Below are 53,774 nucleotides of genomic sequence, written 5' to 3' on the forward strand. Positions count from 1 at the left end.
CGCACGCGATCCTTCCGCGGCAGCGCGCGCGTCGTCTCCGGCGTCTCCTCCTCGGCCCATTTCGTCAGCACCGGGATGATGTCGCGGGCGATGATCCCCGGCGGCTCCTCGCGCCAGTCTTCCCAGGGGAAGAAGCGATACCATGGCGCGAAGCTCGCCGCGTTTGCGGCGAGCTCGCCGTCCACAGGGCGCGTCAGTGCGAGATAGCCGATCGACACCATATGCGCGCCGGTGTCGCCGGCCTCGGCATGGCGGCCGCGATCGCCGAAGGTGTAGAGCTGCTCGACATAGCCGAGCCGCAGGCCCGCCTGCTGCTCGACCCAGGCGCGCAGGCCGATCTCGAAGGTGCGATGGCTCACTGCGTCGAACGGGCCGAACGGCAGGCCGGCAAGCCCGTCGGCACCAGGCGCGGTCAGGATCAGCGGCTCGTGGTTCTCGATCGCAACGATTGCGGCGGTGAGGCCAATCTCGATCGGCGTCAGCTGCGTGTCGCTCATGCGATGATGATCACGGATGGCGGAAGAGAGAAATGCCACCTGGTTGCGGCGGTCTCTCCGCGGGCTCGGTCTGACCTCTCCCGCTTGCGGGAGAGGTCGGCGCGTAGCAGCGCCGGGAGAGGGCTTTTTCCTCTGGGGGATTGCCCCGTCGTGGCGACACCCTCTCCCCAACCCTCTCCCGCAAGCGGGCAGGGCAATCGCATATGGTGCGCACGGTGCGGCGGCATCGGCACTAGGCTCTCTCCCCCGCTTGCGGGGAGGGTTGGGGAGAGGGGGTCCCCGCGCTGGGATTATTGAGATTAACTGAGGACGTCCCTGCGTGGCGAGAGCCCTCACCCGCCGCGCTCTGCGAACGCGTCGGCCTCTCCCGCAAGCGGGAGAGGCGGAGCAAGCCAGCGGACAATCCCCGTGAAATCCATATGCGATTGCCCTGCGTAAGCGGGAGAGGGAGCGCACCTATCTCGTGGCGCCCGGTCATTCGAGCTCGATCACGAAGGGGCGGCCTTCCACCATCATTGCGCCCGGGCCCATCTCGTCGAGCGCGCGCAGCATGCGGCCGTTGCGCCCGAGTGCGCGATCGGCGAGGCCGACGATGCGCCGGTTGGGCGAGGCGATCGGCGAGGCCGCGCGGATCTTCCGCGCGATCTCGATCTCGTCGCGATTCGGATTGAGCGCGCATACCGCTGCAAACGCGCTGGCGGTGGAGCGGCTGATGCCGGCATAGCAATGCACCACCAGCGGTGCACCGCGGTCCCAGCCGCGCACAAAGTTCAGCACCTGCTCGATATGCGCCTCCGATGGTGCGACGAAACCGTCCATCTCCTCGGTGATGTCATCCATCGACACCTTGAGATGGTTGGCTGGCAGCACCGACACCGGACGTGCCACCTGCTCGACATTGGCCATCACCGTCAGCACATGGCTGGCGCCGGTGATGCGGACAGTTTCGGGAAGCGCGGCGAGGGAACAGACGTGGATCATGGGAGACCTTTTTGCCGGCGATTATAGCGAGCGCTCGTGGGGTGGGCAAAGGCGCATCGCGCCGTGCCTACCATTTCGCAACTGCGCGCACGTTGCTCAGGTTGGTGGGCACGGCGCGAGCGCGCCTTTGCCCAGCCTATGAGAGCTACGCAAACACGGCGCCAAACCGCTCCAGAAACTGCTTCTCGGCCCGTGCCGCCGTCCAGGGCGTCATGTAGTCGCGCCGGACGCTGTCGGATAGCCCGGGATCCTTGCCGAACAGGCGTCTGGCCTCGCTTTCGCTGAAGCCGGCAAGCTCGGTCGCTTCCAGATAGGCTGCGCCGCGATCGGCGGCCTTGATGGCTTGCGTGATCTCGTCGGGCAGCACCGGCGGCAGGCCGAAGCGGATATGGATGGCGCCGAGGAGGCGCTTCTCGACCGCCTTGTAATGGCCGTCGAGTACGGCCTTGAACGGCGAGATCATGTCGCCGATCACATATTCAGGCGCATCGTGCAGCAGGGCTGCCAGCCGCATGCGCTGGTCGGCCCGCGGCATCTCGTGCCGCAGCACGGTTTCCACCAGCAGCGTATGCTGCGCGACCGAGAAGATATGCGCGCCGATGGTCTGCCCATTCCAGCGCGCGACGCGGGCAAGGCCGTGCGCGATGTCGGCGATCTCGATGTCGAGCGGCGAGGGATCGAGCAGATCGAGCCGCCGGCCCGACAGCATGCGCTGCCAGGCGCGGGACTGCGCATCGCGCGCGGTCTTCTTCGCCGTCATTTGGCCTTGAGGCGCGGCTTGCGCTGCGTCTTGCCGCAGGCGGCGTGACAGTGGCAGTCGACGAGATGATCGTTGACCATGCCGGTCGCCTGCATGAAGGCATAGACGATGGTCGGGCCGACGAATTTGAAGCCGCGCGAGGACAGCTCCTTGGAGATCTGCACCGACAGCGGCGTAGAGGCGGGCACGCTCGCCGTGGTCTTGAACTTGTTGACCAGCGGCCTTCCGTCCATGAAGTCCCACAGCAGCTTCGAGAAGCCCGGGCCTTTCTCCATGATGTCGAGATAGGATTTCGCGCTCAGGATCGCGCCATCGATCTTGGCCTTGTTGCGCACGATGCCGGCATCGTTCATCAGCGCATGGACCTTCTTCGCGTTGTAGCGCGCGATCTTTTCCGGCTGGAAATCGTCGAAGGCTTTGCGGAAATTGTCGCGCTTGCGCAGGATCGTGATCCAGGACAGGCCGGCCTGGAAGCCGTCGAGCATCAGCTTCTCGTACAGTGCGCGGTCGTCATATTCCGGCACGCCCCATTCGGTGTCGTGATAGGCGACGTAAAGCGGATCTTCGCCAGGCCAGGGACACCGTTTCAGGCCATCGGGATGCAGGCGGGCGGCACGGCTCATGCGATGGGCTGCTTGGCTGGAATTCGAACGACGTCTGGTTCAGCGAGCGTGAGCGGCAGCCCACCGGCAGTGAGCGGCTGGCCCGCGTCGAGCGCTTCGGCAACGCGGTCGATGCGCACGAGGGCAATGCCCTTGCCGCCGGCGGTCGAGCCGATGGTGCCGACCGGCTTGTCGCCGGCAAGAATGGTCGTGCCCGGCTCGGGCGACGCACCGTCGAGCAGCACCTTCACGCTGCGCGTGCGTGCAGTGCCGCGATGCTGCATGCGCGAGACGACTTCCTGGCCGACGTAGCAGCCCTTGTCGAAATCGACGCCGGCGAGACGATCCATGTTGGTCTCGTGCGGGAACGCATCGCCGTACATGAAATCGAGCCCGCCGCGCGGGACGCCGAGCGCAATGCGGTGCGCCTCGTATTCGGCCGCATCGACCAGCTTGGCACCGATCAGGTCGGACAGCTTCTGCTTGAGATTTTCCGGGATCAGGATGCGGGTGCCGAGCCCGTCGTTCCGCGGATCGATGAAGGCGAGGTCCGGCTGGGCGGCGGGCTGGCCGTCCCAGGCCGCAAGCACGCCGAGATCGTCGGAAAGGTTGTCCACCGTGACCTTGGCCCGCAGCTTGTAGAATTTCAGCTTGGTGGCGAGGCTATCTGCCAGCGCTTTCGGGCAGTCGATCAGGAACCCGCCGCCGTGACCCGCGGGGGCCTCCGTGATCAGGAAATCCACGATGATCTTGCCCTGTGGCGTCAGCAGCGCGCCGAATCGCCCCAGGCCCGGTTTCAGCCTGTCGACGTCGGTCGTGACCAGGCCGTTGAGGAAGTTGCGCGCATCCTCGCCCGCGACCTTGAGCACGCCCCGGTCGAGAAGAAACGCCGATTTCATGCGAAAATCTCTTGCGACATGTTGCTCCGGAACGTAAGCCCGCAACGCATAAACGACAAGACCTCGAGCCCTGCGCTTGGGGACGAGAGAGGCCTTCAGCCATGAGCCAGCGTTTCGATGTGATCCTCAAAGGCGGCACCGTGGTCAACCAGGACGGCGAGGCTGTTCGCGACATCGGCATCACGGGCGGCCGCATCGCCGAGCTGGGACCCCTGTCGCAAGGCAGCGCCGCGGAGGTGATCGACTGCAAGGGCCTGCACATCCTGCCCGGCGTGATGGACACGCAGGTGCATTTCCGCGAGCCCGGGCTGGAGCACAAGGAAGACCTCGAGACCGGCTCGCGCAGCGCCGTGATGGGCGGCGTCACCGCCGTGTTCGAAATGCCGAACACGGCGCCGCTGACGGTGACGGAAACCGAATTCACCGACAAGGTGAAGCGGGCCCATCACCGCATGCATTGCGATTTCGCCTTCTTCATCGGCGGCACCCGCGAGAACGTGCAGGACCTGCCGGTGCTGGAGCGCGCGCCCGGCTGCGCCGGCGTCAAGGTCTTCATCGGCTCCTCGACCGGTGCGCTGCTGGTGGAGGACGACGAAAGCCTGCGCCGCATCTTCCAGGTCATCCGCCGTCGTGCGGCCTTCCACGCCGAGGACGAGTATCGGCTCAACGAGCGCAAACCGCAGCGTATCGAGGGCGATGCGCGCTCGCATCCGGTCTGGCGCGACGAGACCGCGGCGCTGATGGCGACGCAGCGGCTGGTCAAGCTCGCGCACGAGACGGGCAAGCGCATTCACGTGCTGCACATCTCGACCAAGGAAGAGATCGAGTTCCTGCGCGACCACAAGGATGTCGCCTCCTGCGAAGCGACGCCGCATCACCTCACGCTGGTCGCGCCCGAATGCTACGAGCGGCTCGGCACGCTCGCGCAGATGAACCCTCCGGTGCGCGGGGCCGATCATCGCGCCGGCATCTGGCGCGGCATCGAGCAGGGCATCATCGATGTGCTCGGCTCCGATCACGCCCCGCATACGCTCGAGGAGAAGTCGAAGACCTATCCGGCCTCGCCCTCCGGCATGACCGGCGTGCAGACGCTGGTGCCGATCATGCTCGACCACGTCAACGCCGGCCGGCTGTCGCTGGCGCGCTTCGTCGACCTCACCAGCGCCGGTCCCGCGCGCCTTTACAACATCGCGTGCAAGGGGCGAATCGCCGCCGGCTACGATGCCGATTTCACCATCGTCGATTTGAAGCGCAGCGAGACCATCACCAACAAATGGGTCGCGTCCAAGGCCGGCTGGACGCCTTATGACGGTGTCCGCGTCACCGGCTGGCCCGTCGGCACCTTCATCCGCGGCCGCCGCGTGATGTGGCAGGGCGAGCTCGTGACGGCCTCGCAGGGCGAGCCGGTGCGGTTTCTGGAGACGCTGAAGGCGTAGGGGCTGTGCGGGGAGCGAATTGCTTCCCCACCCGTCATTGCGAGCGCAGCGAAACAATCCAGAATCTCCCCGCGACGGCAGTCTGGAATCTTCGCCGCGCTCGCAATGACGAGGGCAGAGGTTTACACTTGCCCTCGAACGGGAGTGCATTCCGATGTCCCAGCCATCCCCCCTCATCACCACCCAACAACTCGCCGCCATACTCGCCGATCCCAACCTCCGCCTCTACGATTGCACGACCTACAATGAGCCTGTCCCACCCGGCAGCGACGTGCCTTATCGCGCGGTGCCAGGCGACAAGTCCTTTGCAGCCGGCCACATCCCCGGCGCCGATTTCCTCGACCTGCAAGGCGAATTCTCCGACACCTCGTCGCAACAGTTCTTCATGATGCCTGGTGTGGCCCAGTTGGAGGCCGCCTTCGGCCGCCACGGCGCCGACGCATCCAAGACCATCGTGCTCTACAGCATCGGCACGATGATGTGGTCGACGCGGTTCTGGTGGATGCTGCGCTCGCTTGGGGTCGATGCGCTTGTACTCGACGGCGGTTTTGACAAGTGGAAGGAGGAGGGGCGGCCGATCGAGACAGGCGCACCGAAGGGATATCCGGCGACGACCTTCAAGGCGACGCCGCGCACGGGCTGCTTCGTCGACAAGGCCACGGTGATGTCGCGCATAGGCGATCCGTCGACAGTGATCGTCAATGCCCTCGGACCGCAGTTTCATTTCGGCCTCGAACCCAGCCGCTATGGCCGGCCCGGCCGCGTTCCCGGCAGCGTCAACGTATCAGCGGCAACCCTCGTCAATCCCGACAGGACCCTGACGACGCTCGCGGACGCAGAAGCGAAATTCGCCGCCCAAGGCGTCACGCGAGACAAGGATGTCATCCTGTATTGCGGCGGCGGCATCTCGGCGACAATCGATCTGCTCATGCTGGCGCAGCTCGGCTACGACAAGCTGACGCTCTACGATGCTTCCATGGGCGAGTGGGCGAGGGATCCGTCGCTGCCGATTGAGACGGACTGAACGCAATCCCGATGTTTCCGGGACTATCTCCCGGCCGGTGTGAGATTAATGCTTGTCGGGAGGAAACGGCTTCCGTGCGATAAAGGCGGCAGACTTCGCGATGCTTTTCGCAGAGTCATTCATCCGTCGACTGGCCCCGCCCGCGTGGCGGGGTCATTTTCGACAGGCTTACTGCCTGGAGATGCCGACCGAGAATTCGCCGTTGCGAATGCGGCCGGGAAAGCCCTCGACGAACTTCGCCACCGCGTCCTCGCCATAGGTGCCGACCAGCTCGGCCAGTGCCGCAAACAGGCTCGCCTGCGCCAGGCAATCGCCGTCGACGCCGTCATGGCGCGCCTCGGCCCAGGCCTCGTTGAGATAGCTGAGGGCAGCCTGTTTCTGCTCGTGATCGGGCAGCGGCGCGCGGGCGTAGGAAATCGGCTGGCTCATGAAACTCGATCAGGGCTGGGGCGCGATCCACGGCGATGCGCTGTGCGAGAGGTGTAGCACGGTCGTTAATGACCGCTAGGCCACATCTTTAAGAACGGTTAACGGCTGTGCACAAAGTCGATGACAGGGTTCCCGTCGCGCCGCGCCCGCATCTGCCGCCGTCATTCCGGGGCGCGACGAAATCGCGAGCTATGATGCGCAATTGCGCATCATAGCTCGCGCTAAGCGCGCCCCGGAATGACAGGTGGAGAGAACCTAGTTCGCGTAGCGCGCCGTCAGATCGCGCGAGATCTTCGAGCCTTCCTCGATGTAGCGGCGGATCGCCACCGTCGCGGCCGGCGTGCAGCTCCGATAGGTCTGCTGAAAGCCGTTATAGCCGCGGTTGAATCCGGCGATCATGCGGGTGCGGCGCTCCCCTGAGGGGGTTTCGGCATCGATCAGCGCCTGCATCTCGTTGCGCCATTTGTTGCCCTCGTTGGATCCGCAGATGCCGCGCAGATAGTGCAGGCCGCCGAGGATCTCGGCCAGCCGCTGCAATTCGCCGTCAAACGGCGCCGCCGCGTCCTGGGCCCGGGCGGACCCGGCGGCGCAGGCGAGAATCAGGGCAAAAATGGCCAAAAATCGCGTGGACATCGGCGGGCTGTATGCCCCGTCGGGCCCAGGGAAGCAAGGCGGAGCCGCCTATGCCTGGATCAGCCGGGCGGCGGACTGGATGACCTCCTCCAGCCCGCCGGTCAGCTTGAGGTCGCCGAGGCTCGCCAGGGCGTCCGGCGCGATCCAGCGGTAATCGTCGAGCTCATCGTTCAAGGCCGGTTCCCCGGCCGCCCAGCGGGCGGCAAAGGACATGATCAGGTAATGGCCGGCGCCGGCCGCGGCCGGCAGCACCTCGCGCCAGCCGGCGAGGCCAACGATCTCGATACGAAGGCCGGTCTCTTCGTCAACCTCGCGGCTCAGGGCCTGATGCAGCGATTCGCCGAATTCGACCCGGCCGCCGGGAAGCGAATAGAACCCCTTGGCAGGCGAACGGGCGCGTCGGACCAGCAGCACCTTGCCGTCGCGGAAGATGGCTGCGCTGACGGCGAGCTGGGGGTGGGTGGGCTGGACGACCGCGGCCAATCTCGCCACCTATCCGGCCGAGTTCGCCATGATGGTGTCGACGTCGGCTTCCGCGCCGCCATTGATGATGCCGCCGCAAGCCGCGATCAGCGGCTTGACCCAGAGAGTGGCCTGCTCGGCGAGGCGGACGCGGGTGGTGTCCTTCTCGACTTCGCGCATGGCCGAGCCGACCGCGGTCAGGATCGATGTCATGGTGTCCGTGATGTGGTCGAACTGGGCGCGCACGTTGGGATCTGCCTTCTCATAGGCCTCGATGGCCAAATCCCGCGCCTTGAAATTCGACGCCGTGAAATGCTCGGCATAGGACAGCGGCGTCCAGGTCAGGAAGTCGTCGGCGCATTCCGGCATGTCCGGGACCATTTCGAGCAGCATCACGGCTTCATTGAAATGGTTGAGATAGTCGGTGGCAAGCCCGGTCCGCGGGTTGATATTGGCCACGCGCAGGCGCTCGGCCCAGGCCTCGGCCTCGGGGCCCGTCTGTACATGCGTCCGCGCGGGTTGGGAGGCCGTTGAGCTCATCTGCCGCAGTGTTAGCATTCTGGGTTAAAAGGACCTGAACGGACTTATATAGGCGCGCAGGCATGTGTGGACGCTTCGTCATAACTTCGGCCCCCGCGGCTTTGCGGCAACTGTTCGGCTATGTCGAGCAGCCGAATTTCCCGCCCCGGTACAATGTCGCCCCGACGCAACCGATTCCGGTCGTGTTGGTCGAGAACGGCGCGCGGCATTTCCGGCTGATGCGCTGGGGGCTGCTGCCGGGCTGGGTCAAGGATCCCCGCGGATTTACGCTCCTGATCAACGCCCGTGCCGAGACGGTGCTGGAGAAGCCCGCCTTCAAGAAGGCGATTCGCCGCCGGCGCGGCCTGATTCCGGCCGATGGCTATTACGAGTGGAAGACGGAAGGCGGCCGCAAGCAGCCCTTCTTCATTCACCGCGCCGACGGAGAACCGCTCGGCTTTGCCGCTGTGTTCGAGACCTGGGTCGGGCCGAACGGCGAGGAGCTCGACACGGTCGCGATCGTCACGGCGGCAGCAGGCGAGGACCTCGCCGCGTTGCATGACCGCGTCCCCGTCACCATCAGCCCGCGCGATTTCGAGCGCTGGCTCGACATCAGCGGCGACGAAGTCGACGCGATCCTGCCGCTGATGACCGCACCGCGCATCGGCGAGTTCGCCTGGCATCCCGTTTCCACGCGCGTCAACCGCGTCGCCAATGACGACGAGCAATTGCTCTTGCCGATCAGCGTGGAGGAGATGGAAGCGGAGGCAGAGGCGGTGAAGCCGAAAAAGGCGGCGCGGAAGGTTGCTGCTGCGCCGGCGGATGACGGCCAGGGCTCGTTGTTCTAGGCGCGGCTAAAACTCCACTGTCGTCCCGGACAAGCGCGCCCGAAGCGCGCGCCGATCCGGGACCCATAATCACAGGGAGCAGCTTGGCGCGAGCTGGCAACTGCGAGTCATCGCAAAACACCATCCTGTGGTTATGGGTCCCGGATCTGCGCTGACGCTTGTCCGGGACGACGATCGAGTGTGTAGCTACCAGCCGTCACACAACCTCCCGTGCCCGCAGCCGCGCGACCTCCGCCGCATCGAATCCCAGCTCGCCCAGCACCGCATCCGTATCCGCGCCCAGCTCCGGCGCCATCCGGTCCAGCCTGCCGCCGCCGTGTGCCAGCTTGAAGCCGCTGCCGGCGAAGCGCAGCCGGCCGTACGGCGTATCCAGCTCCTGGATCGCGCCGCGCGCCTTGATTTGCGGATGGTCGATGACCTCCTCGACCTTCCAGATGCTGGCACAGGGCGCGCCGGCGTCTTCCAAGATCGTCTCCCATTCACGCGCCGGCCTTTTCGCCAGCGCCGCCTCGATGATGGCGCGGAGCGCGCCCTCGTTCTCGTTGCGCGCGAACCAGTCGGCAAAGCGCGGATCGCTCAGCGTGTCCTCGCGGCCGAGCGCGCTCATCAGCGCGCGGTACTGCTTCTCGTTGTTGACGGCGAGCAGGATGTGGCCGTCGCCGCATTTGAACAGGTTGGCCGTGGTCCTGCGGCTCACCGCCTGGTTGCCCGACAGTTGCTGGCGATGGCCGGCGACCGACCAGTCCGCGACCTGGCCCGACAGAAATGCCATCGTCGCCTCCAGCATGGAGACATCGACAAACTGCCCCTTGCCGGTGCGGTCGCGCTGGTAGAGCGCGCTCGAGACGCCGAATGCCGCCGTCGCGCCCGACAGCACGTCGCATACGGCAAAGCCGGCGCGCGTCGGCCCCGTTTCGGGATGGCCGGTGATGGCCATGATGCCCGACAGCGCCTGCATCTTGCCGTCATAGCCGGGCCGCAGGCGGTCCGGGCCGGTCTGGCCGAAGCCGGAGACCGCGCAATAGATCAGCCTTGGGTTGATCGCGGACAGGGCCTCGTAGCCGATGCCGAGCTTGTCCATCACGCCCGGGCGAAAATTCTCCATGACGACGTCGACCTGGCTCGCGAGCCTCTTCACGATCGCGATCGCGTCCGGCTTCTGCAAATCGAGCGTCAGGCTGCGCTTGTTGCCGTTGACGGCCTGGAACGCCGGCGCCAGCCCGCGCTCGGCCCATTCACGGGAAAGCGGCGTGCGGCGCATGTCCTCGCCCTCGCGCCGCTCGACCTTGATGACGTCGGCTCCAAGCAGCGCGAGCTGGTAGCTCGCATAAGGGCCGGCCAGCACTTGCGTGAAGTCCAGGATCTTCACGCCCTCGAACGGTCGCGTCACCTCGCTCTCCCCTCTTTGTTGTCGTTGTCGGAGGACGTCAGGCGGCGCGGTTGCCGCGCGCGATCTCCTTCTGCTTGTCGAATTCGGCGCGGCGCCGCGCCAGCTCTTCAGGGCTTAGCTGCGCGACATTGTTGTAGTCGAGCTTCCAGGAGGCGTCCTCGCTCCAGCGCAGCGGCGACTGCATCGTGGTCTGCGGACCGCTTGCAGTCTCCAGCAGCTTGAGCGCGAGCTCCAGCGTCTGCGCCTGCGAGGCGATGTCGTGCGGCTTGCCGGCGGAATTGCCGAGCGGGAAGTCGCTGAACAGAAAGCGCGGCACCGCCGCGTGCTCGATGATGTCCTTGGCGCAGCCCATGATCACAGTCGGAATGCCGCCCGCCTCCAGGTGCCGCGCCACCAGCGCCGTGGTTTGATGGCAGACCGGGCAGTTCGGCACCAGCACGGCGACGTCGACCGCATCAGCGAGGCAGCGCGAGAGAATCTCCGGCGCGTCGGTGTCGAGCGTGACGCGATGGCTGCGGTTGGTCGGTGCGCCGAAGAAGCGCGGCGCGACTTCGCCGATGCGTCCTGCGGCGCTGGCCTTCAGGAGCTGCGGCAGCGGAAACCAGGTGCCGCTGTCGGTGGCGCTGGTGTGCTTGCGGTCGTAGCCGATGTGCGAGATGCGGAGGTCGTGCTGCTTCGACGTGTCGCCGTCATAGACCTGGTAGAACTTCGCGCTGCCATTGTACGCCGCGCCAGGCCCCTGGTCGCCCTTGGCCGGATCGAACGGCGCGGCCGTGGTGATGATGGTGACGCGCGACTGCGCCAGCGGCTTCTTCAGCGGCTGGAACGGCGCCGCGGTGTGATGTGCCCAGCGATACGGCGTGGTGTAGCCGATCGCCGCGTAATAGTCCCGCGTGCGCTGCATGTAGGGGACGGGGGAGTCGTAATCGGGCGCAAAGCCGAATTCGTCGTCGCGCGGGGCAGACATGGGCGCGTCTCCTGGTTCTTGGTTGGGGCCAGACTAGAGATAGTTTCGGGGTTGCTCAACGGGGGGAGGGGCGATGCAGGACAGAATTGCAGCGCACGATGGCTCGCCGCGCGACGGGTGCGCTCGCTCGCCCCGCTTGCGGGGAGAGGCGAAGAAATCACCTACCTGAACAGATGCAGCGCCGCGTATTGCAGCAGCATGATCGCCTTGGCGTCGATGATGCGGCCATCAGTGATCATCGCCAGCGCCTCGTCGATGGAAAGCTCCAGCACCTCGATGTCCTCGCCCTCGTGTTCGAGGCCGCCACCGTCGCTGACGCGCATCTCAGGCTCGTACTCGGCGACGAAGAAATGCAGCTTCTCGGTGATGGCACCGGGGCTCATGAAGGCCTCGAACACCTTGTGGACGTGGTGCAGGCGGTAGCCGGTCTCTTCCTCCGCCTCGGCGCGGATGCGCTCTTCCGGGGAAGCGTTATCAAGCACGCCGGCGGCCGCCTCGATCAGGAGATCGTCGTAGCCACGGATGAACGCCGGCAGGCGGAACTGGCGCACCAGGATCACGGTACGCCGGGCGCGGTTATAGGGCAGCACGGCGGTGGCGTTGTCGCGCTCATAGGTCTCGCGGTGCTGCGTCTGCCACGCGCCATTGGCGCGCCGGTACTCGAACGTCGTGGTTTTCAGCGTGGTCCAGCCGTCCGAGAGCACGCGGACGTCCTTGATGCGGACGCGGTCGGAAATGGTCATTTGCTTGATCTCAGTTGCTTGGCGTGGTCGCGCGGCCGTCGAGCCACTTCTGGAACATCACCGAGGTGGATAGCTCGAAGCCCAGCGAGTCATAGAACGCATTGGCCTGCGCATTCTCGCGGCGGACCAGGAGCTGCAGTTTCGAAATGCCGGCGCTTCGCAGCCAGTCCTCCGCCGCCGCCATGATGACGCGGCCATGGCCGCGCTTTTGGCTGTCAGGATCGACCGCGACGTAATAGACCCAGCCACGATGGCCGTCATGGCCGACCATCACGGTGGCGACGATCGCGCCGTTGTCGCGGCCGACCAGCACGGTGGAATTGTCGCGCCGCCGCGCCAGCGCGATGTCGGCATGCGGATCGTTCCAGGGCCGCGTCAGGCCGCAGCGCTGCCACAGCGCGACGACCTTCTCGACATCGGCATCCGCGATCGCGCCGATCGCGAGCGCAGCAGGGGGCACGCTCACAGCACCTTCCCCGGATTCATGATGCCGAGCGGATCGAGCATCGCCTTGATGGAGCGCATCAGCTCGATCGCGGTCTTGTCCTTCACCTCCGGCAGCTCGTCGCGCTTGAGCACGCCGATGCCGTGCTCGGCCGAGATCGAGCCGCCCATGCGCAGCACGATCTCGAACACCACCGCGTTCATCTCGTGCCAGCGCGCCAGGAAATCCGCCGTATCGGCGCCGACCGGCTGGCTGACATTGTAGTGCAGATTGCCGTCGCCGAGATGGCCGAACGGCACCGGCCGCGCGCCGGGGATCAGCTTCACCACGGCGGCATCGGCCTCGGCGATGAAGGCGGGCACGGCCGCGACGGGCACGGAAATGTCGTGCTTGATCGAGCCGCCCTCCGGCTTCTGCGCCGCGGACATCTCGTCGCGCAGCTTCCAGAACGCACCGCGCTGGGCGAGGCTCGCCGCGATCACGGCGTCGTCGACGATCTCTTCTTCCATGGCGCGGGTCAGGATCGTCTCCAGCGGCGTGCGGGCATCCTCGCCCGGCGAAGACAACTCCATCAGCACGTACCAGGGATGCTTCGCCTGAAGCGGATCGCGCACGTCGATGCCGTGCCGCACCGAGAAATCGACCGCCATCTCCGACAGCAGCTCGAAGCTCGTCAGCGCATTGGCGGCCTCGCCTTGCGCGATCGTCAGTAGCTTGAGCGCCGCCGCCGGCGATCTCAGCCCGACGAAGGCGGTCTCGACCGCCCGCGGCCTCGGGAACAGCTTCAGCGTCGCCGCCGTGATGATGCCGAGCGTGCCTTCGGCGCCGATGAAGAGATTGTGCAGATTGTAGCCGGTGTTGTCCTTCTTCAGCTTCGAGAGAGAATTGAGCACGCGCCCGTCGGCGAGCACCACCTCGAGGCCCAGCGCCATCTCGCGCGCAACGCCATAGGCGAGCGCCGCGGTGCCGCCGGCATTGGTCGAGAGATTGCCGCCGATGGTGCAGCTTCCTTCCGCGCCGAGCGACAGCGGAAACAGCCGGTCCACCTCCGCCGCCTTTGCTTGTGCGATCTGCAGCACCACGCCGGCCTCGCAGGTCATGGTGTTGGAGGCGGTGTCGACCTCGCGGATCTTGTCGAGCCGGCGCAGCGACACCACCACTTCGCCATTGTGCGGCGTCTGCCCGCCGACGAGCCCGGTGTTGCCGCCCTGCGGCACCAGCGCGATGTTGTGCGCGGAGGCGAGCTTGCAGATCGCGGAGACCTCGGCCGTCGAGCCCGGGCGCAGCACCAGCGGCGAGCGGCCGTGGAACAGGTTGCGCTCCTCGGTGACGTAAGGCTCGATGTCGGTCGCATCGGTGATGGCGTGACGGTCGCCGACGATCTTGCGGAATTGGGCGATCAGCTCGGGCGCAAGCGGCGGGGTGGCGGATTTATCGACGTTCATTCTCGTGTCTCTTCTCAAGCTTCTTATCGGGCAACCGCAGCCCGGCGCAGCCGGTCATTGATCGCTTCGCCAATTCCTTGTTCGGGGATCGCCATTACCGCGATCGCGCGTGGTGCCCGGGCATCGAGGCTACGAAGATAGCCGAACAGATTGGCGGCGGCTTCATCGAGATCGCCTGTGGGCGACAGATTCATGATGGCCGCAGCAGCATCGACGCCCGGCAGCCGCGCGGGGCCGAACGCCAGCAGCGCTTCGCCCGGCGCGACCTCGCGCGCATTGAGCCGCACATTGGCGCGCGGCGCGTAGTGCGAGGCCAGCATGCCCGGGGCCAGCGGCTGGCTGTCGCTGAGCTCGGCCTCCACGGGCGGCCGCGTCAGCGGCGTGCCCAGCACCGCCTCGATCCGTTCGCGTGACAGTCCGCCGGGGCGGAGCAGCATCGGCGCCTCGAAGCAGCCGACGATGGTCGATTCGACCCCGACCGTAACAGGCCCGCCGTCGACGATCAGGTCGATCCGCCCCGCGAGGTCGCTCTCGACATGGGCGGCCAGCGTCGGCGAGACGTGGCCGGAGATGTTGGCCGACGGCGCCACCACGGCCCCGCCGAAGGCGCGCAGGATCGCCTGCGCCACCGGATGGGCGGGGATGCGGATCGCGACGGTATCGAGGCCCGCGGTGGCGAGATCCGCCACCGGGCAGCCCTCGGTTTTCGGCACCACCAGGGTCAGCGGCCCCGGCCAGAACGCTTCCGCGAGCTTCAGCGCGCGCGCATCGAACCGCCCGATCCGCCGCGCGGCCGCGATATCAGCGACATGCGCGATCAGCGGATTGAACGCCGGCCGCCCCTTGGCGGCATAGAGATGGGCGATCGCCGTGGCGTTGGCGGCGTCCGCGCCGAGCCCGTAGACCGTCTCGGTCGGAAACGCGACCAGCCCGCCGGCGGCCAGGGCCCTCGCGGCGGCTTCCGCGCCGGCCTCGCCGGCCGGCAAAATCAGCGTTTCAAGACCCGTTTTCACTAGGGCAAAATTCCTCGGCTCGGCCGCTTGCAGTGCGTCAAACCCGACGCTATAAGCCGCCTTCTTGTCGGAGTGTGGCTCAGCCCGGTAGAGCACTGCGTTCGGGACGCAGGGGTCGCAGGTTCGAATCCTGCCACTCCGACCATTCTTCCAAAAGTCGACGTTTTCCTAAAGACTTGGCGGACCGGCCGCCGGCGCCTCGTGGGCGCCTTTTAGCAACGATTTTCGGGGCGGGTCCACGGCCGATTTGGCGGGGCAGGGGCGCTTGCCGCGGCGGCGGCATCGCTCGGCGCCTCAGACTTCTCCCGTACCAGCTGCCCCACGGCATATGGTCGGCGCTGGAACATGAGAACGGGCCGGTAGACGAAATGCCCGCGTGAAATTCGTCTCGGACGAAAAGCTGCAAGCAGAAGCGACCTCCGCGATTGACACGTCTTGCTTCACCAGGAGCTGGCAAGCGTGTTCGAGGCACCTGATGAGCTGATTCCTTCCTCCGCAGACCAGAAGTCAGAAACTCGTGCGGCACGATGAAGGGCGAGCGCGGCACCGGGAAGCGGGAGGGCTCGATGCAGCAGGTCGTCCGAGCGCTTTGCAACGTTTCGACGTGATCCAGCGGATATTTGATAAGGGCCGTGATCCAACCGTCGCGAGGCTTCGTTTCGTACGGGCCGATCGCAACTGATCGCACGATGGATGCGCCATGTCGGGTGCAGCCATCGCGTCGACATGGATTGAATCACATTCTTGGAGAACCTGATGACGCCTGCAATTCGTTCGTTCGTGGCCGGAGCGGCCATGGTCGCTGCACTGCTTGGTCCATCCGTGGCGCGCGCTGCCGACATCGTGGACACCGCTGTTTCCGCGGGTTCGTTCACCACGCTGGTGACGGCCGTGAAAGCCGCCGGTCTGGTGAAGACGCTCAAGAGCAAGGGCCCGTTCACGGTGTTCGCGCCCAACGATGCAGCCTTCGCCAAGCTGCCGCCCGGAACGGTCGAATCGCTGTTGAAGAACAAGGCAAAGCTCGCGGCGGTCCTGAAGTATCACGTCATTCCGGGCCGCGTGAAGGCTGCCGACGTCGCCGGCAAATCGCTGAAAGTGGCAACCGTCGGAGGCCAGTCCCTCAATGTCGACGGAAGCCTCGGTGTCCGCGTCAACGACGCGCACGTCATCCAGCCGGATATCGAGGCCTCGAACGGCGTCATCCACGTCATCGACACGGTGCTGCTGCCCCCGGCCGGTGCAAAGAAGATGCACCACTGATACGGCAACCAATGAGTACCCGGCCGTTGCGACGGCCGGGTATTTTTCGGGATGGATCGGCTGCGCCGAGAGAGTTTCGCCGTCGCTCGAACAGGACTACCTTCGCGCCACCAGCATCCCCACCAGAAACGCCACCATCAGCGACGGCAGTGGGGCCTCGCGCACCATGCCGCGAACGATGTCTTGCCAGTGCTGCTCGGGGACCAGTCTCGGCGATCGCACCTTGGGCGCCGGCTCGATGCCCCAGCTTGATGCGAGCTCGGCGATCTCGCTTTGCGCGAGGCGCACGCCGTCGCGGACGCGGAAGACCGCGGCTTCGTATCGTTCGCGCGGCGCGAGCAGCATCAAGGTCTCGACGGCCGTGCGCAGCGTCATCTCGCCGTAGCCTTGCAGCCGCACCGACTCCTCGGGGTCCGATGTCATGCCAAATCCCTCGCAGCGCGAAATGCCGCGACGGTGAAGGCCGTCGCCGCGCACAGGACCCGCATGGATACCGCGCCGGCGGCGGCGCGCGCAGGATCGGCTCGCGTCAGGTGCCTGCTCATGATCTTGCTCCATGCTCTGCATGGAAATGGCGGCGGCGGAACTTGGTTCCCTGCGCGCGATGCGAATCGCGGGCTACTTCCGCAACAGCTCGCTCAAGGCCGCCGTCGCCTCGGCGCAGCGGATGTCGTCGATCTCGCGCGACAGGCTGAGCGCGATCGCTCTCAGCTCTTCCAGCGTCCCGCTATCCGAATGCTGGTTTTCAAGCTGGCCGAGACGCTTGTTCAGATCGTCCAGTCTCGATTGAAGCTGCCCGATGCTGGCCGCCCCATTCACTTTCCAAACGCGTTGTGCACGCATCGTCGTTCCCCTGATAGTCTCACGGCCTTGTGAGAGTGGTTCGTGGCCGGAATGGGAGTTTGTTTTGTCCGGCTTCAGATTGTGGGGAACCGTTGCAGATCGGCAACGAATGACGGGAGTTTCGGTGCGCGCTCGCCCGGCGCCGCGCACGATGATGCCTGCAGGCACGGAATTTGATTGTGCAATCAGGATGATGGGCCGAGGCAGCCTATGCGTGCGGCGCAGGCTCAAGCCCGATGCATCCGGAAAAACGAAGGAATGACGCGTGGCGAGATTTGTGACGATTGCAGCCGGCCAGCTCGGCCCGATCGCGAGGAGCGAGACCAGGACCGCGGTGATGGCGCGGCTGATGGGCTTGATGCGCCAGGCTCGGGCCTGCGGCTGCGATCTGATCGTCTATCCCGAGCTGGCGCTGACCACGTTCTTCCCACGCTGGTATTTCGAGGATCAGGCCGAGATCGACAGTTTCTTCGAGCGCGAGATGCCGGGCCCCGAAACGCAGGCGCTGTTCGATCTCGCGCGCGAGCTCGGAATCGGCTTTTGCCTCGGCTATGCCGAGCTGACGGTCGAGGCCGGAATTGCCAGGCGCTACAACACCTCCATTCTCGTCGACAAGAGCGGCGCGATCGTCCTGAAGTATCGCAAGGTCCATCTGCCCGGCCATGCCGAGCACGAGCCGTGGCGCGAGTTTCAGCATCTGGAGAAGCGCTACTTCGAGCCGGGCAGCGGCTTCGGCGTGACGGCTGCCTTCGGCGGCGTGATGGGCATGGCCATCTGCAACGACCGCCGCTGGAGCGAGACCTATCGCGTGATGGGCCTGCAGGGCGTCGAGATGGTGCTGATCGGCTACAACACGCCGGTGCACAATCCGCCCGCGCCCGAGCATGACGATCTCTCGCTGTTTCACAACCATCTGGTCATGCAGGCCGGCGCCTACCAGAACGGCACCTTCGTGGTCGGCGTCGCCAAGGCCGGCGTCGAGGAAGGCGTCGACCATATCGGCGGCAGCTGCATCATCGCGCCCTCGGGCGAGATCATGGCGGCCTGCACCACCAAGGGCGACGAGATCGCGCTGGCGCGCTGCGATCTCGATCTCTGCAACTCCTACAAGCGCACCACTTTCAATTTCGACGTCCACCGCCAGCCGCGGGCCTACGGAATGATCGTGGAGCGGAAGGGCGTGACGACGATGGCGGATGGGACGCCGGTGCCGCGCAAGGGGTGAAACTCTCCCTCCTGTCATTCCGGGGCGATGCGCAGCATCGAACCCGGAATCCATCAACCCGCACTACAAGGGGTTAAATGGATTCCGGGCTCGCCGCTTTGCGGCGCCCCGGAATGACGCCGGAAAGCTCGGTGTTTCGCCCCCGGTGTCAACCCGATGTCGCGAAAATATTCCACTTTACCGAAATTCGGATTTGTCGTATGTGTCGCCCATTCCGGCTCATTCTTGAGGGGCGATCATGAGGTCGTCATTGTCGCGAGCCGGGCTTGCGGTGGACGCGGCAGCGTCGGGCGCGAGTTGCCGGGGTAGGGCGGATTGCTCTCCGTGAGCCCTGGGGCTTCGCGCGGACGAACGGCGCTGTCAGGTTCGTCTCGCCTGTAAGTTTCCGGCTCCGTCGACAGGGCCGGGAAAACTGCGGCGAAATGGCGAACCGCGCGTACGGCAAAACCGTGTGGTCCTGGCCGTCGTTGCTACGGTCAAGCCCTTGCGGAGGCGGCAGTCGCGTCAACCGGCGCGGTGCCGGTGAATTTCGCAGGGGTGAGGGAGGCCAGAACGAACTCGGCTCCCGGGAGAGCGCGGCATAAGCCGTCCGACCATCGCGCAGGGAAGGCCGAGTGATTGGCACCACCTGTATGCTGCTGTGCGGTTTTCTGCGTGTGCCTTTTGCGCAGCAGACCGCGGGTGCGTTGTCAGCACCCGGCCTTCCCTGTGCCCTCTTGGCTCGAGAGGGTGAGCGACGAAGCAAAGCTCGGGCGAATTTCGCCGCGAGAACGGGAAAACGTGTCCGCAAGCGAGATGTAGCCGAAGAGCGTGCTGTTGCGTCGTACTCCGTCATTGCGAGCGGAGCGAAGCAATCCAGAATCTCTCGTCGGAGCAACTCTGGATTGCTTCGTCGCAAGGGCTCCTCGCAATGACGCGGAGGAGAGAGCGTGCGCCAAACTCCATTCTCGTGCCCCGGACGCAGCGCAGCGTCTCTTCGACGGTGCGCTGCTGAGCGGGGCCCATGCTGAGGCATCGTGCCGTGTTGCCGCTCTGGGTCCCGGCGCTGCGCCGCAACGCTGTCGCGTTGCAGCTTGTCCGGGACACGAGCGAGAGCCGCATCGTCAGAACCTTCGAATCCTCCCCCTCGACCCATTCACAACCACGTGTCTTTATTCGGGAACAATCATTCCCTATTATGCCGCAATGCAAAAGACTGCCCGCCGATCTCAGTCTGCCCGTCGTCCCGGCCGCCCCCGGGAGTTCGATATGGATACCGCGCTCGACCGCGCCGTGCGCGTGTTTCGCGAGCGGGGCTACCATGCCACCTCGATCGGCGACCTCACCGCGGCGATGCGGCTCGCCACCGGCAGCGTGTACAAGGCGTTTCGCGACAAGCATGCGGTATTCCTCGCCGCCTTCGAGCGCTACACGGCACTGCGCCAGGAACAGACCCGCAGCGCGGCGGCGCGGGGCGCAAACGGCCGTGAGCAGATCCGCAACGTGCTGCTGTCCTATGTCGAGCACTCCCAGGGAATCGAGGGACGGCGCGGTTGCCTCGTGGTCGGCAGCGCCGTCGAATTGTCCGCGCACGATGCGATGGTCGCTGCCCGTGTCAACGCGCAGCTTGCGACCAACGAAAACTTCATCGCCGGCCTCATCCGCGAGGGGCAGGCCGACGGCTCGATCCCCCGTCATGTCCCCGCCGACGACACCGCGCGGCTGATGCTCTGCATCACGCAGGGGATGCGCGTCGTCGGCAAGGCGCGCCTAGCGCTCGACGGGGAGCGCCTCGTCGGCGTCGCGATGAAGCTGCTCGCCTGAATTTTTTGTCTGAATAGGGAATAGTCATTCCCTATACATTATCTGGAGACTATGCGAATGACGATGAATGCCACGATCGAGACCGCGCCCGGGCCGGATGCGGTGTCGCAGCGCCTGACCTTCGTGCTCGCCGCGGCCTGTGGCATGGTCGCCGCCAACATCTACTATGCGCAGCCTCTGATCGCTCCGATCAGCGCCGCGCTCGGCCTGTCGCATGCAGCTAGCGGACTGATCGTCACCATGACGCAGATCGGCTACGGCACCGGGCTGCTGCTGATCGTGCCGCTCGGCGATCTCGTCGAGAACCGCGCCCTGATCTGCTCGGTGATCACGCTCGGCGCCGCGGCGCTGCTCGCCGCCGCGTTCGCCACCCATGCGCTGCCGTTCCTGATCGCCGCGCTGTTCATCGGCCTCGGCTCGGTGGCCGTGCAGATCATCATTCCCTATGCGGCGCACCTGGCGCCGGCAGCCATCCGCGGCCGCGTCGTCGGCAACGTCTCGACCGGCCTGATGCTCGGCATCATGCTGGCGCGGCCGGTGTCGAGCTTCGTCACCGCGGCCCTGTCGTGGCACGCGGTGTTCTTCTGCTCCGCCGCGCTGATGATCGTGCTCGCGATCGCGCTCTGGATGACGCTGCCGAAGCGCAAGCCGGTGACGCGGATGCATTACGGCGAATTGCTGCTGTCGATGCCGCAGCTGGTGCGGGCGACGCCGCTGCTGCGGCGCCGCGCGCTCTATCAGGCGAGCCTGTTCGGCGCCTTCACCCTGTTCTGGACGGTGGCGCCGCTCCAGCTCGCCGGCGAGTTCGGCTTCTCCCAGCGCGGCATCGCGCTATTCGCGCTGGCCGGCGTCGCCGGCGTGTTCGCCGCACCGATCGCCGGACGCCTCGCCGACCACGGCCATAGCCGCGTCGCGACGCTGGTCGCGATGCTGCTCGCAGCCGGCGGCTTCCTCGTGACCTATGTCGGCGCGCCCGGCTCGATGCTGAACCTCGCCTGTCTGGTGGTGGCCGCGATCGCGATCGATATCGGTGTCCAGGGCAACGTCGTGCTCGGCTTCCGCGCCATCTTCGCGCTCGGGCACGAGCACCGCAGCCGCCTCAACGGCCTCTACATGGCGACGTTCTTCGCAGCCGGCGCGGCCGGCTCCGCGGTCGGAGCCTTCGCGTTCGCGCAAGGTGGCTGGGCACTCGCATCGGCCATTGGCCTTGCGCTGCCCGTCGCGGGCCTGCTCTACGCGGCCACCGAGTAGTTGCTGGATCGCCAATTTCCATCTCGCGGTTTGCCGGCGGCTGTAGTACTTTTGTCGCAAGCGCACCTGGTTAACGCACGAGAAGGGTAGGCTGATGAGGCGTGCGGGGCTGTTTGGTGTACCGCGGGTACGGCCATGGTCGTGGCAGGCGTTCCTGCTCGGGCTGATCGTCGTCGCAATGTCGGCCGTGGTTCAGGGCATCTGCGTCGCACTCGGCGCAAAGCTCTATTTCGCGGCGTTCCTGCCCAGCCTGTTCGTGCTGGGAATCGTCACGGGGGCGCCGGCGGCGGGATTCGCCGCGCTGCTCACCATTCCGGTGGTATGGTGGGGCTTCATGCCGCCGCTCTTTCGATTCAGCCCGCTGACCAGCGACTATGCGGATTCCATCAACCTGTTCTTCCTGCTCGCCGTGCTGCTGATCGGCCTTGCCGATCTCTGCCGCGAGACGATGAGGATCGTCAGCCGCGGCGGGCTGAACGGCTCAGGCGGGAGCGCGGCAACGAATTTGCAATAAATTCGCCGTGCAGGACCGTGCGCGTTGCGGACGCGCAACAGTCCGGCAACCATCCGCGAACTTGCCGCGCGCCGCTAACTTTTCGAAAAAGATTTGGCCGCAGTTTCTCCCGCGGGATTGACGAGGGAGTTTTCGGACATGAACGGTCACGCCATCTTGGAGAACGTGCGCCGCTACCGCGGCATCGCATCGCTCTATCGCCAGACCGCAGCATTCCGCCCGGGCCAGAGCTGGTCGCTGCTGGAGCAGGCGAGGGAGTGGGAAGCGCGGGCGCTGTCGGAGCTGGAGGCTTATTTCGCGGCACGCACGGACTGCACCGCCCCGCTCGCGGCCTGATCGCCGGCCATCGGCGCGGCCGGCAACCGGCTCGCCGAAGGTGCGATCGCCCACGGGACAATTACGGAGTTGTCTCCGCATCCTTGTGTGCTAGCAACGGGCCGATCGAGATCTCCTTCACGTCGGCCGGGGCAAGCGATGACCACCTTCAACCGCATCTTCACGACGCAGCGTCTGCTCCAGATCATCCTGGTGCTGGCGGCGACCGTCGCCATGAAGCTGATGAGCTGAGCGCCGGCCTTCTATCGCCCGCCGAGTTCGGGCACGTCGGGCAGATAGTTCGATCCTTCCGAGCCCAGAAAATCGAACATCGCCTGCGCCGGCGGCAGCAGCACCTTGTCGCTGCGGCGGATCACGTACCATTGCCGGACGATCGGCAGGCCCGCGACGTCGAGCACGACGAGCCGGCCTTCCGTGAGCTCATGCGCCACGGTGTGGGCCGAGATGAAGGCGATGCCGAGCCCGGCGATGACCGCCTGCTTGATGGTCTCGTTGCTGCTCATCTCCATGCCGATGACCGGCTCGAGATCCGACTTCTGGAACAGGCCCTCCATCAGCGTCCGCGTGCCCGAGCCGGGCTCGCGGGTGAGGAAGGTCTCGTGCACGAGGTCGGTGAGGTTGAGGCCGGAATCCTTCTCCAGCCAGTGGCCCTTTCGCGCGACGATGATGTGCGGATTGCGCCCGAGCTGGCGGACGTCGACGGTGACGTCGGCCGGTGGCCGACCCATCACCGCGAAGTCGAGGTCGTAGCCGTGCATGGCCTCGCGGATCTCCTCGCGATTGCCGATGGTCAGCTTGATCTCGATCTTGGGGTAGCGCTTGGAGAACGCCGCGATCGCATGCGGCACGAAATATTTCGCGGTCGAGACCGCGCCGAGCTTCACCGTGCCGCCGGTCCGCCCCGCGAGCAGGTCGAGCGCGCCCTGGCAATCCGTGATGGCGGCCTCGACCCGCTCGGCCAGCGCCAGCACCTCCTTGCCCGCCTCCGTCAGCAACATGCCGTCGCCGGTCCGCTGCACCAGCGGCAGGCCGGCAAGATCCTGAAGCTGCCGGAGCTGCTGGGTCACGGCCGGCTGCGTCAGCCCGAGTTGGCTGGATGCCGCCGTCACGCTGCCCCTGGCCGAAAGCGCCGCAAGCGAGCGCAGCTGCCGGATCGTCAGATGCCGGAGCTGGGCCGCCGCATGGCTGGGACCATTATAAGAAAATTCTTTGAGGCTCATTATGAATAGAAATTTTCCTTATTAAGCCGCCCCTGTCAATCTCCTGATGCCGGGACTGATCGCACCGACCTCCAGCCAGGAGGAAACTGGATGCGGCGCCGACGGAGGGGATGGACGCAGATGACCGGGCAACTCAGGCTGGACGACCACCTTCAACGGTATTCGGAGACCGCACCCCACGCGCTGGCGGTGGCGGGCGCGGTGGATGCCATCGCGGCAGCGGCGATCGAGATCGCCGATCTCATCGCCTCCGGCGATCTCGCCGACGCCTCGGGCCTGACCACGGGCCGCAACAGCGATGGCGATCTCCAGCGCGATCTCGACGTGCAGGCGGACGCGATCCTGCGCCGTTGCCTCAGCCGGCTGCCGATCGCAGCGCTCGCCTCGGAAGAGATGCGCGAGGCCCAGATCGTTGATCGTCAGGGGCGCATCTGCATCGCGATCGATCCCCTCGACGGCTCCTCCAACATCGACATCAACATGACCGTCGGCACGATCTTCTCGATCCTGCCGGCGCCCGATGATCTCTCGCTCGCCTTCCATCAGCGCGGCTCGGCGCAACTCGCAGCCGGCTTCGTCACTTACGGTCCGCAGACCTCGCTGGTGCTGACGCTCGGCGACGGCGTCGACATCTTCACGCTCGACCGCAAATCCGGCTGCTTCCGCCTCGCGCGCAGCGTGGTGCAGATTCCGGAGGCCTGCGAGGAGTTCGCGATCAACGCGTCGAATCGACGGCACTGGGATCCGCCGGTGCGCGCCTTCGTCGACGAGTGCCTCGCCGGCGTCGACGGGCCTGCCAACCACGATTTCAACATGCGCTGGATCGGCTCGCTGGTCGCGGAAGCCTATCGCATCCTCACCCGCGGCGGCGTGTTCCTGTATCCCTCGGACGCGCGGCCCGGCTATGGCGACGGCCGCCTGCGCCTCACCTACGAGGCGCATCCGATGGCGATGATCATCGAGCAGGCCGGCGGCTCGGCCACGACCGGGCGCGAGCGCATCCTCGAACTGTCTGCGCAGAGCCTGCACCAGCGCGTCCCGCTGATCATGGGCTCGAGCAACGAGGTCCGGCGCGTCGAGGAACTGCATTGCGATCCGCTGCTGGTTGCCAGCGTCTCCGCGCCGCTGTTCGCGCGCCGCGGCTTCTTCCGGCTCTGAGCGAGGCGCGCCATGTCCAGGAAGCATCCGATCATCTCCATCACCGGCTCCTCCGGCGCCGGCACCACCTCGGTCAAGAAGACCTTCGAGCAGATCTTCTTCCGCGAGAAGGTCAACGCCGCCTACATCGAGGGCGACGCCTTCCATCGCTACGACCGCGCCGAGATGCGTGCGCAGATGGCCAAGGAAGCCGAGCGCGGCAACAAGCATTTCAGCCATTTCAGCCCCGAGACCAATTTGTTCGAGGAGCTGGAGCGCGCGTTCCGCGACTACGGCGAGACCGGCACGGCGGTGACGCGGCATTACGTCCACGATGCCGAGGAATCGGCGCTGCACGGCGCGGCACCCGGCACCTTCACCGACTGGAAACAGCTGCCGGAGAATTCGGACCTGCTGTTCTACGAAGGCCTGCACGGCGCCGTGGTCACGGACAAGGTGAATGTCGCGCGCTATGCCGATCTGAAGATCGGCGTCGTGCCTGTCATCAATCTCGAATGGATCCAGAAGCTGCACCGCGATCGCAGCGCGCGCGGCTATTCCACCGAGGCCGTTACCGACACCATCCTGCGGCGGATGCCGGACTACATCCACTACATCTGCCCGCAATTCACCGAGACCGACATCAATTTCCAGCGCGTGCCGACGGTGGACACCTCCAACCCGTTCATCGCGCGATGGATCCCGACGCCGGACGAATCGATGGTCGTGATCCGCTTCAAGAACCCGCGCGGCATCGACTTCCCCTACCTGCTCTCGATGCTGCCGCAAAGCTGGATGTCCCGCGCGAACTCGATCGTGTGTCCGGGCGCGAAGCTCGACCTTGCGATGCAGCTGATCCTGACGCCGCTGATCATGCAGCTGATCGAGCGCAAGCGAAACCTGAAGTGAACGAGGAGAGAATCCGATGAACATCTCCGTCCACGCCGAAGCCGACATCAATGCGGTCACGCACAACGATCTCGCCAATGCCGTCCGCTTCCTCGCGGTCGACGCCATCGAGACGTCGCAGTCCGGTCATCCCGGTTTGCCGATGGGCATGGCCGACGTCGCCACCGTGCTGTTTTCCCGTTTCCTGAAATTCGACTCGGCCCATCCCAACTGGCCGGATCGCGACCGCTTCGTGCTGTCGGCAGGGCACGGCTCGATGCTGCTCTATGCACTGCTGCACCTCACCGGTGGCGACCTCAGCCTCGACGACATCAAGGCCTTCCGGCAATGGGGCTCGAAGACGCCGGGCCATCCCGAATATGGCCACACGCGCGGCGTCGAGACCACGACGGGGCCGCTGGGGCAGGGCATCGCGACCGCCGTCGGCATGGCGCTCGCCGAGCGCATGGCCAATGCACGGCATGGCGACGGCCTTGTCGACCACTTCACCTATGTCGTCGCGGGCGACGGCTGCCTGATGGAAGGCATCAGCCAGGAGGCGATCTCGCTTGCCGGCCATCTCGGGCTCGGCCGCCTGATCGTGCTGTTCGACGACAACGGCATCTCGATCGACGGTCCGACCTCGCTGGCCACGTCCGACGATCAGCTCGCGCGCTTCGCCGCCTCCGGCTGGTCGGTGCGCCGCGTCGACGGGCATGACCCCGAAGCGGTGGCGCAGGCGATGGCGGAGGAGCGGGAGACCGCAAAGCCGTCGCTGATCGCCTGTCGCACCATCATCGGCTATGGCGCGCCTGATAGGCAGGGCACGGAGAAGGCGCATGGCGCGCCGCTCGGCACCGAGCAGACGGCGGCGGCGCGCCGGACTCTGGGTTGGGACTACCAGCCCTTCGTGGTGCCTGTCACGGTTCAGAAGGCGTGGCGGATGATCGGGCAACGCGGGCAGATCGACCGGCTCGCCTGGCTCGATCGCTATGAGCGTGCGACGCCGGAGCAGCGCGACCTGTTTGTTGAGGGCAAGGCCGTCGCTTTGCCCGCTGCCTATGCACTGGCCGCCGCGAAATTACGCGAGCGTTTCGCATCCGAGCGTCCGAAGCTCGCGACGCGGCAGGCCTCGCAACAGGTGCTCGACGGCATCGCCGGGACGATTCCCGGCCTGGTCGGCGGTTCGGCGGACCTGACACATTCGAACCTCACGCATGCCAAGGCGCAGGCTCCGGTCAAGCGAGGAGCGTTCGGCGGCGATTACATCCACTACGGCATTCGCGAGCACGGCATGGCCGCCGCGATGAACGGCCTCGCGTTGCATGGCGGCTTCATTCCCTATGGGGGCACGTTCCTGGCCTTCTCCGATTACAGCCGGCCCGCGATCCGCCTTGCCGCGCTGATGCGCGTGCGGGCCATCCATGTGATGACCCACGATTCCATCGGCCTCGGCGAGGACGGCCCGACGCATCAGCCGGTCGAGCATCTGGCGGCGCTGCGCGCGATACCGAACCTCCTGGTGTTCCGTCCCGCAGACGCGGTGGAGACGCTGGAGGCATGGGACTGCGCACTCAGCTCCGAGAACCGTCCATCCGTGCTGTGCCTGTCGCGGCAGGCGCTGCCGACCTTTCGCAGCGACGCGCGTGGCAGAAACCGTGTCTCACGCGGCGCCTATCTCGTCGTCTCGCCGGACGGCGGCCGCGACGTGACGCTGATCGCCACCGGCTCGGAAGTGGCGATAGCCCTGGACGCCGCTCGCCTGCTCGCGACCGAGCACATCCGCGCGGCCGTCATCTCCGCACCGTGCTTCGCCCTGTTCGAGGAGCAGCCGGACGATTACCGCGCCTCCGTGCTCGGCACCGCGCCGCGCGTCGGCATCGAGGCGGCGGTGCTGGGCGACTGGCCACGCTGGATCGGTGCCGACGGCGAGTTCGTCGGCATGCGGGGCTTCGGCGCCTCGGCGCCCGCGCCGGTGCTGTACCGCGAGTTCGGCATCACGCCGCAAAGCATTGCAGAAGCCGCCCGCCGGGCCATCGCCCGCAAGAGTCGATAAGGAGGACGTCCTGTGGCCCGTATTACGCTTCGCCAGCTGCTCGATCACGCCGCCAGCCACGGCTATGCCGTGCCGGCGTTCAACATGAACAACATGGAGCAGGGCATCGCGATCATGCAGGCGGCGGCTGAGGTCGACGCGCCCGTGATCATCCAGGCCTCGCGCGGCGCGCGCAGCTATGCCGGCGATCTCATGCTCTCGCACATGATCGACGCGCTGGAGCGGACCTATCCCGACATTCCGCTCTGCATGCACCAGGACCATGGCAATGACGAAGCAACCTGCGCGTCCGCCATCGCTCACGGCTTCACGTCCGTCATGATGGACGGCTCGCTTGAGGCCGATGCCAAGACGGCGGCCGATTACGACTACAACGTCGCGATCACCCGCCGGGTCGTAGACCTCGCGCATTGGGTCGGCGCTTCCGTCGAAGGCGAACTCGGCGTGCTCGGCTCGCTGGAACATGGCGGCGGCGAGCAGGAGGATGGCCACGGCGTCGAGGGCAGGATCAGCCACGATCAGCTCTTGACCGATCCCGACCAGGCCGTGGAGTTCGTTCGTGCCACCAAGGTCGATGCGCTCGCCATCGCGATGGGCACCTCTCATGGCGCCTACAAGTTCAGCCGCAAGCCTGATGGCGACATCCTGGCGATGCGCGTGGTCGAGGAGATCCATCGCCGGCTGCCGAACACCCATCTGGTCATGCACGGATCCTCCTCGGTGCCGCAGTCGCTCCAGGACATGTTTAACCAGTTCGGTGGCGAGATGCCGCAGACCTGGGGCGTGCCGGTGGACGAGATCGTCCGCGGCATCAAGAGCGGCGTGCGCAAGGTCAATATCGACACCGATTGTCGGCTGGCGATGACCGCCGTGTTCAGGAAAGTCGCCGCGCAAAGCCGGAGCGAGTTCGACCCGCGCAAATTCCTGAAGCCGGCGATGGACGCAATGCGCGAATTGTGCCGCGAGCGGTTCGAGCAGTTCGGTACCGCGGGCCACGCCAGCAAGATCAAGGTCATCCCGATGAGCGAGATGGCGCGGCGTTATCGCGCCGGCGAGCTCGACCCGTGCATCGACGCCCGCGAGCCCGTGGCGGCCTAGCCAATCAGAAAGAGCAGAGAAAAGAGCAGGAGAGAGACATGAACGCACATGCAGGCACGGTCCGCGGCAAAGAGCGCTATCGCTCCGGCGTGATGGAATACAAGCGCATGGGCTATTGGGAGCCCGATTACACGCCGAAGGACACCGACATCATCGCGCTGTTTCGCGTCACCCCGCAGGAGGGCGTCGATCCGATCGAGGCCTCCGCCGCGGTGGCCGGCGAATCCTCGACCGCGACTTGGACCGTGGTGTGGACCGATCGCCTCACCGCCGCGGAGAAATATCGCGCCAAGTGCTATCGCGTCGATCCGGTCCCGGGCTCGCCCGGCTCGTATTTCGCTTATATCGCCTATGACCTCGACCTGTTCGAGCCGGGCTCGATCGCAAACCTGTCGGCCTCGATCATTGGTAACGTGTTCGGCTTCAAGCCGCTCAAGGCGCTGCGCCTGGAAGACATGCGCTTCCCCGTCGCCTATGTGAAGACATTCCAGGGGCCGGCGACCGGCATCGTGGTCGAGCGCGAACGCCTCGACAAGTTCGGTCGGCCGCTGCTGGGCGCAACGGTGAAGCCGAAGCTCGGTCTATCCGGGCGCAACTATGGCCGCGTGGTCTATGAGGCGCTGAAGGGCGGGCTCGACTTCACCAAGGACGACGAGAACATCAACTCGCAGCCCTTCATGCACTGGCGCGACCGCTTCCTCTACTGCATGGAGGCGGTGAACCGCGCGCAGGCCGCCTCCGGCGAAGTGAAGGGCACGTACTTGAACATCACCGCGGGCACGATGGAGGACATGTACGAGCGCGCCGAGTTCGCGAAGGAACTCGGGTCGTGCATCGTCATGATCGACCTCGTGATCGGCTACACCGCGATCCAGTCGATGGCGAAGTGGGCGCGCCGCAACGACATGATCCTGCATCTGCACCGCGCCGGTCACTCGACCTATACGCGGCAGAAGAGCCATGGCGTGTCGTTCCGCGTCATCGCCAAATGGATGCGCCTTGCCGGTGTCGACCACATCCATGCCGGCACGGTGGTCGGCAAGCTCGAGGGCGATCCCAACACCACGCGCGGCTACTACGATGTCTGCCGCGAGGACTTCAACCCGACCAAGCTCGAGCACGGCCTGTTCTTCGACCAGTCCTGGGCGAGCCTCAACAAGATGATGCCGGTCGCCTCCGGTGGTATCCACGCCGGCCAGATGCATCAGCTGCTCGACCTCCTGGGCGAAGACGTCGTGCTGCAATTCGGCGGCGGCACCATCGGCCATCCCATGGGCATTGCCGCCGGCGCGATCGCCAACCGCGTGGCGCTGGAAGCCATGATCCTCGCTCGCAATGAGGGCCGCGACTACGTCCACGAGGGCCCGGAGATCCTGGCCAGGGCCGCCGAGACCTGCACGCCGCTGAAGGCGGCGCTCGAAGTCTGGAAGGACGTGACGTTCAATTATCAATCGACCGACACGCCGGACTTCGTGCCGACCGCGCTCGAAACCGTTTGAGGAGATTTGACATGAAGCTGACTCAAGGCTGCTTCTCGTTCCTGCCCGATCTCACCGACGATCAGATCACCAAGCAGGTGCAATATTGTCTGACCAAGGGTTGGGCGGTGAATATCGAGTTCACCGACGATCCGCATCCCCGCAACACCTATTGGGAGATGTGGGGGCTGCCGATGTTCGACCTTCAGGATGCCGCCGGCGTGATGATGGAGCTCGTCGAATGCCGCAGGGTGTACGGCGACCGCTACATCCGCATCAGCGGCTTCGATTCCAGCCATGGCTGGGAATCGGTGCGGATCTCCTTCCTCGTCAACCGGCCGCCGAAGGAAGCCGAGTTCGAGCTGGTGCGGCAGGAAGTCGGCGGCCGCGCGATCCGTTACACCACGATGCGCAGGCCGGCCGCCCACGCCGCTCAATAGCCATTCTCCTCCGCGCGGAGCTCTCCCTGCTCCGCATCCTTGGCGGACCACTGCTTCGCCGCTCCCGGCGGCGAAGCTCTTTTCTTCGAGGTGCCGATGCTCGATGTTCCCTATGCAATGACGACCGAACGGAACGAGACTCGTTTCGATCTCCGCAAGGAGGCCGAAGCGGCCGGGATCACCGATACGCTGCAACAGCTCGACCAGGAGCTGATCGGGCTCAAGCCAGTGAAGGACCGCGTGCGCCAGATCGCCTCGCTGCTGCTGGTCGAACGTATCCGGCAGCGGGCGGGACTGGCCTCCGCGCCGCCGACGCTGCACATGTCGTTCACGGGAAATCCCGGCACGGGCAAGACGACCGTGGCGCTACGCATGGCCAGGATCCTGCACGGCCTCGGCTTCGTGCGGCGCGGTCAGGTGATTTCCGTGACGCGCGACGACCTCGTCGGCCAGTATATCGGCCACACCGCGCCGAAGACCAAGGAGATCCTGAAGAAGGCGATGGGCGGCGTGTTGTTCATCGACGAGGCCTATTACCTGCATCGTCCCGACAACGAGCGCGACTATGGCCAGGAATCGATCGAGATCCTGCTCCAGGTGATGGAGAACCAGCGCGAAGACCTCGTCGTGATCCTCGCCGGCTATGGCGAGCGCATGACGAGCTTCTTCGCCTCCAACCCCGGCTTCCGCTCGCGCATCGCGCACCACATCGAATTTCCCGACTATGCCGAAGCCGAGTTGCTCGTGATCGCCGAGCTGATGCTGAAGGAGCGCGGCTATCGCTTCTCGGCGGCCGCGCGCGAGGCTTTCGAGAAGTATATCGAATTTCGCCGGACCCAGCCGTTTTTCTCCAACGCCCGTTCGATCCGCAACGCCGTCGACCGCATCCGCCTGCGGCAGGCCGATCGCCTGGTGTCCGATCTCGACCGCATGCTCGATGTCGCCGACCTCGAGACCATTGATCCCGCGGACGTCCTTGCGAGCCGCGTCTTCAGCGGCGGTGCTGACGTGCGGAGTGCAAAGCCATGAGCGGAGACATCCTCATCGCCCCCTCGATCCTGGCCGCGGATTTCGCCCGTCTCGGCGAGGAGGTCGCGGCGATCGATGCGGCCGGGGCCGACTGGATCCATTGCGACGTCATGGATGGGCATTTCGTGCCGAACATCAGTTTCGGTGCTGACGTCATCAAGGCGATCCGGCCTTTGACGAACAAGGTTTTCGACGTGCATTTGATGATCGCGCCGACCGATGCCTATCTCGAGGCGTTTGCAAGGGCCGGAGCGGACATCATCACGGTGCACGCCGAAGCGGGTGCGCATCTCGACCGTTCGCTCCAGGCCATCCGCTCGCTCGGCAGGAAAGCTGGCGTCAGCCTTTGTCCGTCGACGCCGGAGGCGGCGATCGAGTATGTGCTCGACCGTATCGATCTCGTGCTGGTGATGACGGTCAATCCGGGCTTTGGCGGCCAGTCCTTCATCGCATCGCAGATCGACAAGATCAGGCGGATCAGGACCATGATCGGCGAGCGGCCGATCCGGCTCGAGGTCGATGGCGGCGTCATGCGCGACAATGCCGCTGCCGTGGCCGCAGCGGGCGCCGATACGCTGGTCGCGGGTTCTGCCGTGTTTCGCGGCAGGGGCGCCGCCGAATATGCCGCCAATATCGCGGCCATTCGCGCCGCCGCCGAGGCCGGCCAAGTTCCGCACCTGCAAAACGGTTCTGCGCAGCGGACGCGCGCAAGCGATGGAGGCCGTAGCCGGTAGACTAGAGAAGGCCGAGCGTTCCTTGGCGCAATTTGGAACTTTGACCCGCGTACGCATTTCCCAAGAAGGAGCCGAGATCAAGCGAGGGTGGGCGCAGCAAATCTTTTGCACAATCGCCATCGGCCTGACGTAAATTAAGGCAATAACCTCGGCAGATGCGAGGGAGGGTCTCATGGAGAACGTACGTCGCTACCGGGCGCTGGCGTCCCTCTGTCGTCAGCAGGCGGCCTACCGGCCGCTCCAGACCTGGGAACTCCTCGGCCAGGCCGAACATTTCGAACACCTCGCCGAAGTCGAACTCAAGGCGCATTTCGACGCGTGTAATGTGCAACGCGACGGAGACAACACTGCTGCGCCCCCGCCATGGCAGGCTCCCGTCGCGGCGTAATGGCGCCAAGCCGGCTCGACTCAATGCGACATCAGCGTCGGCACTGTCATGGCTTCCAGCATGGCGCGGGTGACGCCCCCGAGAACGCGCTCCTGCAATCGCGAATGGCCGTAGCCGCCCATCACCAGGAGATCGAGGCTCTCGTCGGCCGCCAGCGACAGGATGGTCGGCTGAATGTCGGCGCGCGCCGCCGACAGGCTGACCGTGCGGGTCGGCAGTCCGCGCCGGCCGAGATGTTTTGCCAGACTGCTCGCTGAAGTCTCGCCGGAGGCGGCGTCGGCCTCGTTGATGGTGATGATCACGATCTCTGCGGCGCGCGCCAGGAACGTCGCTGCGTCACGCACGGCGCGGGCAGCGAGGCGGCTGCCGTCCCAGCAGATGCCGATCCGGTTCGCCTTGAAGGCTCCACGGAAGGTGTAGGGCAGGAACAGCACCGGGCCGCCCGCCTGAAACAGGATCTCGCCTGGCACGTCGTTGTCAAACGCGCCTTGCGCCGGATCCGGCTGGAGCACGATGCTGAGGTCGTGCAGTCGCGCCATCTCGCCGAGCGAAACGGCTGCATCCGCCGGGATCGCGCCGAGCGCGTGGCAGGCGTAGGAGATGCCGGCGTTCGCGGCTTCGCTCCTGAACACCGCGAGCGCGGCCTCGGCCCGCTCCACGGCCCGCTCGCGCTCCAGTTCGAACACGGCCGCCACCGCCGCGCCGCCCTCCATCACGTAAGCCGCACTGGTTGCGACATAGCCGACCGCGACCGCGTCGAGATGGGCGTTGAGGTGCGCCGCGAGCGAGATCGAGCCCTCGATCGCGGACCGCATGGGACGTTCGGTGGGAATGTGGACGAGAATGTCTTTGTACATGGCGCGCCTCCGGTGGGCCTCAGGAGCGCAGTTTTTCACTGCGCGAAGCGCCCGTGTTGAGCTGCATCAAATGGGCGGCGACGATCTGCCTGCCGCGCCCGCTCTGCCATTCTTTGCCGAGATTTAATCGGATGGACGGGACGCCGTAAGGTGGCAGCGACCATGTTGAGGGCAAGGCGACACCAGCTCAACATGGATATTTCGACATGAACGATCGCGTCAATTCCGACACCACCACGTCCCGCAAGATCTTGAGGCCGCGCCGGCTGGCGCTGCTCGGCACCGTGGCCGCGCTGGGTGTGGCCGCCCTGTCAATGGCGCCAGGCTCTGCGCCGTTCGGTACGAACTCCTTCATTGCGCCGGCTCAGGCTGCGGAAGCCGCCGCGACGCCGCCGGGCTTCGGCGATCTGGTCAGCAAGGTCAAACCCGCGGTGATCTCGGTGCGGGTGAAGATCGACCAGGACAGCGACAAGACCGCGATGCTGCAGCAGAACCGGATGGATTCGGACGAGGATACGCCGTTCGACCAGTTCTCGCGACAGTTCGGCTTCCGCTTCCCGGGCGGCATGAACGGCATGCCGCGCCAGCGCCATCAGGTGATCACGGGCGAAGGGTCCGGCTTCTTCATTTCCCCCGACGGCTATGCCGTGACCAACAACCACGTCGTCGACCACGCCGAGTCCGTCCAGGTGACGATGGATGACGGCACGACCTACACTGCGAAAGTGGTCGGCACCGATCCGAAGACCGATCTCGCGCTGATCAAGGTCGATGGCAAGAAGGACTTTCCGTTCGTCAAATTCTCCGACCAGAAGCCGCGCATCGGCGACTGGGTGGTCGCGGTCGGCAATCCCTTCGGTCTTGGCGGCACTGTGACCGCGGGTATCGTCTCGGCCAGCGGCCGTGATATCGGCAATGGCCCCTATGACGATTTCATCCAGATCGATGCGCCCATCAACAAGGGCAATTCCGGCGGGCCGGCCTTCGACATGAACGGCAACGTGATCGGCGTGAACACTGCGATCTTCTCGCCCTCGGGCGGCTCGGTCGGCATCGGCTTCGACATTCCCGCCTCGACCGCCAAGCTCGTCGTCGCGCAATTGAAGGACAAGGGCGTGGTCACCCGAGGCTGGCTCGGCGTGCAGGTGCAGCCCGTGACATCGGATATTGCCGACAGTCTCGGCCTCAAGGAGGCGCGCGGGGCGATCGTCGACAATCCGCAGGATGGCAGCCCGGCGGCGAAGGCCGGCATCGAGGCGGGGGACGTCATCACCGCCGTCAACGGCACCACGATCAAGGACTCCCGCGACCTCGCGCGCACCATCGCCACCTTGGCGCCGGGCACGTCCGTGAAGCTCGATGTCTTCCGCAAGGGCGACAGCAAAACGGTGACCCTCGCGCTCGGCGAACTGCCGAACGAGCGGCAAGCCAAAGGAAATGGCAATGCCGACGAAGGCAGAGGGCAGCCGAATGCCGGCACGCCGCGCCTCGGCCTCAGCCTGGCGCCGGCGGGTGACGTCCAGGGCGCGGGCCAGAAGGGTGTCGTCGTCACCGAGGTCGATCCGCAAGGGCCGGCGGCACAACGCGGCATTCAGACCGGCGACGTCATCCTCAATGTCGGCGGCAAGGCGGTCGCCAATGTCGGCGACGTCCGTTCGGAGCTGGCGCAGGCCAAATCGTCGGGCAAGCGCAGCGTGCTGTTGCAGGTTAGAAGCGCGGAGGCGACGAGATTCGTCGCAGTTCCGCTCGCGTAGAGTGGCGCGCACCGAGCGACGCAGATCAAAAAGGCGGCCCTCGGGCCGCCTTTCCTGTTCAGCCTCGAAATTCCCGTTGGGTTATTGATAACATTCTCGTTAACCACAGGAATGGTGACGCAGTTCGTCCGAAAAAGCCGTGTTCGTTCATCACAGTTCCAACATCGGTGCGGCAAGGAGGCCGCAAAGGTGGGTTGCAGGTGGAACTTCGAGCCTGCCGCCGCTTTGTGGAACTTGCTGGCGGTTCGCATTTTGATCGGTGCCGACATGGTTCGATTGAAGCTCTCGCGGAGGAGCGCGCTGCTCGTAGCGTCGTTGGTGCTCTGGGGCGGAAACGCGCTCGGGCGTGACGACGGCCGCTATGCGAACTCCCCCCTGAAACCATGGTTCGACAGTCTGCGCAGCCAGCTCGGCCCGTGCTGCTCGGATGCGGATGGATTTGCCGTCGCCGATCCCGACTGGGAGTCGCACAACGGGCGTTACCGCGTGCGTCTCGACGGGCAGTGGATAGATGTGCCGGACGAAGCCGTCATCACCGAGCCGAACCGGGCAGGCCGCACCATGGTGTGGCCGGTGAAGACTGCGTTCGGGATTTCGATCCGCTGCTTCATGCCGGGCAGCATGACCTGAGACGGGTCAGCGTCAGCGCTTGCTGGATTTGCGCTTCGACGACTTCTTTGACGACTTGCTTGACTTAGACGATTTTCTCGACGTCTTCTTGGCACTGTTCCGCTTCGATGCCTTCTTCGGAACCTTCTTGCCCTTCTTGCGCGCCTTCGACAGTCCGATCGCGATTGCCTGCTTGCGGCTCTTCACGCGGCCGCCGCGTCCCCCGCGCCCACTCTTCGCGGTACCCTTTTTGTAGCGCCGCATCTCGCTTTCGACATCGCTGCCGGAGCTGCGTGAGTAGCGACGTTTCTTTGCCTTGCGTGCCATGCATGCTCTCCCTTGGCGAGGAGAACCATTCGGCTCAGCCATGGTTCCGGCAGCGCATACACAACGTGCAGACGCGCGCGCAGCCAGTCTAGGCAGCCAGTCTAGAAGGAGTTCGCAAGCTCGATCTCCGCCTCCAGCGCCTGGATGCGCCGTGCGGCCTCACCGAAGGACAGGTCCCGTGCAAATTGGGCGGGTTGATAGGCCTCTTCGCTCAGCCGCTTCAGCCTGAGACCCTGCGTCCGCGTCATCTGCTCGCCGAGAAAAACCCTGGCGTCGTATTTACCTTGAGCCTGCATCAGCATTCTCCCCTTCTGAAATCGTGACTTGACTATATGTTCTTATTTTGTTCTAACAAGCCATGGACAACAGAATTAATGAAATCAGACGTAAAATCAGAGTCTTGAGGCTCGAAATGGCCGACGTCGAGGCGTCGGTGCGCAATCTCGTCGAGCGCGGCTGCGACTGCACGGAAAGGGCCCTGGCGCAGATGGATCTGCGCCGGAGAATCAACCTTCTGATCGGCGAATGGAAGGCAGCTGGCGGCAGCGACGTTCTGCCTGACGTCCGCTTTCGTCCCGCGAAGACGGGCAATCCAGTGCGCGCGAGCGGGCCTCGCTGAAATCGGGGAGCGCGCGGTGGAGGGACCCGGACGCGTATCGGATTTGAAACTGCTCCCAAGTCCCAAGAGAAGGGCCCCGCAACAGGCGGGGCCCTCGATGGATTCCAGGGAGTGGCCTATTTGGTGTTGGTCATGCCGCCTTTGTTCGTCATGGTGCCGCCCTGATCGGAGCCAGGGCCGGAGCCGCCTTGGCCGGAAGGATCAGCGCCCTTGGACGACTTGGTGTTGGCGCCGGTGGTCTGTGACGATGACATCGAGGATCCATGCTTGGCCTTGTGTGACTTGGCCTGCACGGCGAACGGCGCGGCGGCAAGGCCGGTTGCCAACATTACGGCGAGAGCGAGCTTGGTCGTCTTCATGCGGGAAACTCCCTGAGTTAATTTGACGCAGGCAGCCAACCGCTCTTCGCCGCAGGAGTTCCCGACAAAGCATCTCCCACGGGTCACGCGCGCTTCAAGATTGCTTGTCCTCGTCAATGATGAAGACGACGCCGGTGAGCGTCGCACCGATCGCGAACGTTGTCACCAAAGTGAGAGTGAAGACCAGAGTGGCCTGGCTTCCGCCGTTGTTGAGCAGGTTGGCCACGGCTGGATTGGACAGGACGAGCGTGAGGCTGAAGGTGAGGCCGAGGGCCGCGCCCATCATTGCATGCGTCATCAGCTTGATAAGTCCGCTGGCAGAGGTCAGCTCAGACGACTTCTTCGTGCGCATGGGAGTGCATCCCGAATTGGCATGCAAACACCCGCGCGGTTGTCTGGTTCCATTCGGTTGAAATAATTGTCATCGCCCGCTTCATCCGACGTTCATGCCGGGCTTGCAAGGATGAGCGCCATCAAAACGGGAACATGGATATGGGTAAGGTCGTCTTTCTTTACCGCTCGCTGGCCTATCGCAACGCGGCTGCAGACATCCTGCGCAAGGCCCGCAGGCTGCCGCGCGGAGCAGAGCGAAGCGCGGCGCGTCGCTACGCCAGGGCCCTGCGCGATCTCGCGCGAACGGAAGCCTGGCTGGAAGGGCGGGTCCCACGCGAACCGCAGATGGCCCAGCGCATGACGAGCGCGGCCTCCGGTTAGCCGGACGCGCGCTGCAACTCTGCGGAGCCGCCGGTGTCGAACTTGCCGGGTCCGGCGGTGGCCGTCCTGCGCTTCAGCGGCACCTCCAGGCGGCACAGCAGGCCTTCGGCGCGCCAATCGAACTGCGCCTGTCCGCCAAGCTGGGACTCGACGCTCGCAAGCAGGCTTCGCGTTCCGAAGCCGCGAGATTTCGGTGTCATGACCAGCGGACCGCCGGATTCCTCCCAGCTCAGCGTGAGCAGCTCGTCCTCGACCCGCCAATCGATCGCGAGCCGCCCCGATCGAGTCGAGAGCGCGCCATACTTGGCCGAGTTGGTGAAGAGCTCGTGCAGCGCGAGCGCCAGCGTCTGGGCCATCGCCGGCAGCAACTGAACTTCGGGACCGGCCAATCTGATCTGGTCGCCGAGCGAATAGGGTGCAAGCTCCTCGTCGATCAGCCGGGAGAGCTCGGCGCCCTCCCAGCTCGACAGCGACAGGATGGTGTGCACGCGCGCCAGTGCATTGATGCGTCCCTCGACGGCGTTGACATAGTCCTTGACCTCGTCCGCCCGGGTGAGGCGTACGATCGATTGCGCCAGCGCCAGCGCGTTCTTGGCGCGATGATCGACTTCCCGCGCCAGGAGATTCTGCCGTTCCTCGGCGCGCTTGCGCTCGGTGATATCGACGGTGACGCCGCTGACGCGCACCACGCGCCCGCGCTCGTCCACCGTCGCCGCCGCCGTGCCGACGCACCAGCGCACCTCGCCGTCGGGCCGCACGATGCGGAACTCAGTTTCATAGGCGCGCGTGCCCTTGTTGAATTCGGTGATCGCCTTGCGCAACTGATCGACGTCATCGGGATGCAGCAGCGCTTGGACGTTGGCCGGATTGACTTCGAAGCTCTCGGGGCCGACGCCGAAGATGCGGTATTGCCCCTCGTCCCACATCCAATCGCCGCTGATCCAGTCCCAGTCCCAGGATCCCATCTTGCCGGCAGCGATCGCCATGCTGCGCCGCTGCTCGCTCTCGCGCAGCTTCGCGGTGGAGCTCTCCAGTTCCGCAGTGCGTGCGCGGACGCGGTCCTCGAGTTCGTGGTTCAGCCGTTCGAGCTCGCGCGTCTTGCGGTAGAGCTCGGCAAATACCCTGATCTTGGCGCGCAGCACTTCCGGAACGACCGGCACTGGCACGTAGTCGACCGCGCCCATCTCGTAGCCGCGCAACCGGTCGATGTCGCTGACCTGGATGGCCGAGATGAAGATCATGGCGGTCTTCTGGAAACGCGGATGCTCGCGGATCATCGCGGCGAGCTCGAAGCCGTCGAGTTCGGGCATGCAGACGTCGACCAGGATCACCGCGATCTCGGTCTTGAGCAGCACCTCCAGCGCCTCGCGTCCCGAGGAGGCGATCACGAGGTTCTCGCCGAGATCCTTCAGGATCACCTCATAGGCGAGCAGCTTGGCCGGCTGATCGTCGACGAGCAGGATGTTGACCTTTTCCTGGTCCATACGCGGGCCCAACTCAGCGGTGCAGCCACATGCGGATCGCAAGCAGCAATTGGTCGGTGTTGACCGGCTTGGCGAGATAATCGGACGCGCCGGCTTCGAGGCATTTCTCCCGATCGCCCTTCATCGCCTTGGCGGTCAGCGCGATGATTGGAAGACGGGCGAAGGCCGGGCTCTCGCGGATCACGCCGATGGTCTGATAGCCATCCATCTGCGGCATCATGATGTCCATCAGCACGATCGCGATCTCCGGATTGGATTCGACCAGTGTCACAGCCTCGCTGCCGGTCGTCGCCGTCAGCACTTTCATGCCGCGCCGTTCCAGCACGCTCGACAGGGCGAATATGTTGCGGGCGTCGTCGTCGACGAGCAGGGCGGTCTTGCCGATCAAGTCCTCGTCGGAACTGTTCAGCTTCTCCAGCATACGCTGCTTCTCGATCGGCAGCTCCGTGATCACGCGGTGCAGGAACAGCGCGGTTTCGTCGAGCAGGCGTTCCGGCGATTCCACGCCCTTGACCACGATGCTGCGCGCCATGGTGTGGAGTTCCGCGTCCTCCTCCGCCGAAAGCTCGCGGCCGGTGAAGACCACGACCGGGATGTTCGAGAGTCGTTCGTCGTTGCGGATCTGGTCCAGCACCTCGAAGCCGCTCATGTCGGGCAGCCGGAGATCGAGTACCACGCAGTCACACGGCTGCTCGCGCAGCGTCGAAAGTGCCTCCGCGCCGGTGGCCGTCGACACGATCTCGATGTCGTCGTGGTACAGCAGCTCGCGGATCGAAAGCTGCTCGGCCTCGTTGTCCTCGACGATCAGCAGCCGCTTGCGCCGCGGCCGCGCATATTCCTTGATTTGCGTCAGCGCGGCTGAGATGCCTTCAGGCGTGGTCGGCTTGTTGACGAACGAGAACGCGCCGCGCGCCAGCGCATGCTGGCGGTCCTCGTCGAGCGTGATGATCTGCACGGGGATGTGGCGGGTCAACGGATTGTGCTTGAGCTGGCTCAGCACGGTCCAGCCGAGCATGTCGGGCAGGAACACGTCGAGCGAGACTGCTCTCGGCTGATACTGCTTGGCGAGCTCCAGCGCCTCCGCGCCCCGCGCGGCGACCAGAACCTTGAATCCCTTGTCGCGCGCGAGGTCGACCAGCACACGCGCGTAATGCGGGTCGTCCTCGACGATCAGGAGGATGCTGTCGCCGGGCTCGAGGTTCAAGCGGTCGTCGGGAAGCTGCTCGATGACGCGCTGCTGCTCCGGCGCGGCCGGCTGCAGCGCAGGCGGCTGGCTGTATTGCTGCGGCGCCGGCGCAGCCCGCGGTGCGAGCGTCGGGCCGGAATATTTCAATGGCAGATAGAACGTGAAGGACGAGCCCTTGCCCGGTGTGCTGCGGAGATGGATCTCGCCGCCGAGCAGGCTCGCGAGTTCGCGGCTGATCGCGAGCCCGAGGCCGGTGCCGCCGTATTTCCGGCTGGTGCCGGCATCCGCCTGCTGGAACGCCTCGAAGATCAGCTTCTGCTTCTCCAGGGGAATGCCGATCCCGGTATCGGACACTTCGAACGCGATCACCGCCGGCGCGGAGTTCAGCACCGGGTGATCCGTCCCCCAGCCGCCGATCGCGCCGGCGACCTTCAGGCGCACCTCGCCTTCGGCGGTGAACTTGAAGGCGTTGGAGAGCAGGTTCTTCAGGACCTGTTGCAGCCGCTTGGAGTCGGTGACGATGCTGCGTGGCAGGTTCGGATCGACGTCGATCTTGAACGACAGATTGCGGTTGTCCGCCTCGTGCCGGAACGGGCGGCCGACTGTCTCGAGCAGGTTCGCGGTCAGGATCTCCTCGGCGTCGACCGTGACCGTGCCGGACTCGATCTTGGAGAGATCGAGAATGTCGCTGATGAGGTTGAGCAGGTCGGTGCCGGCGCCGTGGATGGTGCGGGCAAATTCGACCTGCTTGGCCGAGAGATTTCCGTCCGGATTGTCGGTGAGCTGCTGGCCGAGAATCAGGATCGAGTTCAGCGGCGTGCGCAGCTCGTGGCTCATATTGGCGAGGAACTCGGACTTGTATTTCGAGGTCAGCGCAAGCTCGGTCGCCTTCTCCTCGAGCGCGCGGCGAGCCTGCTCGATCTCCTGGTTCTTGCGTTCGACCTCGACGTTGCGCTCGGCGAGCTGCTGCGCCTTCTGCTCGAGCTGGTCGTTGGTCTGCTGCAATTCGCGCTGCTGGGTCTGCAGCTCGCCGGCGAGTTGCTGCGACTGCTTGAGCAGGCCTTCGGTCTGCATCGTCGCCTCGATCGAGTTCAGAACGATGCCGATGGAGTCGGTGAGCTGTTCCAGGAATGTCATCTGCGACGTCGTGAAGGAGACGAGGGAGGCGAGCTCGATTACGGCCTTGACCTGGCCTTCGAACAGGACAGGCAGCACGACGAGGTTTTTCGGTGCGACGCGGAACAGCGCCGAGTTGATCGGCACCACGTCGGACGGAATGTCGGAGACCATGCGCGGCCGCTTGTCGAGGGCGCACTGGCCGATCAGGCCTTCGCCGAACTGGAGCACGCGCTGATAGGGATAGATGCCGTCGCTGGCATAGGATGCGAGCAATAGCAGCTGGGAATTGTCCTCGTTCTCGACCTGGTAGATCACGCCGGTATGGGCGTTCACCAGCGGCGACAGCTCGGTGAGCAGCAGCCGGCCGACCGTGGTGAGATCGCGCTGGCCCTGGAGCATGTTGGTGAACTTGGCGAGGTTGGTCTTCAGCCAGTCCTGCTCGGTGTTCACGTCCGTCGTCAGCCGGAGATTCGTGATCATCGTGTTGATGTTGTCTTTCAGCTCCGCGACTTCGCCGCGGGCGTCGACCTGGATCGATCGCGTCAGGTCGCCCTTGGTCACGGCGGTCGCCACTTCCGCGATGGCGCGCACCTGAGAGGTGAGGTTGGCGGCCAGAAGGTTCACGTTGCCGGTGAGATCCTTCCAGGTGCCGGCAGCACCCGGCACGTTGGCCTGGCCGCCCAGCCGGCCTTCGACGCCGACCTCGCGCGCAACCGACGTCACCTGGTCGGCGAAGGTCGCGAGCGTCTCGGTCATGTTATTGATGGTGTCGGCGAGAGCGGCGACCTCGCCCCGCGATTTCATCGTCAGGTTCTGCTTGAGGTCGCCGTTGGCGACCGCAGTCACCACCTTGACGATGCCGCGCACCTGCTCGGTCAGGTTTGCAGCCATCAGGTTCACGGTGTCGGTGAGGTCCTTCCAGGTGCCGGCGACGCCGGGCACTGCAGCCTGGCCGCCGAGCTTGCCCTCGGTGCCGACCTCGCGGGCGACGCGCGTGACTTCGCCGGCGAAGGCGTTGAGCTGATCCACCATCGTGTTGATGGTGTTCTTCAGCTCGAGGATTTCGCCCTTGACGTCGACGGTGATCTTGCGGGAGAGGTCGCCGCGCGCCACGGCCGTGGTCACTTCGGCGATGTTGCGGACCTGCGTGGTGAGGTTCGCCGCCAGGAGGTTGACGTTGTCGGTGAGATCCTTCCAAGTGCCGCCGACGCCGGGCACGACGGCCTGACCGCCGAGCCGGCCTTCAGTACCGACCTCGCGCGCCACGCGCGTGACTTCGGCGGCGAAGGAGCGGAGCTGCTCGACCATGGTGTTCAGCGTGTCCTTCAGGAGAAGGATCTCGCCGCGCACGTCCACCGTGATTTTCTTCGAGAGGTCGCCGCCGGCGATCGCGGTCGCGACCTCGGCGATGTTGCGGACCTGGGCCGTCAGGTTCGAGGCCATGAAGTTGACGTTGTCCGTGAGGTCCTTCCAGGTGCCGGCGACGCCGGGCACTTCGGCCTGGCCGCCGAGCTTGCCTTCGGTGCCGACCTCGCGCGCCACGCGCGTCACTTCGCCGGCGAAGGCGTTGAGCTGGTCCACCATCGTGTTGATCGTGTTCTTCAGCTCGAGGATTTCACCCTTCACGTCCACGGTGATCTTGCGGGACAGGTCGCCGCGCGCCACGGCCGTCGTCACCTCGGCGATGTTGCGGACCTGGGCGGTGAGGTTGCCCGCCATCGAGTTCACGGAGTCCGTCAGATCCTTCCAGGTGCCGGCGACGCCGGGCACGTTGGCCTGACCGCCGAGGCGCCCTTCGGTGCCGACCTCGCGCGCGACGCGTGTCACCTCGCCCGCGAAGCGGTTGAGCTGGTCGACCATCGTGTTCAGCGTGTCCTTGAGCTGAAGGATCTCGCCGCGTACGTCGACGGTGATCTTGCGCGACAGGTCGCCGCCGGCGATCGCGGTCGCCACTTCGGCGATGTTGCGGACCTGGGCGGTGAGGTTGCCCGCCATCGAGTTCACGCTGTCGGTCAAATCCTTCCAGGTGCCGGCAACGCCGGGCACGTCGGCCTGGCCGCCGAGCTTGCCGTCGGTGCCGACCTCGCGCGCGACGCGCGTGACTTCACCCGCAAAGGCGTTGAGCTGGTCGACCATGGTGTTGAGCGTTTCCTTCAGCTGAAGGATCTCGCCCGACACGTTCACCGTGATCTTCTTCGACAGATCGCCCTTGGCGACCGCAGTTGCGACCTCGGCGATATTGCGGACCTGGCCGGTGAGGTTCGAGGCCATCGAATTGACGCTGTCGGTCAAGTCTTTCCACGTGCCGCCGACGCCGCGCACGACGGCCTGACCGCCGAGCTTGCCTTCGGTGCCGACCTCGCGCGCCACGCGCGTCACCTCGCCGGCGAAGGCGTTGAGCTGGTCCACCATGGTGTTGATGGTATCTTTCAGCTCCAGAATCTCGCCGCGCACGTCCACGGTGATCTTCTTCGACAGGTCGCCACCGGCGACCGCCGTCGTCACCTCCGCGATGTTGCGGACCTGCGCTGTCAGGTTGGAGGCCATCGAGTTGACGCTCTCGGTGAGGTCCTTCCAGGTGCCGGCGACGCCGAGCACGTTGGCCTGGCCGCCGAGCCGGCCCTCGGTGCCAACCTCGCGCGCGACGCGCGTGACTTCGCCGGCGAAGGCGTTGAGCTGGTCCACCATGGTGTTGAGCGTCTCCTTCAGCTGAAGGATCTCGCCGGAGACGTTCACCGTGATCTTCTTCGACAGGTCGCCGCTGGCGATGGCGGTGGCGACGTCGGCGATGTTGCGGACCTGCGCCGTCAGGTTCGAGGCCATGAAGTTGACGTTGTCGGTGAGGTCCTTCCAGGTGCCGGCCACGCCGGGCACCTGGGCCTGACCGCCGAGCTTGCCCTCGGTGCCGACCTCGCGCGCGACGCGCGTCACTTCCGAGGCGAACGAGTTGAGCTGGTCCACCATCGTGTTGATGGTGTCCTTCAGCTCCAGGATCTCGCCGCGCACGTCCACCGTGATCTTGCGGGACAAGTCGCCGCGCGCCACGGCGGTGGTGACGTTGGCGATGTTGCGCACCTGAGCGGTCAGGTTGCCGCACATGGCGTTGACGCTGTCGGTCAGGTCCTTCCAGGTGCCGGCGACGCCCGGCACGATCGCCTGGCCGCCGAGCTTGCCGTCGGTGCCGACCTCGCGCGCGACGCGCGTCACTTCCGAGGCGAAGGAGCGGAGCTGGTCCACCATCGTGTTGATGGCTTCCTTGAGCTGCAGGATCTCGCCGCGGACGTCGACCGTGATCTTCTTCGACAAATCGCCATTGGCGACTGCGATCGTCACCTCGGCGATGTTGCGAACCTGATTGGTCAGGTTGTTCGCCATCGAGTTGACGCTCTCGGTCAGGTCCTTCCAGACGCCGGTCACCTCGGGCACCTGGGCCTGACCACCGAGCTTGCCCTCGGTGCCGACCTCGCGCGCCACGCGCGTCACCTCGGAGGTGAACACGCCGAGCTGCTTGATCATGGTGTTGACGATGTTCGCCGACTGCAAAAACTCGCCGCCGAGCGGACGGCCATCGACGTCGAGCTTGACGGTCTGGAGCAGGTCACCTTGTGCGACGGCGGCGACCGCGCGCGTCACCTCGCGCGTCGGCCACAGCAGGTCGTCGATCAGCGTGTTGACCGAACCTTCCATGTCGGCCCAGGAGCCTGAGGCGAGGCCGAACTTGACGCGCTGGCGGGTCTTGCCCTCGCGTCCCACCACCTGGCCGACCAGTTCGAGCTGCTGCGCCATGCGCTGGTTGGCGGCGATGATTTCGTTGAGAGTATCGGCGATCTTGCCGTCGATGCCGAGATAGTCGCCGCTCATGCGCACCGAAAAGTCACCGCTGCGCATGGCCTGCAAGGCGAGCAACAGTTCCGCCCGGGAATCCGACTCCGACGTACCGTTGGTTTTGGGCTTTGGGACGCGACGACCGGAGCCTGATGCAGTTCCGGGATCGAGGTCGCTCATACTGATTCCCCCGCAGGCGTTCGCCGAATCCGCGGCACGACGCGTTTGGTCGACATGAAATAGAGCGTCAGCCAAATTCGAAATCAAGCGCCAAGGTGCGGCGCGAGGAATTGGAACCCGCTTTGCTCAGCCCGACTGAACTAACGAGGGTCCGCGGAATTGGTTCCATGCTCTTCAGAACGGTCGTGGGGGCCGCCGCTTTGCTCGTCCCGCGCCCGGCATTCATCCTTTGGCACGGAGCCAGCCCGCACGTGGAAACACCGACGACCGGAACGGCCAGCCGGTCGAATCCGAGCGGCAGCGGCACGTCATCTTCGGGCGGCAAGGACGACAATGGCGATGCTGGCGTGACAAGATGTCGGAGAACGATCGCACCGTGCGGTCGCAGAGCCAGCAACGTCATCCCAACGACAAGTAGAAACGGCTACTTGTCCGCCATGGTACGCTCGGCGTCCCTGACCTGCGAGCGCAACATCGGGAGCTGTTCGCGCGCGAACGCTGCGAGCGCTGCATTGTCGGGCGCCTTCAGATAGCGCTCGAGCAGTCCGATGACCGATTCATACTCGGGAATCTGCGCGGCATAGAAGCTCCTGATGTAGCTTGGGCCATCCGACATCTCGGGCTCGACCAGGCTCGCGGTCGAGGATGTTGCCTTGCCGATGCGCGGCTCTGCGCCAATGGCCTCCTGGACCTTCTTCAGGCTCTTGTCGCGCCTGGCCGCTTCCTCGGCGCGCAGGGCGGCGAGGTTCTTGACCTCCGCATTGCCCTTGAGGTCGGTATTCTCGAGAAGACCCTGTTGAAATCGGCTGAAATTGTAGACGCCGCTGATAACCTCAATCGCGGTCGGTGGCCGTTCACCGGGCTTTCGCTCGCCGGTGCTGTCGGCAAGCGCCGCACTGTTGATGAATGCCAGGATGAGGGCGGCAAGAACTCGCATCGGTATCAATGATGAACAGCGTGCGAAGTTCCCTGACCATTACGATCCGGTAAGCGGGTTGCAGCGTGAGAGTTCCGTCCCCACGTGCTCCACATGAAACAGTCTGACATCTTCAGGGATAACGCCGACAATTGTCTTCAGCTTGCCGAGCGAGCCGAGGGACAACCCGCCCATAAGCGCTATTCGCGCATGGCCGACGCCTGGACGGCGCTCGCCAACGAGCAGGATTGGCTCGACGGCGAAGTCCCGCCCGTTGCGGTCCGCGCTCCTCCAAAGCGGAAGGCGTGAGCCGCTCGTTCTCGTGAATCTGCGTGTGAGACCGCTCACGGAAGGCAAGCGACTGATTTGGGATCATCCGGGAACATTCGATCGCGTCGATTTCCAGTTTCAGAAGGAGGTTTTGGCGATGGCTCCGCGTCTGGCTCTTCTCTCCCTCGTTCTCGCCTTTGGCGTCTCGGTCGCGTTCGCGACGGTGACGACGTTGCGGCAGGTGCATCTTGAGAACGCATCTGCCGCGGTCCACGCGGTCCGCAGTTAGCACTGCATCGGAACATTCGACGCCGCGGTGCGTAGGGGTTCCGAGACACCAGAACAAGCGAGAGCCCCACCATGGCCCATTCCGACCAAGGCATCGTCAAGGACAAGCGCGGGGAGGAGCAACCGCGCGACAAGGAGCGTGCACAGTCCGTGCACAAGACGAACCCGAAAGGCTCGCCTTCGCGTGAAGCGACGCGCGACCCCAAGCTGAACGACAATAGCAAGACGCCAGGCTCCGGCGTGATGCCGGACGGCTCGAGCGACGCGACAGGCTAGTTCTCACGAAGGAACGAATCCCCGCGGGAAGAGTCGACGGATTGCTTCCGGTTGTCATGCCCCCGGTGCGCCGGAAGCAATCTCCAAGGACGGCCCTGGCACCCACCGTGCCAGGGTCGTTTGCTTATGTGCGTCAGCCGCCGGTGCCGCTCTCTGGATCCCCCTGAGTATGTCCGTCAGGTCCGCGGCCGAACACGCCAAAGCTGCTTGACTTCACGCCCACGGCGGCATCGACGCCGGCGGCGGTCAGTCCGAACCTGAGGAGTTCGCGGACTGCAGCTGCACGCGTCGGCATTCGGTGCTTGAACCGGAAATCGTCGATGGCGGCCAACTCTTCCGGCGAGAGCATGACCTGAAGGCGCTCGGCGCGAAGGTCGTTCATGGCGATCACGCAAATTGAGTAAGTTGAGTAGTTTACTCAACGAACAAACTTGGCGAGGGTTCCGCCAGAGTCGCCAAAGTCTTCTAATGAGTAAGAATTCGCAATAAAATCAATAAGTTAATTTGAAACGTATTGCGCCATGGCGCATTCTTCTTGGAAAGGGAGAGAGGCCATGACGGACCAAGTCAGGTTACCTCGCAAGCTTTCCGAGGAGCCCGAAGCGCCCGAACCGGTGCGGCCGAGCCACCAGAAGGTCATCGAGCAGGTCGAGCGCTGGGCGAACAGTCCGGGCCTCCAGCCGCCGCAATCGCAGACCTTGGCGAAGGCAAAAGCGAGCTAGAAGCATGGCCCGTACAAATGTGCGGCGGTTTTCCGAAACGATCAGGCTCAAACACCATTTTATCGCGCTTTAGGGCTTCACGAAGCGAGAGCCCTCTGCCGATGGCGAATGGGCTGAACGGCGGTTGTGCGAGACAATGCGAAGCCTGCGCCTGAGCCACCAGGCCGTCACGGAAACGCTGGCCCAGACCGTCAACGCGGCGATGAAACCGAGTGCGACGCTTTCACCGACGGTGGCATGGAAGACGACAGCGAACGCCGCGAGGCCGATGCCGCCGAGTGCTGCACCTGCGGCATCGAGCGCTGCGGCCTCCTGCCCGCGACGCCGCCCGCTCAGCCCGGCCTTCTCCTTGGCGTGACGCTCGTGGCTTTCGATCAGGGTCGCGCTGGCACAGAAGATGGCCGGGAGTGCAAGAAAGAGCCCGCCGACAGAAACGCCGAAATGCGCGCCGATGACCCCCGCGAGCATCGTCGCGCAGCCGCCGAGCGCGAAGCGAACGGTGTATTCGTACCACCGCGTCTGTGTCAGTGCGGATGACGATAGCTTCACCAGCATCAGGCGGCACCTCCCAAACCGGCGAGCAGACCGAAGGCAACCCCGAGCCATACGGCGAAGGCAAGGATCGTCGCCGGGAGCGCGCCGAGACGGACTCTCATCAGGAGATGGCAGACGACGAGGCTGTAGCAGGCGAGCGCGATGGCGCCATAGATCATCGTCCAGCTCGCGGCCGCGGCATATTGTGGGCCGTGCTGGACCACGGCGATGCCAAGGGTGGCCAGCGCGACCGACGGAGCTGCGCCGAGAAGCCCGGCAAAGCTCTTTGGCCGCAGCATGTCACCGAGGATTGCAAAGATGGATACGATCAGCCCGCCGGCGACGAAGCGCACGAGATATTCCGTCATGGCCGTACCCGCGAGGCTTCGGTCCGCTGCCGCTGTGATTTCGCCAGCGCGAACCGCCTGAACAGTCGCTCGACGACGATGCCGAGCGTGAAGCCTGCCGCCACGTCGCTGATCCAGTGCGCCAGCAGCGCCACGCGCGTCAGCGACAACGCCACGGCGAGCGAGCGGGCCAAGCGGCGCGAGGCCGGCGGCAACAGGCCGGCCGCCGAGGCGAGGGCGCCCATATGCACGGCGTGACCGGAGGGAAACGCGTCGCGAGGACGTCCCGAATAGGGAATACCGCACCGGTGGCCGCTCACGGTGAGCCGGTCAGGCCTCGTCTGGTCGAATACGGATTTCAAGAGATGCGGCACTATCGCCGTGACCAGCGATACCATCAGGACGTGATCGGCAACGGGACGCCGCTGCGGATGCCGGAGGCAGGTGTAGAGCCATCCGGCAGCAGCGAGCGCGAGCAGCACATGCTCGTCGGCGCCCCAGGTCATTGCCTGGGCCGCATGCTCGAGGCCTGAGTTGGTATTGTGTGCGATCTCGCTGGCGATCGCCGTATCGATCCGGGTGGGTTTCACTGTTACGAGCGCCATCGGTCCGCCGGCGACTTTTCCTCCATGACGGTTTTGTAAAGCCCGGAGCCAAAGAAGGTTCCTGAACTGTCACGGGGCCTCGGCCCGCCGTGCCGCAATTACGGTTGTCCGGAGCCGCCGGCGGCGCCATAGACCTGTCCCGTCGCATAGCTTGCGTCGGCGGCGGCAAGCTGCACGTAAATCGACGCGAGCTCGACGGGCTGGCCGGGACGGCCGAGCGGTGTCATGCCGCCGAATTTTTCGAGCTTGTCCATCGTCGCACCGCCGGAGACCTGAAGCGGCGTCCAGATCGGTCCGGGCGCGACGCCATTGACGCGGATGCCCTTGGGGGCGAGCTGCTTCGCCAGCGATTTCACATAGTTCATCGTCGCCGCCTTGGTCTGCGCATAGTCGTAGAGATCCGGCGAAGGATCGTAGGCCTGCTCGGACGTCGTGCCGATGATGCAGGAACCAGGCTTGAGATGCGGCAGCGCCGCCTTGATGATCCAGAACGGCGCGTAAATGTTGGTCTTCATCGTCGCATCGAAATCCTCCGACGATACATCGAGGATAGAAGCGCGCGTTTGTTGCCGAGCGGCGTTGCAGACGACGATGTCGAGCCCGCCGAGGCCCTGCGCCGCCTGCTCGACCAATTGCTTGCAGAAGGCTTCGTCCTTGAGATCGCCGGGGATCGCAAGCCCGGTGCGCCCTTCCTTTTTGATGAGTGCGATCACCTCCTGCGCGTCGGGCTCTTCAGCAGGAAGATAGTTGATGGCGACATCGGCGTCTTCCCGCGCATAGGCGATTGCGGCGGCACGGCCCATGCCCGAATCCCCGCCGGTGATCAGCGCCTTGCGGCCGGCGAGCCGGCCGGAGCCCTTGTAGCTGGTCTCGCCATGATCGGGCCGCGGCTCCATCCTGCCGGCAAGGCCCGGCCAGGGCTGCGACTGCTTCTTGAACGGCGGCTTCGGATAGCGGGTGACTGGATTGGTCAAGTCGGTATCTGCCATGGACGCGGTTCCTTGCGCTGCTGAGGACGCCAGCGAAGCCGCCGCGAGTGCCGCGCTCGCGGCGTGGACGACGTGCCGGCGGGACAGTGAGGTTTTGCTGTGGTTCGACATCATGCTCTCCGCGATGTTCGAACCTCAATGCGCGGAGACGGTCGTCGTTGCCAAGCGAAGGACGCCGGCCGCGCCGGCGTCCTTCAGCAATGCGTTACCTGGTTTGACCGACGCTCGGCGCCTTGCCGAGCTCCTTGGCCATGTCGAGGTGGTGCTTCAGTGCCGGCAGGGTCTTGCCGGACCAGTCCTTGAGCGCGGCATTGTCGCCGCCCTTGGCATAGCGTTCGAACAGGGAGACGGCATCCTCGTGGGCGCTGACCTGATAGGAATTGTAGTCCGAGCTGAAGTCCTTGCCGGTCGCGCTCTTGAGCTTGTCGAGCTTGCTCTGATGGGAGCTGTCGAGCGTGGTCGGTAGCGACGCCTGCACCTTGCCGTCGTTGACAAGCCCCTTGAGCTCGGTGCTGGTCTTGGTGTGGTCGGTCACCATCTGTTGCGCGAAGCTCTTTTCCTGCGCGTTGCCCTTTTGCTGGGCGAGCTTGCTCGATTCGATCTCGAACATGTCGCTGATCGCCACCTGCTTGACGAAGTCGGCAGTGGATGGAGCGACGCCGAGCGCCGAGTTGACGCCGGTCTTCTCGCCGAGCGACTGGGCGAGCGCGGGGCCCGCGAGAGCCACGCAGGCAAGTGCGATGATGGTTCGTTTCATGGTCGGATCCCTCCAATAGGTCGCGCGGCCGTTTGCCGGCGAATATGCGCCGACCAACACGTCGCAAGAGCCGAGGTTCCTAATCATTGGCCCGCAGGACGGCGACCGGTCCGCGGATTGATCGGATCGGTCGCCTTTCGCCGCAGCCGCTCCGGAAGGAATGGCTCCGCCGACGTGGGGGTCGCATCGGCGCGCACGTCCGCGTGGTGCTGCGCCCGCTCATGCGGCGTGCGGTTGTCGTTGATCTGCCGCTTGACGTCGAGGCCTCCGACCGGATCGTTGACGCCGTGCTGGATGTCGCGGAAGTCGCTCATTGTTTACCTCATTGCTTCCCGGGCAGGATCGATTCGAACATCTGCCGCGCCGCTCCCTTGATCATCCCGCTTTCGTTCGGATCGCCCTTCATCAGCGCGAGCGAGAAATTCTTCGCCTGCTGCAAGGTGATGTGCGGCGGCAGCGGCGGCACCTCCGGATCGGTTTTCACTTCCAGCACAACCGGCATGTCACTCGCCAGCGCCTGCTCCCAGGCCGAGCCGAGCAGCTGCGGGTTGTCGATGAAGATGCCGGTGAGGCCGATCAGCTCGGCGAAGCGCGAATAGGAGACATCGGGAATGCGCTGCGAAGCCTCGAATTTGGGATCGCCGTTGATGATGCGCTGCTCCCAGGTGACCTGGTTGAGATCTTCGTTGTTGAAGACGCAGACGATGAAGCGCGGATCCCGCCACGAGCGCCAGTATTTCGCAGCCGTGATCAGTTCGGCCATGTTGTTCATCTGCATCGCGCCATCGCCGACCAGCGCGATCACCGGCCGGTCCGGCTGGGCGTATTTCGCGGCGAGCGCATAAGGAACCGCGGCGCCCATCGAGGCGAGACCGCCGGACAGCGAAGCCGTCATGCCGCGCCGCATCTTCAGGTCCCGCGCAAACCAGTTGGCACACGATCCGGAATCGCTGGTGATGATGGCGCGGTCGGGCAGGCGCGGGGACAGCTCCCAAGCGACAAGCTGAGGGTTGACGGGCGCCGCGGGCTGATGTGCTCGGTCGTCCAGCGTCTTCCACCATCTCGCAACATCGTCTTCAATGCCCCGGCGCCAGGCGTCGTCGGCCTTGGGCGCGAGCCGCGGCAGCAATGCGCGCAGCGTCTCGGCGGCGTCGCCGACGAGACCGACCTCCATGGGAAAGCGGATCGACAGCATGCTGGCGTCGATATCGATTTGAACGCCGCGCGCGCTGCCTTCCGTGGGCAGGAATTCGGCGTAGGGAAAGGCCGAGCCCACCATCAGCAGCGTGTCGCACTCCATCATCATGTTGTAGCTGGGCTCGGTGCCGAGCAGGCCGATCGAGCCTGTGACCCACGGCAGGTCGTCGGGCAGCGCGGCCTTGCCGAGCAGTGCTTTGGCGCAGCCGGCCGACAGCCGCTCGGCAACCGCGATCACCTCGTCGGTGGCGTGAAGCGCGCCGGCGCCGACGAGCATCGCGACCTTCTTGCCGGCGTTGAGCACCTCCGCGGCGCGGTCGAGATCGGCCTCACGCGGCGTGATGCTGGGTGGGCTGTAGCCGATGCCGGAATGCAGCGTGCCGTGTTCACGGGGCGGATCCTCGTAAGGTTCCTCCTGCAGGTCGTTGGGCAGGATGATCACGGTCGGGGTCCGCCGCGCCAGCGCAATCCGCACCGCGCGGTCGATCAGGTGCCGCACTTGCGCGGGCGAGGATGCCTGCATGACGTAGGCGCCGGCAACGTCCTTGAACATCGAGAGAAGATCGAGTTCCTGCTGATAGTGGCCGCCGAGGGCGTTGCGCGACTGCTGGCCGACAATCGCCAGCACCGGCTGGTGATCGAGCAGCGCATCGTAGAGCCCGGTGACGAGATGAGAGGCGCCGGGGCCGGAGGTCGCAATGCAGGCGCCGAGTTCGCCCGAGAACTTTGCGTAGGCGGTCGCCATGAACGCTGCCATTTCCTCATGCCGCGCCTGCACGAAGCTGATCTTGCCGCCGGCCCGGTTCATCGCACCGAACACGCCGTTGATGCCGTCGCCGGGATAGCCGAAGATGTGGCGCACGCCCCATTGATGCAGACGCTGGACGATGAAGTCGGAGACGGTCTGGGACATTGCGCGTGGCCCTTGGTTTGGCGGGTGTTGAAACTCAAAGAACTGCTCGTTTGGTGCGATGTTCCTGACCGCTCACGGAACATGCACCGGAACGATCCCGTGCCTATCCGGTTGGTTTTGCACGTGGCAGAGTG

The 53,774-nt window shown here is 65.2% G+C and carries 61 protein-coding genes and 1 tRNA gene (1 of these 62 only partly in view); 27 read left to right on the top strand and 35 right to left on the bottom strand.

The annotated features are described in order from the left end of the window. The 5 genes from EDE08_RS01020 to ygfZ form a co-directional block, all read right to left on the bottom strand. A protein-coding gene (locus EDE08_RS01020) for an NUDIX hydrolase (protein WP_131866344.1) crosses the window boundary here: on the bottom strand, positions 1–497 show its 5' portion. It extends 472 nt beyond the left edge of the window; 497 of the gene's 969 nt are visible here — the first part of the coding sequence; its start codon is at positions 495–497; its stop codon lies beyond the left edge, outside the window. Positions 498–971: 474 nt separating this feature from the next. Continuing rightward, on the bottom strand, positions 972–1,478 hold the full coding sequence (locus EDE08_RS01030) for a tyrosine phosphatase family protein (protein WP_131866347.1): 507 nt from the start codon (positions 1,476–1,478) through the stop codon (positions 972–974). A gap of 145 nt (positions 1,479–1,623) precedes the next feature. Further along, positions 1,624–2,238, bottom strand: coding sequence for a YfbR-like 5'-deoxynucleotidase (locus EDE08_RS01035; RefSeq protein WP_131866349.1), 615 nt, complete (start codon positions 2,236–2,238; stop codon positions 1,624–1,626). Further along, positions 2,235–2,861, bottom strand: coding sequence for a DNA-3-methyladenine glycosylase I (locus tag EDE08_RS01040; RefSeq protein WP_131866351.1), 627 nt, complete (start codon positions 2,859–2,861; stop codon positions 2,235–2,237). Before EDE08_RS01040 ends, EDE08_RS01035 begins: the two co-directional genes overlap by 4 nt. Continuing rightward, positions 2,858–3,739, bottom strand: a complete 882-nt coding sequence (ygfZ, locus tag EDE08_RS01045) for a CAF17-like 4Fe-4S cluster assembly/insertion protein YgfZ (RefSeq protein WP_131866353.1) — start codon at positions 3,737–3,739, stop codon at positions 2,858–2,860. The genes EDE08_RS01040 and ygfZ overlap by 4 nt, the downstream gene beginning before the upstream one ends. Before the next feature lie 101 nt (positions 3,740–3,840). On the opposite strand from ygfZ, the gene EDE08_RS01050 reads away from it, so the two are divergent. Both EDE08_RS01050 and EDE08_RS01055 read left to right on the top strand, forming a co-directional pair. Continuing rightward, entirely contained in the window at positions 3,841–5,175 is a 1,335-nt protein-coding gene (locus tag EDE08_RS01050) for a dihydroorotase (RefSeq protein ID WP_131866355.1), read from the top strand. A gap of 154 nt (positions 5,176–5,329) precedes the next feature. Further along, on the top strand, positions 5,330–6,199 hold the full coding sequence (locus EDE08_RS01055) for a sulfurtransferase (RefSeq protein WP_131866357.1): 870 nt from the start codon (positions 5,330–5,332) through the stop codon (positions 6,197–6,199). Between the two features lie 168 nt (positions 6,200–6,367). On the opposite strand, the gene EDE08_RS01060 is transcribed toward EDE08_RS01055, so the two are convergent. From EDE08_RS01060 to EDE08_RS01075, 4 genes are all read right to left on the bottom strand, one after another. After that, the gene (locus tag EDE08_RS01060; RefSeq protein WP_028176925.1) at positions 6,368–6,628 is read right to left on the bottom strand and encodes a hypothetical protein; all 261 of its coding nucleotides are present in this window, start codon (positions 6,626–6,628) and stop codon (positions 6,368–6,370) included. A 255-nt stretch (positions 6,629–6,883) separates the two neighbouring features. Then, positions 6,884–7,261, bottom strand: a complete 378-nt coding sequence (locus EDE08_RS01065; RefSeq protein ID WP_061878459.1) for a TIGR02301 family protein — start codon at positions 7,259–7,261, stop codon at positions 6,884–6,886. Positions 7,262–7,309: 48 nt separating this feature from the next. Beyond that, positions 7,310–7,744 (bottom strand): NUDIX hydrolase, encoded by a 435-nt coding sequence (locus EDE08_RS01070; protein ID WP_131866359.1) that lies wholly within the window; start codon positions 7,742–7,744, stop codon positions 7,310–7,312. A gap of 9 nt (positions 7,745–7,753) precedes the next feature. Further along, positions 7,754–8,263 (bottom strand): hypothetical protein, encoded by a 510-nt coding sequence (locus EDE08_RS01075; protein ID WP_028176928.1) that lies wholly within the window; start codon positions 8,261–8,263, stop codon positions 7,754–7,756. A gap of 62 nt (positions 8,264–8,325) precedes the next feature. Between EDE08_RS01075 and EDE08_RS01080 the strand changes: the two genes are divergently transcribed. Beyond that, positions 8,326–9,090, top strand: coding sequence for an SOS response-associated peptidase (locus EDE08_RS01080; RefSeq protein WP_131866361.1), 765 nt, complete (start codon positions 8,326–8,328; stop codon positions 9,088–9,090). Positions 9,091–9,286: 196 nt separating this feature from the next. Here EDE08_RS01080 and EDE08_RS01085 read toward each other — a convergent pair whose 3' ends face one another. The 6 genes from EDE08_RS01085 to EDE08_RS01110 form a co-directional block, all read right to left on the bottom strand. Further along, positions 9,287–10,480: a CaiB/BaiF CoA transferase family protein gene (locus EDE08_RS01085; protein WP_131866363.1), complete on the bottom strand. Its 1,194-nt coding sequence runs from the start codon at positions 10,478–10,480 to the stop codon at positions 9,287–9,289. Between the two features lie 37 nt (positions 10,481–10,517). Continuing rightward, on the bottom strand, positions 10,518–11,447 hold the full coding sequence (locus EDE08_RS01090; RefSeq protein WP_131866365.1) for a glycine reductase: 930 nt from the start codon (positions 11,445–11,447) through the stop codon (positions 10,518–10,520). Positions 11,448–11,608: 161 nt separating this feature from the next. Next, the gene (locus EDE08_RS01095; RefSeq protein WP_131866367.1) at positions 11,609–12,190 is read right to left on the bottom strand and encodes an NUDIX hydrolase; all 582 of its coding nucleotides are present in this window, start codon (positions 12,188–12,190) and stop codon (positions 11,609–11,611) included. A 10-nt stretch (positions 12,191–12,200) separates the two neighbouring features. After that, entirely contained in the window at positions 12,201–12,656 is a 456-nt protein-coding gene (locus EDE08_RS01100) for a GNAT family acetyltransferase (RefSeq protein WP_245524664.1), read from the bottom strand. Beyond that, positions 12,653–14,080: an FAD-binding oxidoreductase gene (locus tag EDE08_RS01105; RefSeq protein WP_131866369.1), complete on the bottom strand. Its 1,428-nt coding sequence runs from the start codon at positions 14,078–14,080 to the stop codon at positions 12,653–12,655. Before EDE08_RS01105 ends, EDE08_RS01100 begins: the two co-directional genes overlap by 4 nt. Before the next feature lie 23 nt (positions 14,081–14,103). Beyond that, positions 14,104–15,093: an L-threonylcarbamoyladenylate synthase gene (locus EDE08_RS01110; RefSeq protein WP_131866371.1), complete on the bottom strand. Its 990-nt coding sequence runs from the start codon at positions 15,091–15,093 to the stop codon at positions 14,104–14,106. 68 nt (positions 15,094–15,161) lie between these two features. Between EDE08_RS01110 and EDE08_RS01115 the strand changes: the two genes are divergently transcribed. Continuing rightward, a tRNA-Pro gene (locus EDE08_RS01115) sits at positions 15,162–15,238 on the top strand. A gap of 650 nt (positions 15,239–15,888) precedes the next feature. Further along, positions 15,889–16,353 (top strand): fasciclin domain-containing protein, encoded by a 465-nt coding sequence (locus tag EDE08_RS01120; protein WP_165935722.1) that lies wholly within the window; start codon positions 15,889–15,891, stop codon positions 16,351–16,353. A gap of 96 nt (positions 16,354–16,449) precedes the next feature. Here the strand turns inward: EDE08_RS01120 and EDE08_RS01125 are convergent, their stop codons facing one another. The 3 genes from EDE08_RS01125 to EDE08_RS38935 all read right to left on the bottom strand — a co-directional run bounded on the left by EDE08_RS01125 (position 16,450) and on the right by EDE08_RS38935 (position 17,427). Beyond that, positions 16,450–16,776: a hypothetical protein gene (locus EDE08_RS01125; protein ID WP_131866375.1), complete on the bottom strand. Its 327-nt coding sequence runs from the start codon at positions 16,774–16,776 to the stop codon at positions 16,450–16,452. After that, a complete protein-coding gene (locus EDE08_RS39335; protein ID WP_283810537.1) occupies positions 16,773–16,898 on the bottom strand; it encodes a hypothetical protein in 126 nt (41 codons plus the stop codon). The genes EDE08_RS01125 and EDE08_RS39335 overlap by 4 nt, the downstream gene beginning before the upstream one ends. 73 nt (positions 16,899–16,971) lie before the next feature. Then, positions 16,972–17,427, bottom strand: a complete 456-nt coding sequence (locus EDE08_RS38935; RefSeq protein ID WP_245524665.1) for a hypothetical protein — start codon at positions 17,425–17,427, stop codon at positions 16,972–16,974. 34 nt (positions 17,428–17,461) lie between these two features. Between EDE08_RS38935 and EDE08_RS01135 the strand changes: the two genes are divergently transcribed. The 5 genes from EDE08_RS01135 (at position 17,462) to EDE08_RS01160 (ending at position 22,325) form a co-directional block, all read left to right on the top strand. Beyond that, positions 17,462–18,421, top strand: a complete 960-nt coding sequence (locus EDE08_RS01135) for an N-carbamoyl-D-amino-acid hydrolase (RefSeq protein WP_131866377.1) — start codon at positions 17,462–17,464, stop codon at positions 18,419–18,421. A gap of 1,185 nt (positions 18,422–19,606) precedes the next feature. Next, positions 19,607–20,224 carry a TetR/AcrR family transcriptional regulator gene (locus EDE08_RS01145; protein ID WP_131867395.1) on the top strand — a complete coding sequence of 206 codons (618 nt, stop codon included), beginning with the start codon at positions 19,607–19,609 and terminating at the stop codon, positions 20,222–20,224. Positions 20,225–20,281: 57 nt separating this feature from the next. Next, complete coding sequence (locus tag EDE08_RS01150) at positions 20,282–21,475, top strand: MFS transporter (protein ID WP_131866379.1); 1,194 nt, start codon at positions 20,282–20,284, stop codon at positions 21,473–21,475. A 94-nt stretch (positions 21,476–21,569) separates the two neighbouring features. Next, entirely contained in the window at positions 21,570–21,989 is a 420-nt protein-coding gene (locus EDE08_RS01155; protein WP_131866381.1) for a DUF4118 domain-containing protein, read from the top strand. Between the two features lie 138 nt (positions 21,990–22,127). Beyond that, the gene (locus EDE08_RS01160) at positions 22,128–22,325 is read left to right on the top strand and encodes a hypothetical protein (protein WP_131866383.1); all 198 of its coding nucleotides are present in this window, start codon (positions 22,128–22,130) and stop codon (positions 22,323–22,325) included. A 242-nt stretch (positions 22,326–22,567) separates the two neighbouring features. On the opposite strand, the gene EDE08_RS01165 is transcribed toward EDE08_RS01160, so the two are convergent. Beyond that, on the bottom strand, positions 22,568–23,545 hold the full coding sequence (locus tag EDE08_RS01165) for a LysR family transcriptional regulator (RefSeq protein WP_131866385.1): 978 nt from the start codon (positions 23,543–23,545) through the stop codon (positions 22,568–22,570). A gap of 120 nt (positions 23,546–23,665) precedes the next feature. On the opposite strand from EDE08_RS01165, the gene EDE08_RS01170 reads away from it, so the two are divergent. The 9 genes from EDE08_RS01170 (at position 23,666) to EDE08_RS01210 (ending at position 32,793) form a co-directional block, all read left to right on the top strand. Next, positions 23,666–24,703 (top strand): class 1 fructose-bisphosphatase, encoded by a 1,038-nt coding sequence (locus EDE08_RS01170; RefSeq protein ID WP_131866387.1) that lies wholly within the window; start codon positions 23,666–23,668, stop codon positions 24,701–24,703. Positions 24,704–24,715: 12 nt separating this feature from the next. Continuing rightward, positions 24,716–25,591, top strand: a complete 876-nt coding sequence (locus EDE08_RS01175; protein ID WP_061878441.1) for a phosphoribulokinase — start codon at positions 24,716–24,718, stop codon at positions 25,589–25,591. A 16-nt stretch (positions 25,592–25,607) separates the two neighbouring features. Further along, a complete protein-coding gene (gene tkt / locus EDE08_RS01180; RefSeq protein ID WP_131866389.1) occupies positions 25,608–27,626 on the top strand; it encodes a transketolase in 2,019 nt (672 codons plus the stop codon). 12 nt (positions 27,627–27,638) lie between these two features. Beyond that, on the top strand, positions 27,639–28,724 hold the full coding sequence (gene fba / locus EDE08_RS01185; protein WP_131866391.1) for a class II fructose-bisphosphate aldolase: 1,086 nt from the start codon (positions 27,639–27,641) through the stop codon (positions 28,722–28,724). Positions 28,725–28,762: 38 nt separating this feature from the next. Continuing rightward, a complete protein-coding gene (locus EDE08_RS01190; RefSeq protein ID WP_131866393.1) occupies positions 28,763–30,223 on the top strand; it encodes a form I ribulose bisphosphate carboxylase large subunit in 1,461 nt (486 codons plus the stop codon). Between the two features lie 11 nt (positions 30,224–30,234). Beyond that, positions 30,235–30,642: a ribulose bisphosphate carboxylase small subunit gene (locus EDE08_RS01195; RefSeq protein ID WP_131866395.1), complete on the top strand. Its 408-nt coding sequence runs from the start codon at positions 30,235–30,237 to the stop codon at positions 30,640–30,642. 96 nt (positions 30,643–30,738) lie between these two features. After that, positions 30,739–31,671 carry a CbbX protein gene (gene cbbX / locus EDE08_RS01200; RefSeq protein WP_165935699.1) on the top strand — a complete coding sequence of 311 codons (933 nt, stop codon included), beginning with the start codon at positions 30,739–30,741 and terminating at the stop codon, positions 31,669–31,671. Then, positions 31,668–32,405 carry a ribulose-phosphate 3-epimerase gene (rpe, locus tag EDE08_RS01205; protein WP_131866397.1) on the top strand — a complete coding sequence of 246 codons (738 nt, stop codon included), beginning with the start codon at positions 31,668–31,670 and terminating at the stop codon, positions 32,403–32,405. The genes cbbX and rpe overlap by 4 nt, the downstream gene beginning before the upstream one ends. A gap of 172 nt (positions 32,406–32,577) precedes the next feature. Then, positions 32,578–32,793: a hypothetical protein gene (locus EDE08_RS01210; protein WP_131866399.1), complete on the top strand. Its 216-nt coding sequence runs from the start codon at positions 32,578–32,580 to the stop codon at positions 32,791–32,793. Between the two features lie 20 nt (positions 32,794–32,813). On the opposite strand, the gene EDE08_RS01215 is transcribed toward EDE08_RS01210, so the two are convergent. Next, positions 32,814–33,650, bottom strand: coding sequence for a universal stress protein (locus EDE08_RS01215; RefSeq protein WP_131866401.1), 837 nt, complete (start codon positions 33,648–33,650; stop codon positions 32,814–32,816). A 206-nt stretch (positions 33,651–33,856) separates the two neighbouring features. On the opposite strand from EDE08_RS01215, the gene EDE08_RS01220 reads away from it, so the two are divergent. Together EDE08_RS01220 and EDE08_RS01225 are read left to right on the top strand one after the other, a co-directional pair. Further along, positions 33,857–35,404, top strand: a complete 1,548-nt coding sequence (locus tag EDE08_RS01220) for a Do family serine endopeptidase (protein ID WP_131866403.1) — start codon at positions 33,857–33,859, stop codon at positions 35,402–35,404. Between the two features lie 267 nt (positions 35,405–35,671). Continuing rightward, entirely contained in the window at positions 35,672–36,034 is a 363-nt protein-coding gene (locus EDE08_RS01225; protein ID WP_131867398.1) for a hypothetical protein, read from the top strand. A 12-nt stretch (positions 36,035–36,046) separates the two neighbouring features. On the opposite strand, the gene EDE08_RS01230 is transcribed toward EDE08_RS01225, so the two are convergent. Further along, positions 36,047–36,340, bottom strand: a complete 294-nt coding sequence (locus EDE08_RS01230) for a DUF6496 domain-containing protein (RefSeq protein ID WP_061878432.1) — start codon at positions 36,338–36,340, stop codon at positions 36,047–36,049. Between the two features lie 101 nt (positions 36,341–36,441). Continuing rightward, positions 36,442–36,636 (bottom strand): DUF3072 domain-containing protein, encoded by a 195-nt coding sequence (locus EDE08_RS01235; protein WP_131866405.1) that lies wholly within the window; start codon positions 36,634–36,636, stop codon positions 36,442–36,444. A gap of 116 nt (positions 36,637–36,752) precedes the next feature. On the opposite strand from EDE08_RS01235, the gene EDE08_RS01240 reads away from it, so the two are divergent. Further along, positions 36,753–36,959: a hypothetical protein gene (locus tag EDE08_RS01240; protein ID WP_131866407.1), complete on the top strand. Its 207-nt coding sequence runs from the start codon at positions 36,753–36,755 to the stop codon at positions 36,957–36,959. A 116-nt stretch (positions 36,960–37,075) separates the two neighbouring features. On the opposite strand, the gene EDE08_RS01245 is transcribed toward EDE08_RS01240, so the two are convergent. Together EDE08_RS01245 and EDE08_RS01250 are read right to left on the bottom strand one after the other, a co-directional pair. Continuing rightward, entirely contained in the window at positions 37,076–37,318 is a 243-nt protein-coding gene (locus EDE08_RS01245) for a hypothetical protein (RefSeq protein WP_028176958.1), read from the bottom strand. Between the two features lie 94 nt (positions 37,319–37,412). Continuing rightward, a complete protein-coding gene (locus EDE08_RS01250) occupies positions 37,413–37,670 on the bottom strand; it encodes a hypothetical protein (RefSeq protein ID WP_131866409.1) in 258 nt (85 codons plus the stop codon). 140 nt (positions 37,671–37,810) lie between these two features. On the opposite strand from EDE08_RS01250, the gene EDE08_RS01255 reads away from it, so the two are divergent. Next, positions 37,811–38,032: a hypothetical protein gene (locus EDE08_RS01255; protein WP_131866411.1), complete on the top strand. Its 222-nt coding sequence runs from the start codon at positions 37,811–37,813 to the stop codon at positions 38,030–38,032. On the opposite strand, the gene EDE08_RS01260 is transcribed toward EDE08_RS01255, so the two are convergent. The 3 genes from EDE08_RS01260 to EDE08_RS01270 all read right to left on the bottom strand — a co-directional run bounded on the left by EDE08_RS01260 (position 38,029) and on the right by EDE08_RS01270 (position 46,763). After that, the gene (locus EDE08_RS01260) at positions 38,029–39,516 is read right to left on the bottom strand and encodes an HWE histidine kinase domain-containing protein (RefSeq protein WP_131866413.1); all 1,488 of its coding nucleotides are present in this window, start codon (positions 39,514–39,516) and stop codon (positions 38,029–38,031) included. The two genes, EDE08_RS01255 and EDE08_RS01260, sit on opposite strands and share 4 nt — an antisense overlap. Before the next feature lie 13 nt (positions 39,517–39,529). Continuing rightward, on the bottom strand, positions 39,530–45,826 hold the full coding sequence (locus EDE08_RS01265) for a HAMP domain-containing protein (RefSeq protein ID WP_131866415.1): 6,297 nt from the start codon (positions 45,824–45,826) through the stop codon (positions 39,530–39,532). A 424-nt stretch (positions 45,827–46,250) separates the two neighbouring features. After that, entirely contained in the window at positions 46,251–46,763 is a 513-nt protein-coding gene (locus tag EDE08_RS01270; protein WP_131866417.1) for a DUF4142 domain-containing protein, read from the bottom strand. A 93-nt stretch (positions 46,764–46,856) separates the two neighbouring features. Here EDE08_RS01270 and EDE08_RS01275 point away from each other — a divergent pair, with 93 nt between their 5' ends. From EDE08_RS01275 to EDE08_RS01280, 3 genes are all read left to right on the top strand, one after another. Continuing rightward, positions 46,857–47,051 carry a hypothetical protein gene (locus tag EDE08_RS01275; protein WP_131866419.1) on the top strand — a complete coding sequence of 65 codons (195 nt, stop codon included), beginning with the start codon at positions 46,857–46,859 and terminating at the stop codon, positions 47,049–47,051. Positions 47,052–47,169: 118 nt separating this feature from the next. Next, positions 47,170–47,301: a hypothetical protein gene (locus EDE08_RS39340; RefSeq protein ID WP_283810538.1), complete on the top strand. Its 132-nt coding sequence runs from the start codon at positions 47,170–47,172 to the stop codon at positions 47,299–47,301. Between the two features lie 71 nt (positions 47,302–47,372). Then, on the top strand, positions 47,373–47,576 hold the full coding sequence (locus EDE08_RS01280) for a hypothetical protein (protein WP_131866421.1): 204 nt from the start codon (positions 47,373–47,375) through the stop codon (positions 47,574–47,576). Positions 47,577–47,709: 133 nt separating this feature from the next. Here EDE08_RS01280 and EDE08_RS01285 read toward each other — a convergent pair whose 3' ends face one another. Continuing rightward, positions 47,710–47,958: a hypothetical protein gene (locus EDE08_RS01285; RefSeq protein WP_165935698.1), complete on the bottom strand. Its 249-nt coding sequence runs from the start codon at positions 47,956–47,958 to the stop codon at positions 47,710–47,712. Between the two features lie 172 nt (positions 47,959–48,130). Here EDE08_RS01285 and EDE08_RS38170 point away from each other — a divergent pair, with 172 nt between their 5' ends. Then, positions 48,131–48,298, top strand: a complete 168-nt coding sequence (locus EDE08_RS38170; RefSeq protein ID WP_165935697.1) for a hypothetical protein — start codon at positions 48,131–48,133, stop codon at positions 48,296–48,298. 69 nt (positions 48,299–48,367) lie between these two features. On the opposite strand, the gene EDE08_RS01290 is transcribed toward EDE08_RS38170, so the two are convergent. The 7 genes from EDE08_RS01290 to EDE08_RS01320 form a co-directional block, all read right to left on the bottom strand. After that, entirely contained in the window at positions 48,368–48,853 is a 486-nt protein-coding gene (locus tag EDE08_RS01290) for a hypothetical protein (RefSeq protein ID WP_131866423.1), read from the bottom strand. After that, positions 48,853–49,200, bottom strand: coding sequence for a DUF3147 family protein (locus tag EDE08_RS01295; protein WP_131866425.1), 348 nt, complete (start codon positions 49,198–49,200; stop codon positions 48,853–48,855). The genes EDE08_RS01290 and EDE08_RS01295 overlap by 1 nt, the downstream gene beginning before the upstream one ends. Beyond that, positions 49,197–49,784 carry a phosphatase PAP2 family protein gene (locus tag EDE08_RS01300; RefSeq protein WP_131866427.1) on the bottom strand — a complete coding sequence of 196 codons (588 nt, stop codon included), beginning with the start codon at positions 49,782–49,784 and terminating at the stop codon, positions 49,197–49,199. Before EDE08_RS01300 ends, EDE08_RS01295 begins: the two co-directional genes overlap by 4 nt. A 98-nt stretch (positions 49,785–49,882) precedes the next feature. After that, positions 49,883–50,773, bottom strand: a complete 891-nt coding sequence (locus tag EDE08_RS01305) for an SDR family oxidoreductase (RefSeq protein WP_207912866.1) — start codon at positions 50,771–50,773, stop codon at positions 49,883–49,885. Between the two features lie 205 nt (positions 50,774–50,978). Continuing rightward, positions 50,979–51,530, bottom strand: a complete 552-nt coding sequence (locus EDE08_RS01310) for a DUF4142 domain-containing protein (protein ID WP_131866431.1) — start codon at positions 51,528–51,530, stop codon at positions 50,979–50,981. Between the two features lie 83 nt (positions 51,531–51,613). Then, positions 51,614–51,844: a hypothetical protein gene (locus EDE08_RS01315; protein ID WP_131866433.1), complete on the bottom strand. Its 231-nt coding sequence runs from the start codon at positions 51,842–51,844 to the stop codon at positions 51,614–51,616. Between the two features lie 8 nt (positions 51,845–51,852). Next, on the bottom strand, positions 51,853–53,640 hold the full coding sequence (locus EDE08_RS01320) for a thiamine pyrophosphate-requiring protein (RefSeq protein ID WP_131866435.1): 1,788 nt from the start codon (positions 53,638–53,640) through the stop codon (positions 51,853–51,855). Positions 53,641–53,774: the final 134 nt, after the last annotated feature.

The sequence above is a fragment of the Bradyrhizobium sp. R2.2-H genome, from assembly GCF_004346455.1.
Classification (GTDB): Bacteria; Pseudomonadota; Alphaproteobacteria; order Rhizobiales; family Xanthobacteraceae; genus Bradyrhizobium; species Bradyrhizobium diversitatis.

What these genes read in the sequence shown, in the direction of transcription:
- EDE08_RS01095 (WP_131866367.1), bottom strand. Translation starts at nt 12,190, where the DNA reads ATGACCATTTCCGACCGCGTCCGCATCAAGGACGTCCGCGTGCTCTCG.
- EDE08_RS01120 (WP_165935722.1), top strand. Translation starts at nt 15,889, where the DNA reads ATGGTCGCTGCACTGCTTGGTCCATCCGTGGCGCGCGCTGCCGACATC.
- ygfZ (WP_131866353.1), bottom strand. Translation starts at nt 3,739, where the DNA reads ATGAAATCGGCGTTTCTTCTCGACCGGGGCGTGCTCAAGGTCGCGGGC.
- EDE08_RS01275 (WP_131866419.1), top strand. Translation starts at nt 46,857, where the DNA reads ATGAAACAGTCTGACATCTTCAGGGATAACGCCGACAATTGTCTTCAG.
- EDE08_RS38170 (WP_165935697.1), top strand. Translation starts at nt 48,131, where the DNA reads ATGACGGACCAAGTCAGGTTACCTCGCAAGCTTTCCGAGGAGCCCGAA.
- EDE08_RS39335 (WP_283810537.1), bottom strand. Translation starts at nt 16,898, where the DNA reads ATGAGCAGGCACCTGACGCGAGCCGATCCTGCGCGCGCCGCCGCCGGC.
- EDE08_RS01235 (WP_131866405.1), bottom strand. Translation starts at nt 36,636, where the DNA reads ATGCAGGCTCAAGGTAAATACGACGCCAGGGTTTTTCTCGGCGAGCAG.
- EDE08_RS01190 (WP_131866393.1), top strand. Translation starts at nt 28,763, where the DNA reads ATGAACGCACATGCAGGCACGGTCCGCGGCAAAGAGCGCTATCGCTCC.
- EDE08_RS01290 (WP_131866423.1), bottom strand. Translation starts at nt 48,853, where the DNA reads ATGCTGGTGAAGCTATCGTCATCCGCACTGACACAGACGCGGTGGTAC.
- EDE08_RS01090 (WP_131866365.1), bottom strand. Translation starts at nt 11,447, where the DNA reads ATGTCTGCCCCGCGCGACGACGAATTCGGCTTTGCGCCCGATTACGAC.
- EDE08_RS01035 (WP_131866349.1), bottom strand. Translation starts at nt 2,238, where the DNA reads ATGACGGCGAAGAAGACCGCGCGCGATGCGCAGTCCCGCGCCTGGCAG.
- EDE08_RS01165 (WP_131866385.1), bottom strand. Translation starts at nt 23,545, where the DNA reads ATGAGCCTCAAAGAATTTTCTTATAATGGTCCCAGCCATGCGGCGGCC.
- EDE08_RS01125 (WP_131866375.1), bottom strand. Translation starts at nt 16,776, where the DNA reads ATGACATCGGACCCCGAGGAGTCGGTGCGGCTGCAAGGCTACGGCGAG.
- EDE08_RS01230 (WP_061878432.1), bottom strand. Translation starts at nt 36,340, where the DNA reads ATGGCACGCAAGGCAAAGAAACGTCGCTACTCACGCAGCTCCGGCAGC.
- EDE08_RS01150 (WP_131866379.1), top strand. Translation starts at nt 20,282, where the DNA reads ATGACGATGAATGCCACGATCGAGACCGCGCCCGGGCCGGATGCGGTG.
- EDE08_RS01250 (WP_131866409.1), bottom strand. Translation starts at nt 37,670, where the DNA reads ATGCGCACGAAGAAGTCGTCTGAGCTGACCTCTGCCAGCGGACTTATC.
- rpe (WP_131866397.1), top strand. Translation starts at nt 31,668, where the DNA reads ATGAGCGGAGACATCCTCATCGCCCCCTCGATCCTGGCCGCGGATTTC.
- EDE08_RS01155 (WP_131866381.1), top strand. Translation starts at nt 21,570, where the DNA reads ATGAGGCGTGCGGGGCTGTTTGGTGTACCGCGGGTACGGCCATGGTCG.
- EDE08_RS39340 (WP_283810538.1), top strand. Translation starts at nt 47,170, where the DNA reads ATGGCTCCGCGTCTGGCTCTTCTCTCCCTCGTTCTCGCCTTTGGCGTC.
- EDE08_RS01160 (WP_131866383.1), top strand. Translation starts at nt 22,128, where the DNA reads ATGAACGGTCACGCCATCTTGGAGAACGTGCGCCGCTACCGCGGCATC.
- tkt (WP_131866389.1), top strand. Translation starts at nt 25,608, where the DNA reads ATGAACATCTCCGTCCACGCCGAAGCCGACATCAATGCGGTCACGCAC.
- EDE08_RS01170 (WP_131866387.1), top strand. Translation starts at nt 23,666, where the DNA reads ATGACCGGGCAACTCAGGCTGGACGACCACCTTCAACGGTATTCGGAG.
- EDE08_RS01065 (WP_061878459.1), bottom strand. Translation starts at nt 7,261, where the DNA reads ATGTCCACGCGATTTTTGGCCATTTTTGCCCTGATTCTCGCCTGCGCC.
- EDE08_RS01255 (WP_131866411.1), top strand. Translation starts at nt 37,811, where the DNA reads ATGGGTAAGGTCGTCTTTCTTTACCGCTCGCTGGCCTATCGCAACGCG.
- EDE08_RS01055 (WP_131866357.1), top strand. Translation starts at nt 5,330, where the DNA reads ATGTCCCAGCCATCCCCCCTCATCACCACCCAACAACTCGCCGCCATA.
- EDE08_RS01030 (WP_131866347.1), bottom strand. Translation starts at nt 1,478, where the DNA reads ATGATCCACGTCTGTTCCCTCGCCGCGCTTCCCGAAACTGTCCGCATC.
- EDE08_RS01320 (WP_131866435.1), bottom strand. Translation starts at nt 53,640, where the DNA reads ATGTCCCAGACCGTCTCCGACTTCATCGTCCAGCGTCTGCATCAATGG.
- EDE08_RS01225 (WP_131867398.1), top strand. Translation starts at nt 35,672, where the DNA reads ATGGTTCGATTGAAGCTCTCGCGGAGGAGCGCGCTGCTCGTAGCGTCG.
- EDE08_RS01050 (WP_131866355.1), top strand. Translation starts at nt 3,841, where the DNA reads ATGAGCCAGCGTTTCGATGTGATCCTCAAAGGCGGCACCGTGGTCAAC.
- EDE08_RS01295 (WP_131866425.1), bottom strand. Translation starts at nt 49,200, where the DNA reads ATGACGGAATATCTCGTGCGCTTCGTCGCCGGCGGGCTGATCGTATCC.
- EDE08_RS01240 (WP_131866407.1), top strand. Translation starts at nt 36,753, where the DNA reads ATGGCCGACGTCGAGGCGTCGGTGCGCAATCTCGTCGAGCGCGGCTGC.
- EDE08_RS01265 (WP_131866415.1), bottom strand. Translation starts at nt 45,826, where the DNA reads ATGAGCGACCTCGATCCCGGAACTGCATCAGGCTCCGGTCGTCGCGTC.
- EDE08_RS01220 (WP_131866403.1), top strand. Translation starts at nt 33,857, where the DNA reads ATGAACGATCGCGTCAATTCCGACACCACCACGTCCCGCAAGATCTTG.
- EDE08_RS01305 (WP_207912866.1), bottom strand. Translation starts at nt 50,773, where the DNA reads ATGGCAGATACCGACTTGACCAATCCAGTCACCCGCTATCCGAAGCCG.
- EDE08_RS01315 (WP_131866433.1), bottom strand. Translation starts at nt 51,844, where the DNA reads ATGAGCGACTTCCGCGACATCCAGCACGGCGTCAACGATCCGGTCGGA.
- EDE08_RS01105 (WP_131866369.1), bottom strand. Translation starts at nt 14,080, where the DNA reads ATGAACGTCGATAAATCCGCCACCCCGCCGCTTGCGCCCGAGCTGATC.
- EDE08_RS01245 (WP_028176958.1), bottom strand. Translation starts at nt 37,318, where the DNA reads ATGAAGACGACCAAGCTCGCTCTCGCCGTAATGTTGGCAACCGGCCTT.
- EDE08_RS01175 (WP_061878441.1), top strand. Translation starts at nt 24,716, where the DNA reads ATGTCCAGGAAGCATCCGATCATCTCCATCACCGGCTCCTCCGGCGCC.
- EDE08_RS01310 (WP_131866431.1), bottom strand. Translation starts at nt 51,530, where the DNA reads ATGAAACGAACCATCATCGCACTTGCCTGCGTGGCTCTCGCGGGCCCC.
- EDE08_RS01075 (WP_028176928.1), bottom strand. Translation starts at nt 8,263, where the DNA reads ATGAGCTCAACGGCCTCCCAACCCGCGCGGACGCATGTACAGACGGGC.
- EDE08_RS01260 (WP_131866413.1), bottom strand. Translation starts at nt 39,516, where the DNA reads ATGGACCAGGAAAAGGTCAACATCCTGCTCGTCGACGATCAGCCGGCC.
- EDE08_RS01040 (WP_131866351.1), bottom strand. Translation starts at nt 2,861, where the DNA reads ATGAGCCGTGCCGCCCGCCTGCATCCCGATGGCCTGAAACGGTGTCCC.
- EDE08_RS01060 (WP_028176925.1), bottom strand. Translation starts at nt 6,628, where the DNA reads ATGAGCCAGCCGATTTCCTACGCCCGCGCGCCGCTGCCCGATCACGAG.
- EDE08_RS01300 (WP_131866427.1), bottom strand. Translation starts at nt 49,784, where the DNA reads ATGGCGCTCGTAACAGTGAAACCCACCCGGATCGATACGGCGATCGCC.
- EDE08_RS01210 (WP_131866399.1), top strand. Translation starts at nt 32,578, where the DNA reads ATGGAGAACGTACGTCGCTACCGGGCGCTGGCGTCCCTCTGTCGTCAG.
- EDE08_RS01145 (WP_131867395.1), top strand. Translation starts at nt 19,607, where the DNA reads ATGCAAAAGACTGCCCGCCGATCTCAGTCTGCCCGTCGTCCCGGCCGC.
- EDE08_RS01270 (WP_131866417.1), bottom strand. Translation starts at nt 46,763, where the DNA reads ATGCGAGTTCTTGCCGCCCTCATCCTGGCATTCATCAACAGTGCGGCG.
- EDE08_RS01285 (WP_165935698.1), bottom strand. Translation starts at nt 47,958, where the DNA reads ATGAACGACCTTCGCGCCGAGCGCCTTCAGGTCATGCTCTCGCCGGAA.
- cbbX (WP_165935699.1), top strand. Translation starts at nt 30,739, where the DNA reads ATGCTCGATGTTCCCTATGCAATGACGACCGAACGGAACGAGACTCGT.
- EDE08_RS01215 (WP_131866401.1), bottom strand. Translation starts at nt 33,650, where the DNA reads ATGTACAAAGACATTCTCGTCCACATTCCCACCGAACGTCCCATGCGG.
- EDE08_RS01195 (WP_131866395.1), top strand. Translation starts at nt 30,235, where the DNA reads ATGAAGCTGACTCAAGGCTGCTTCTCGTTCCTGCCCGATCTCACCGAC.
- EDE08_RS01280 (WP_131866421.1), top strand. Translation starts at nt 47,373, where the DNA reads ATGGCCCATTCCGACCAAGGCATCGTCAAGGACAAGCGCGGGGAGGAG.
- EDE08_RS01080 (WP_131866361.1), top strand. Translation starts at nt 8,326, where the DNA reads ATGTGTGGACGCTTCGTCATAACTTCGGCCCCCGCGGCTTTGCGGCAA.